Consider the following 57671-nt stretch of genomic DNA (forward strand, 5'->3'; position numbering starts at 1 on the left):
CAGTGCGGGATCGGATCTCACGATGACGGCCACGACAGTCTGGCCCCATTTGGGGTGGGGCAACCCGATCACGGCCGCATCCCTGACGCCCGGGCAGCGATACAGCACCTCTTCCACCTCGCGCGGATAGATATTCTCGCCGCCCGAGACGATCATATCGTCAGTACGTCCCTGGAAGGTGTAGTAACCGTCTGAGTCACAGCTGAACAGATCGCCGGTGTAGAGCCAGCCATGCTTCAATCTCTTGGCACTTTCCTTGGGATTGTTCCAGTAACCCGTCGTCATTTGGGGGCCTTGCACAATCAGCTGCCCGATACCCCCCTGGCTGACCTCGTCTTCGGGAAGCATGTCGTGCTCTGGCGAATGTTTGATGATCCGGGCTTTGGAAATCAGCGTGGGCTTGCCGCACGAGCCCAATCGAGACAGCGCGTCGCGCGGGTGCAAGAGCAGGGTCAGGCTGGCTTCAGTCATGCCGTAGCCGTTGAACAAATTGCCGCAGAACTCGCGCAGGACGCGTTCCATGGTGGCTGACGCAATGGCTGCTCCTCCCGTCGTGATCATCCGCAAGCTCGACACGTCAAAACTCTTGAACTCAGCGTGGAACAGCATCTGCTGAATTTGCGTCGGAACGGCAAACAGCGTGGTGATGCGCTCGGATTCGATATCAGACAGGGCCTTGCCCGCTTCGTAGCGGTCCTCAATGACATTGGCGCCGCCCACGAATACATGAGGCAGAAAGTAAGCCTGCATCCCTCCCACGTGGTAGAGCGGCGCAATATGCAAGGCACGGTCAGCGGACGTCAGGCTGTATTCGAGGGCACAGTTCATGGCAATCATCACGTCATTGGCATGGGTGTGCATGACCCCTTTGGGACGACCCGTGGTCCCTGACGTATAGACCAGCGCTGAGAGCTGTTCAGGTGCAGCACAGTAGTCAGGCTCCGGTGCCGCACCACCGTCCTCTGCGATGGACTCGAAGAGATGGTGATCCTGGGGCAGCGCCCGGGCCTCGTCGGCCACGACGATGAAGTCGTGAAGACCCCGAGTGTCACGGGTGCCTTCCAGCACGGTGCTGGTCAGCTCGTGGCTGTAGATCAGGATTCGGGCACCCGAATCCCTCAAGATATGGGCAAGCTCCGCAGGGGCCAACCGGAAATTTATAGGAACCACCACCGCGCCGAGTTTCTGGCAAGCGAAATAGCCAGTGGCCGCCGCCTCGCCGGTATTCAAAAACAGGGCGACTCGGTCCATGGGGCGAACCCCGAATTCCGACAAAGCGCGGCACACGCGGTTGATACGCGCGTTCCAGGCGAGATAGGTCCAGTGACGATCCTTGAAGACCAGAGCTTCCTGTTGTGGATAGCGTTCTACTGTATGACTGAGCAACGATGCGACGTTCATGATGGGGGTGTGGTTACAGATCAAGTTTCAGGCTGGGCAAATCACGGCTGGCAATCAGGTACTTGACCATTTCCGAAGTGCCACCCACGATGGTGAGTGCTCGTGCGTCGCGATAGATTTGCTCGGCGCGGCCATATTCCTTGGTCAAGCCATCCCCCCCAAGGATCTGTACCGTGTGGTTCGCGCAAAAATTGGCAATCTCGGTAGAGACGAGCTTCGCCATCGACGCCGGCTTCATCAGCTCTTTCGGGGTCAAAGTCCCTGCGTCATAGAGCTTTGCTGCTCGATAGGTCAGCAGTTCCGCCGCATCGATGCGCCAGCTCATTTCCGCGATTCGATCCCAGATCAATTGTTTGCAGCCCAGCTTCTGTCCAAAGCTGACGCGCTGTTGGGCATGGGCGGTCGCAATATCGAAGGCCGATCGGGCGACTCCCAGCCCCGACCCGCCGAGAATCACGCGTTCGAAATTGAACATGCTGAGCATGATGCGGAAACCCTCGTCGCGTTGGCCCAGCAAATGATCCGCAGGAACCCTGCAATGATCGAATTCGACCTCGCCGACCACGCAACCGCGCCGTCCCATGAAGGCGTACGTACGCGGGAAGCGCAGACCCGGCGTCTCTTTGGGGACGATCACGGCGCTCATTCCCTGCTGGGCACGGACTGCGGGGTCGCTGATGCCGTAGACGATATAGGTATCGGCCACCGATGCGTTGGAGATATAGCGTTTGAATCCGTTGATCACCCATTCCTGGTTGCTCTCGTCGAATTCGATGCGGGTGCTCATGCCCGCGCTATCTGAACCCACGTTGGGTTCCGTGACGCAGATGGCTCCGATCTCGGTCCCGTTGACGATGCCGCTCAGGTAGCGATCTTTAATTTCGGGACGTGCGTAACGATGCAGTGGATAGGCACAAGATATCGCCGTGGCGATCGTGGTCTCGAAAGCGTAATTCAGTGCTGCCGCCTCTTCCGAAAGAATGGTGGCATGCGTCAGGCCGGGTGCGGTCAACGGCCCATCGTACAGATCCTTGAACATCAGCTTGAGGTAGCCGGACTGGCCAAGTGCCCGCACAACCGCCCTGACACAATCCCAGTCCTCGTGCTCCTCGATTGCGGCGGCACGGGGCGCCAGTTCCCGCTGGAGAAACTCGCGTACGGTCGCTCGAAACTCACAGTCCTCTTCGCTGAGGAGGTAATCCTTCATGACATTTCCCATTGAGTGGTATGCGGTAGCAGGCCCGCACTCAGAAGTTCAGAAATCGATTCAACTCGCGTGCGACCAGGGCCGGGTCGCTATCGCGGAGAGTAGGAAGATTGAAGCGCGCCTGCCGGACATCGGCATAGTCCAGGTCGGCACAAGCCAGCCCGACCTGGCCGTCTGGCACGGCAGCCAGCGTGTCGCCGTAGGGGCCTAGAATCCTGGACCCTCCCCAGAACTGCCTGCTGCCTTCTTGCCCCAGCCGATTGGCCATCAGGATGGCGGTGCCGTACATCATGGCGTAGAAGCGCAGCGCCAGATCCCAGCCTGCAGGGTTGGAGAACTTCCCGTCGACCACTCCCAATGCCGAGCTGATCGGGGCCAACATCAGGGTGGCCCCATGCAGCATGGCCAGGTGTACCAGGGCCGGGTTCCAGAGGTCCGCACAGATCAGCGCCGCCGCATCCCAGGGGCCCCCAATGGGGCAGGTATCGACCCGATGCCCCGCAGCGAATAATTTGCCTTCTTCAAGCTCGCCGTAGGTCGGCAGATTGATTTTCCGGTGCACGAAACGGACCTGGCCATCCCGGACGATCGCCAGGGCGTTGTAGAACTGGGCCCCCGGACCCTCCTCGACGAAACCGAAGGCGACGTCCAGGCCTTGGGCGGCCTTGGCCAGATCAAGGATCAGCGGGTCGTCGCGGCGACACGCAAGATCGGGGACCGCCCTTCCTATTTGATAGCCCGTCAGCGACAGTTCCGGGAACAGCAGAAGCGCAGCACGTTGATCACGTGCCTGCTTGATCAACTCCAGGTGCTGGCCTCGGTTGTATCCCAAGTCGCCCAGCATGCCATCAGTCTGGGCAACCGCGACTCTTAAATGCGAGGTGCCTGCCATAAAAGTCCCCACTCTGGACGTCCCGAAACAGTTGCCGCGTGTGATCAGACCAAGCCGGTTTTCTTCAGGAAGGCTGCGCAGACGCTACTGACAGACTTGTGGTCCACATCGACTTCGGCGTTCAGGCCGGCCATGATCTTGTCGTCCAGGGCAGCCGACAACCGGTTGAGGATGCCAGCCAGTTCCGGATTCTTATCCAGAACTGCCTTGCGCACCACGGGCGTCAATGCGTAGTCGGAGAAGAAGTGCTTGTCGTCCTTCAGAACCACGAAATGAAAGGCCGGGATGCGCCCGTCCGTGGCAAACACCAGAGCAACGTTCACCTGTTTGTCTCGCAGTGCCTGATAGGTCAGACCGGTGTCCATGTGCTTGACACTGGCCCTGGGGAACTGAAATCCGTACGTCTTCTCGAGCGGCTTGAGGCCGTCACTGCGAGCTGCGAACTCGGCATTGACCGCAAGGGTCAGTGGCTTCTTGTGATTGAGCGCAGCCGCCAGTTCACTAATCGTGCTGATGCCCATATCCTTGGCTTCCTGCTGACGCATGGCCAGCGCGTAGGTGTTGTTGGCCTTGGACGGATTCAACCAAACCAGGCCTTTTGCTGCATCAAGCTCCTTGACCTTGGCGTAGCCAGCAGCGGCCGACATGGGCTTCGTGATTTTGTTGTAAACAATCAACGCTGTACCCGTGTATTCCCAGTACAGATCCACCTGACCGTTGACGAGCGCCTGGCGCAGCACAGTGCTGCCCATTCCCGCCTTTTTGTCTATGGTGTAACCCTTGGCACGAAGAAGCTGGCTGGTCATTTCAGCCATGATTTGCTGTTCGGTGAAATTCTTGCCACCGACCACCAGCGTGGTGGCTGCCGCTGCGGTGCTTGCCAGGGCGACGAGGCCAATGGCTACACCTGTGCGAAGTAATTGAAATGTTTTCATTTTCGTCTCCAGTCTTGTAGTTGAATATTTGCGGCGTGAATGCTTACCGCAGAGGGTTGACGCCTCTTGGAATCAGGGCATACGCCGCCAACCCCATCAGAGCATCGACTGCCACAGCCAGCAGTGCAGTGGGAATGGCACCTGCCAACATGGTTCCGGGGTCGTTCAAGTCGATCCCGGTAAAGATCAATTGGCCGAGCCCGCCCCCACCCACCAGGAAGACCAGAGGCACGGTGCCCACATTGATGGCCATCGCAGTACGGATTCCTGCGAACGTCACGAACAGTGCGTTCGGGATCTCGACTTTCCATAGAACCTGCCACGACGTCATGCCAACGCCATAGGCCGCTTCCAGCAGATGGAACGGGACGCTGGTCAGGCCCGAGTACGCGTTGCGCACGATGTACAACAACGAAGCCAGCCACAGTGCAAAAATAGCCGGAGGCGTGCCGATGCCCAGCAAGATCATGGACAGGGCAAGAACGGCAAGTGTCGGGATGGTCGTACCGATGTTCAGCACCTGCATCGCACCTTCGGCCCAGCGGCGCATGAATCGTCGGCTCAGCAGCACCCCCAGTGGCAAGCCGGTGCCAATCGCCAGGGCCCCGGAGATGAGAGTCAACTCAATGTGCTGGCCCGTCAGGTAGATAATGTCGTCCCGGTGGCTGAGAATATCGTCGGCCAGGCCCGCCTGGTGAAGCCAGAAACCGATCAGCACAAGTACGCCGACCAGCGCCAGACGCTCACCCACGTGTCTCTCGACGCGAACTCCCGAGGTGCTCATGGCGCAAGTCCCTGGTCGTCGTCCAGGTAGGTTTCGTTCAGCTTCCGGGTGATCGCCTGGTGCGTGAGGTATCCGCAGCACCGGCCCTCTTCGTCGACAACGGGCACGCAGCTCAGATCCTGAGTGAACATCTGCGAAACAGCGACGCGAAGATCATCCGTTGCGTGGATGACGACGTGGGGACCCGATGATGCCGCAGCGGCAGACTCGTGCCGAGCCGCAGCCGTGGCCGGGGGATCGGCCTGCATGATTTCGCCGACCCGAACCAGCCGCAGGCGTTTGAGCGTGCGGTCCGTCCCGACGAAATCAGCGATGAAATCATTGGCCGGATGTGCAAGCACGCGATCCGGCGTATCGAACTGCTGCAGCCGACCTTCGCGGAAAAGAGCGATCTTGTCACCCATCTTGACCGCTTCATCGATGTCATGACTCACGAACAGAATGGTTTTTCCCAGTTTTTCCTGCATGCGCAGAAATTCGTCCTGGATGATTCCCCGATTGATCGGGTCAATGGCGCCAAAAGGCTCGTCCATCAACAAGACCGGTGGATCTGCTGCCAGCGCCCGCGCCACACCGATCCGCTGTTGCTGCCCGCCGGACAGCTCCTTCGGGTAGCGCCTGTAGAATACGGCTGGATCGAGCGCCACCATCTCCAGCAAGGCCTCGGTCCGCTTCCGGATTTTTTGCTTGTCCCAGCCGAGCATGCGCGGCACCACTCCCACGTTTTCACCCACGGTCATGTTCGGGAACAACCCGATCTGCTGGATGACGTAACCGATCTGGCGCCGCAGAGTGATGGCATCGAGCCCGGACGTGTCCTTGTCGTTCAGAAAGACCTTGCCGGAGCTGGGCGGGATGATGCGGTTCACCATCTTCAGCGTCGTCGTCTTGCCGCAACCCGACGGGCCAAGCAAAATGCATATTTCGCCTTCTGCGACGTCCATATTGATATGATCGGCCGCAGTAACGGTGCCTGCTGGCGTCGTAAAGGTCTTCGTCAGATTGTCGAGCCGAATCATGTTTTTGGAGCCCTCAGTCGTGAGTTCAGGCGCATCTCAGGCCGGTCGGCGTCAGTCGGTTTTGCAGCCACAGCAGGGCCGAGTCCGCACAGACGGCCAGAAGGCTCAGCGCCACGGCACCCGTGACGAGTTGGCGCGGATCGGTCTGTGAAATGCCCTGACTGATGAACGTGCCCAACCCACCGGCACCGATATAGGCCGCAATGGCCATGATGCCGATGGACAACACGACCGCGCTGCGCACTCCGGCCATGATGACGGGGATGGCCAGCGGGATCTCCACCATCGCCAGGCGCTGCAGCGGGGTCATCCCCATGCCTCGGGCAGCCTCCCTGAGAGCGGGATCGACGTTGTTAATGGCGGTGTAGGTATTGCGAATAATGGGCAACTGCGAATAGAGCAGAACTGCGATCACCGCAGGCACGTAGCCGATTCCATGACCGATTTTTGAAAGAATCGGGATCATGATGCCGAACATGGCAATCGAGGGGATCGTCATGATGATCGCAGCGACGTAAAGCGTCGCGTTGGCCACCCGCCTATTCTGCGTAATGGCGATCCCGATAGGGACACCAGTCAGGATTGCCAAGCCGATCGCGACGCCAACCAATGCGATATGCTCGACCGTGCGTGACGCGATCAAGTCAAGGTTGTGCATCATGTAGATCAGGATGTCCACAGATTTGTCTCCGCGCCTGGCCACCGCCAAGTGGCTGTTATCGTGGTGCAGCCGTGGGGGATTACTTCACGGCGACTGTTTCTTGAATTTATGTTAGGCCGTCGTTCCGCTGGCTTGCGTTCCCATTCGGACTTCTACAATCTTGAATCGGACATAAGATTGAGCAAACCCGGGCAAACGGTGCCGAGTCGCTCAGTAATTGCGCGGGTAATCGTTCAGGCTTCGCAGACGCTCAGACGACGGTGTCTGCTTGAACCGCCTCTTGTAGCAACTCGCGAAATGGGGCGCGGCGGCAAAGCCGCATGCCAGTGCGATTTCTGAAATCGGCAGCCCCGTCTGCTCCAGCAGTGCGCGGGCACGCTTGAGACGTAAATCCAGATAGAAAGCAGACGGAGACATCGCCAAGTTCTTCTTGAACAGGCGATGCATGTGGCGGACCGAGAGGCCCACTTGTCGGGCGAGTTGATCGCAGCTCAGCGTGTCTTCCAGGTGCAGTTCCATGCACTCGATCACCGCAACCAGATGAGGATTGGTGACGTTGAGCCGATTGCGCAGCGAGAGGCGCTGACTGGCGCGGGATTCACGGATTTCCGGGTGGATACATTGCTCGGCAACGTCAACGGCAAGCTGATAGCCATGCCGTTGGCCAATCAGATGCATCATCATGTCCAGCCCTGCAGTGCCGCCAGAGCAGGTCAGACGCTTGCCGTCGATCTCGTAGAGTTCGTTGGTCAGATCAAGATCAGGAAACTCTTCACGCAACCCATTGATGTTTTCCCAGTGCAGCGTGCAGCGGCGGTGATTCAGCAAACCCGCCTTGGCCAGCAACAACGGCCCTACCGAGGTGGCACCCAAATTGATGCCTCTTGATGCAAGCGCTCGGAGCCAGTGAAGAATGGCCGGCGTGCAATAGGACGCCACGTCAATGCTGGCCACGACAATCAGGGTATCCAGTGGCCCAGGATGCCCAATTTCGGCAGTCGGCCTGAACGGGATGCCATTGCTCGCCAGCACAGGCTGGTCATCCGGCGTGAACAGCCACCAGCGATACAAAGGGGCCCCCGCAAGACGATTCGCCATGCGCAGTGGCTCCAGCACACCCGCAAAGGACAGCATCGAGAACTGCGGGATAAGCAGAAAACCGAAATCGATAGGGTCACCGGTTGTTTTCATCGCACAAGGATACCCGCGGTACTCAGGTTCCCGTAGAAACCGTGGAGAAACACAGGCTCGCAGCGACACGAGCCAGAGGCCCCCTCAGATCGTAACATCGTGGGTAACGGCGGCCCCGAATCCATTCACTCAATGATCATGGCCATGCCCGTGATCTCCGCGATCATGGTCATGACCGTAGTGGCCATGATCGCCGTGATCTCTGTCGTGCCGGTCAAAATCACCATGACGTTCATGCGGCCCGTGCCGACCCCGGTAATACGGAACATAGTGGTTCAAATACCAGTCGTTTCTCACGAAGTAAACAGGGCGACCACACGCCCCGTATTGGGCGCAGTACCTGCTCCAGTGCCGTGCATAGCCAGGAGGCACCCTCAGGTAGATGGGGGGCGCGCCTATGTACCGTGGCGCCGGGGCAATGACGACAGGTTGCGGGTACAGCAATTGCGGCACCGGTGCCCCGCCAATGTTGATCTGCCCATAAAAGCCGGGCTCTCCAACACTGATCGACACACCCACCTGGGCCACCGCAGGCGCCACCACAGCCATCAAGGAAACTGCCAAAATCGCACTTTTCATCGCGCTGAAGTCCTTTGTGCAGGGGAGTCCAGTGTCGTACGAATTCCTGATACTGTCTGTTAAAAATGGCGCAAGACTGAACTTCAGAGGTGGTGCCGGCCGGACGGACGGCTAGCCGTCCCCTTGCAGACCTGCCGCCTCTCGGGGCCATCACGCCTATGTCTTTGCCAACCGCCTATCAAGAACCCTTCGACGACGAATCCACCCGCCCGTACCGGTCTTCCAGCCGCACGATGTCATCCTCGCCCAAGTACGCTCCTGACTGCACTTCGATCAGCTCCAGCGGGATCACGCCGGGATTTTCCAGCGAGTGCACCTGGCCGATGGGAATGTATGTAGACTGGTTTTCCGTCACCAGATAGGTCTTGTCGCCATTGGTGACTCGGGCGGTGCCGCTCACCACCACCCAGTGCTCGGCGCGGTGATGGTGTTTCTGCAGCGACAGCTTGGCACCCGGCTTGACGGTGATTTTCTTGACCTGGTAGCGCGGGCCGCTGCCGATGGCATCAAACACGCCCCAGGGCCGGTACACCTCGCGATGCTCGACGCATTCGGGGCGCTCCAGCGCCCTGAGTTGCTCGACGATCCCTTTCACGCTTTGTACGGCACTTTTGTCAGCCACCAGCACCGCGTCCTTGGTCTCCACGACAACCAGATCGCGCACCCCCACGGTGGCGACCAGACGACTTTCGGCCCGCACCAGGGTGCCTTGGGTGGCTTCGACCATGACGTCGCCCTGCAGTGCATTGCCATCCGGGTCGCAGTCCAGCTCCCCGGCGAGCGCCGCCCAGGCCCCCAGATCATTCCAGCCTGCATCCAGCGCCACCACGGCGGCGTCCTGGGTGTGTTCCATCACCGCGTAGTCCACGGAATCGGAGGGCGACTGGGCAAACGCCTGGGCATCCACCCGGATGAAATCCAGGTCATGTCGCGCCCCAGCCAGAGCCGTGCGGCAGGCCGCCAGGATTGCGGGGGCAAACTGCTCCAGCTCCTGCAGATAGCGGCTGGCACGAAACAGGAACATGCCGCTGTTCCAATAATATTGACCCGAGGCAAGATACTCCTCCGCATGCGCTGCATCGGGTTTTTCCACAAACCGGGCCACCCGCCAGCCCTGGGCCAAGGGCTCGCCCCGCTCGACGTATCCGTAGCCCGTCTCGGCACGCATTGGCACCACACCAAACGTGACCAGCTGCCCCTGTTCAGCCAGCGCTGCGGCCTGCTCGACCGCAACGTGAAATGCAGCAACATCCCGGATCACGTGGTCGGCTGCCAGCACCAGCAGCAGCGGATCGGCGCCTTCGCGGGTCGCGTGCAGCGCAGCCAGGGCAATAGCCGGCGCCGTGTTGCGGGCCACGGATTCAAGGAACACGCTGGCGCCCTCGACTCCGATCTCGCGCAATTGCTCGGCGGCCAGGAAGCGATGTGCCTCGTTGCAGATGACGTACGGTGCCGCGCATGGCAACCCGTCCAGCCGCAGCAGGGCCTGCTGCATGAGCGACTGGGTACCTAACAGGTTCAGGAATTGCTTGGGTTTGTGTTCGCGGGACAAGGGCCACAAGCGCGTGCCTGCACCACCGGCCAGAACCACGGGCTGCAGAGATGACGCATTCATCAAGACTAAGTCCTCAGGTGATCGCCCTGCGCGACAAACCAAGCATAGGTATCACGCAAGCCTTGTTCCAGTGGAATGCCCGCCTGCCACCCCAGCCGGCGCAGCAGGGATACGTCCAGCAGCTTGCGGGGCGTGCCATCCGGCTTCGACGGGTCAAATTCCACCCGCCCCGTATAACCAACGACCCGGGCAACGGTTTCAGCCAGCTCGCGGATCGTGACATCCTGCCCCGTGCCCACATTGATGTGCGACTGCATGGGCTGCGTCTGGGAGCGGTATGCCACAGTATCCAGCTCCATGACGTGCACACAGGCGGCCGCCATGTCATCCACATGCAGGAACTCGCGGCGTGGAGTGCCGCTTCCCCATACCACTACCTGCGGCGCCCCCCTGAGCTTCGCCTCGTGAAACCGGCGCATCAACGCAGGGATCACATGGCTGTTTTCAGCATGAAAGTTATCGCCCGGGCCATACAGATTGGTGGGCATCACACTGCGGTAATCCCGGCCATGTTGCCGGTTGTAGGATTCGCACAGCTTGATGCCGGCAATCTTGGCCACAGCGTACGGCTCGTTGGTCGATTCCAGCGTCCCCGTCAGGAGCGCGCCTTCCGCCATGGGCTGCGCCGCCAGGCGCGGATAAATGCACGACGATCCCAGAAACAGGAGCCGCTGCACCCCGTGCTCGTGGGCCGCATGGATCAGATTCGCCTGGATCATCAGGTTCTGATAAATGAAATCCGCGGGATAGGTATTGTTTGCCTGGATGCCCCCCACTTTGGCCGCCGCAATCACCACATGATCGACGGCATGAGCGTCAAAGAATCCCCGAACCGCGCGCTGATCCAGAAGATCCAGTTCTCGATGGGGTGCAGTCAGGATCTGCAAATAGCCTAAAGCCCGCAGCTGCCTGACGATGGCCGCACCGACCATACCGCGGTGCCCCGCTACAAAAATGCACTGGTTCAAATCCCGTGTCATGGTCTTCAGTCTTCTTGCGGCACGTTGACCTGGAACCCGTGCGCCCGCAGCAGGGCATGGCGCCTGGCCTGCTCCAGGTCATTTGCCACCATCTCGGCAATCAGCTTGTCCAGAGATATCTCTGGCACCCACCCTAGTTTCTCGCGCGCCTTGCTCGCGTCGCCCAACAAGGTCTCGACCTCGGCCGGACGGAAATAGCGAGGATCTACCGCCACGATCACGTCACCTGGCTTCACTCTCGGCGACTTGTCGCCCGAGACGGAATCCACCACGCCTCGCTCGTGAATACCCTCGCCCTCAAAATGCAGAGTGATCCCCAGCTCGTGGGCAGATCGAGTCACAAAATCCCTGACCGAGCATTGCACTCCAGTGGCAATCACAAAATCGTCTGGCGCATCCTGTTGCAGCATCAGCCACTGCATGCGAACATAGTCATGCGCATGCCCCCAGTCGCGCAGCGCGCCCATGTTACCCAGATACAGGCACTGTTCCAGTCCCTGGGCAATATTGGCCAGCGCTCGCGTGACCTTGCGTGTCACGAAGGTTTCGCCCCGGCGAGCCGACTCGTGATTGAACAGGATGCCATTGCAGGCATACAAGCCATAGGCCTCGCGGTAATTCACCGTGATCCAGTAGGCATAGAGCTTTGCCACCGCATACGGGCTGCGCGGGTAGAACGGTGTGGTCTCGCGCTGTGGCGTCTCTTGCACCAGGCCGTAGAGTTCAGAGGTGGATGCCTGGTAGAAGCGGGTTTTCTTTTCGAGCCCCAGGAAACGGATGCCTTCCAGTAGCCGCAAGGTCCCCAGCCCATCGACGTCCGCCGTGTACTCTGGCGACTCGAAGCTGACCGCCACATGCGATTGTGCCGCCAGGTTGTAGACCTCGTCGGGCTGCACCTCAGACAAGATACGGATCAGGTTGGACGAATCCGTCAGGTCGCCATAATGCAGCACCAGGCGGCGGATAGTGTCGTGTGGGTCCTGATACAGGTGGTCGATGCGCTGCGTGTTGAAGGACGACGCGCGGCGCTTGATGCCATGGACCTCATACCCCTTGCCAAGCAGAAACTCTGCAAGGTACGAACCATCTTGACCGGTGATGCCGGTGATCAATGCTTTTTTCATAGATGAATCAATATCTTCCCAACAGCCCGGTAGAACCCAGGCGCGAAACACCACCGGCCCCTACGCCCCAGACGACCCCGACACTATACAGAAACCCCCGGTGCCAAGACCACACGCCACAACACATCAGGGCTGCCGATTCACCAGCCCCTTGAAAACCGTCATAAGGATGATCTTGAGATCCAGCCCCAGAGACCAGTGATTGATATACCAAAGGTCGTACTCAACCCGTTTCTCCATTTTTTCAAGCGTATCGGTTTCACCCCGATATCCGTTGACCTGCGCCCAACCCGTGATGCCGGGCTTGACCTTGTGGCGCTGCATGTAGGATTCGACCAGATCCTTGTAGTATTCGTTATGTGCCAAGGCATGGGGCCTGGGGCCCACGATCGACATGCGGCCCTGTAGCACATTGTAGAACTGCGGCAACTCATCCAGGCTGGTACGGCGAAGAAACGCGCCGATCCGCGTCACGCGAGGATCGCCCACGAAAGCCTGGGTCACAGTATCAGGGGCTTCATGGTGCACCACCATGGAGCGGAACTTGTACACTTTGAATCGTCGGCCATTGATGCCTGTGCGGTATTGCTTGAAGAGCACCGGCCCGGGCGAACCCAGCTTGATCATCAACGCCACCACACCACAGACCGGCAGCACGGCTAGCGACAGCAGCCCCCCCAGGACCAGGTCTTCAGACCGCTTGATCCAGCGCATCGGTGCCGTCATGGGGCTGCGATTGATGTCCAGCGTTAACATGCCGGCCACTTCACCAACCTGCTGATTGAGTAGCGACAGATCGCCGAGATCCGGCAAATACCTGACGTCTACCAAGAGGTTGCGTACTGCGTGGACGATCCGCCGTATCATGGCGCCCTCGTCCAGAGAGAAACACAGCCATAACTCGTGGGCACCCGCATCCTGCACCTGAGCAGCCAGCGAACTCTCCCACTCTGCTGAGTGCCCCAGCACCATGGTGCGAACAACCTGGTAGCCGTGTTCGGATAGCAAACCCGAACGCGCGCGCACCTGATCCCCACCACGGCCTGCTTGAACCACGACCACGCGCTTCAAATTCTGACCTGAAGCACGCGCGCGACGTAGTGCCAGGAACAGCAATGACCGAAAGACGGTCTGTGCCAAACACCCAAGGCCAACGCCACCCACGAACCAGATGCGGGAATACATGCCCGACACATGCAACAAGACTGCGGTTCCTGCAAGAATCGCCAGCGCCAGCAGCCACCCGCTATAGAGCCGCCCCAGCTGATGCAGGAAATGCGTACCGCGCCACGACTGGTAGCACCCCATCAGGGCTTGGGTCACGACCACCACCAGCGCAATCGCCAGTGCCGCCACAAGGTACAAGCTGCTTGGCATCTTCCAGTCGAAACGCAGCGCATAGGCTGCGACGCCGCTGAGCAGAATCAGCAGAAATTCGAAAACTGCGGCCATGAACGCCATGGGGTAACGCTCGGCCAGCAAAGGCGGTGGCGCTGCAGGGTAAGACATCCCGTCACTCTCTCCTGTCGTGTGCGGCAATTGCATCCAGCTGCGTAATTTTACTGATTCGGCAAACACCCCTACGCCTGTGACACGATCCTATAAAATGGCGGCTACGCGACTGCCTGCTGTCTTCCTCCACCTATGCTCCCCTCACAATACCCGAAGGCAATCCACACCCTGACGCCACTGGGGGTGTTCGTCACTCTTGCAGCCATGTTCGCCATCCCGTCAGGGTACTCGTACGGCGCCGTCCTTCTGCTGGCCGCCAGCCTGCTGTTCCTGGCGCAACGTCCAGGCGGCTGGAACCTGTCGCAAGACGACAAGCTGATGGCCTGGGTCCTGCTGGCGTATTTCGCCATCCCCTCGCTAATGACGGCGCTGCTGGGCAACGACCCCACAGACTACGACCAATATTCGCGATCCCTGCTGGCAATCCCCATCCTGTTTCTGCTCATCCGAGTCCCTGTCAATCTGAAAACGCTGTGGGCCGGGGTCGCATTGGGCATCGTGCTCGCAGCACCCCTGGCCTGGTGGCAGATCAACATTCAACACCTGCCACGCGCCTCCGGGTTCCTGAACGTGATCCACTTCAGCAATCTGTGCCTGGTGTTCACCGTATTCTGTGCAAGTGGCTTCTACTGGGCTGCACAGCAACCCCGTCATGCCAACCGCTGGCGCGCCGCATTCGCCCTGGGCATCGTCTGCGGCATCTATAGCGTCATCATGGGGGGCAGCCGCGGCAGCTGGGTGGCCTTGCCGCCAGTCGCCGCCGTCTTTCTCATCGCGTTCTCAAGCCGCAGAAACGCCGGGCGAATCATACTGGCCGGCATCGCCTGTGCCGTCGTCATCGCCGGGCTGTTCACGCTGCCGGGCAGCCCACTGAAGACCCGCTACGACCAGGGTGCCCACGACATCGCCCAGTACGAGAAAGATAACCCAGATACCTCCATTGGGGCGCGCTTCGAAATGTGGCAGGGCGCGCGCGACAACCTGCGTATGCATCCACTTCTGGGATGGAATACGAAGGACTACGCGCAGTCGCTGGCAGAACGTGTAGACGAGGGTAGGCTGGCACCCATCGCCCTCGAATTCAGCAACAACCTGCACAACAACTACCTGCAAGCCTGGGTATTCACCGGCCTGCCAGGGCTGCTGGCCCTGCTCGCGCTGTTCGGGCTCCCCCTGTGGCATTTTGCAAAGCGCCTACGCGACGCGGACATCACCACCCGCGTCCTCGCTTTCTGTGGTACCTCGAACATCGTCGCTTATCTATGCTTTTGCCTGACGCAAGTCGTCCTGCGACGCAACAACGGCATCATGTTCTATCTGCTGGTCACGCTGATCCTATGGGGCGCCATGCATCACGCAAGCCTTGCCACAGCAGGAACACAGCACGAGGCCCGGCGCTAGCATGCGCACGCTACGGTCCAATGTCGTTTCGAACCTGCTTCAGACCGTACTGGGCACGGGGCTGCTGTTCCTGCTTTACCGGTTCATCAATCAGTCCATCGGCGTCAGCGAGTTCGGCATCTGGTCGGTCGTCCTGGCTACCGTCGCGGTATCTCATCTCACCGACCTCGGGCTGACGGCCGGGATCACACGTTTCGTCGCACGGGACATCGGGCGTGCCAATCCGATTCGCGCGGGGCAGGTCATTGATACGGTCATGATCACCATGGCCGCGATGGTGGCCATCCTGTCCATCCCGCTCTACTACCTAGGCACTGTTTTATTGCCTCTTTTCTTCAAGGGGCACGACCTGGCGCTGGCCAAGCTGATCCTGCCCTACGCACTGGTCTCCCTCTGGTTCACCATGCTGTCGACCGCCGTGCAAGGTGCCCTGGACGGCTGCCAAAGAATGGACATCCGGGCAGCCCTGGTGCTGTCAGGGCAATTGCTGTTCCTGATGCTTGCCCTCTGGCTGATTCCCAGACATGGCATCCTGGGCCTCGCATGGGCCCAGCTGCTGCAAGGCATGATCTCGGTCGCTGCCGGCCGGATCATTCTCCGGCGCCTGCTCCCCGATCTGCGGGTGATCCCGCTTCGATGGAACCTGCAGACCCTCAAAGAGATGATCGGCTACGGTCTGAACATCCAGGCCTCTACCGCCCTTCTTCTTCTGTTCGACCCAGTGACAAAGGCACTGCTGGCCAAGTTTGGTGGGCCCGCCAGCGCGGGGCTTTTCGAAATGGCCAACCAGGTCGTGCTGAAGGCTCGTGCCCTGATCATTTCTGCCAACCAAGCGGTCGTCCCGTACATTGCCGCGACTCACGACTCTGCGAAAAACGGGCTCAGCACGGACTACGCCAGGAACATGCGGTCCGTCTATGCCACCGCCATCCCCATGTTCTCGATGGTGGCGCTCTGGTCTCCATTGGTCTCCTGGGCCTTGCTGGGTTCGATCAACACAGACTTCATCAAGATGGCGGCTCTGCTTTCTGCGGCATGGTGCATCAACGTCTTCAACGCGCCCGCATATTTCTTCAACATGGGGACAGGTGCGATTCATTGGAACACCTGGTGTCAGCTCATCACGAGCCTGTCGAACGCTGGCCTGGGCTATGGCCTAGGATCGTTTTTTGCTGAGGATGGCGTCATCGCAGCCTACGCGGCCTCTCTATGCGCGGGCAGCCTGTTCCTGATCACGGCCTTCCAGGTCCAGAACCGTGTTTCTTCCCCCCAAATCTCCTGGCCGCTGTTTCGCACCATCCTTTGCCCAATCGCTGCCGGTATTGCGCTGGCACTCACCGCCACCCACCCCGTGCATACGACAACGACATTACTTGCGCCCATTGGGCTGTCAACCGCATGCATCGCAGGACTACTTTGGTGCGACACGCATCTCAAGGCACTCCTGCAGGAGCTCCGTTCGCACGCCCCCCAGAAGAACCAACCATGAAAGAACGACTCAGGCCCTACCTGACCACAGAGAGGTTCCTCGCCTTCCTGGCCTTTGCCATCCCCCTGTTCTACTTTGCCCAGATCGATCTGGTCGGCAAACTCTACTTGAACGAGGTTTTTTACCTGCTCCTGCTGCCCTTCCTGTTTTATTTTCGTAGCTCGCTGATGCACCGGAAGATCCTTCTGCTGGTGCTGCTTGCCCTGGCCGTCTGGCTGCTCGCCCAGGTCGCGACCGACGTGATCCGCCACACGGCATTCCATGACTATGCCCGGGGCTGGGCCAAGATTCTCTTCACCGCCACGAACCTGTGCGCGATGTACCTGATCGTCTACCGCAGCCGCAGGCGCCTGGTGCTCCTATCGTACGGGCTCGCACTGGGAACCCTGCTGCACGCCTTCGTGACCGACGACCCTACACTTCGTGGTACGCCATGGCAACTGGGTTATGGCTGGGGCGTCAGCTGGCTCATCGTGGCTGCTGGAGTCACGTTTGCCGCTTCTTCGCACTACAAGTTACGTCACTGGATCCCCGTTGCGTGCGCCGCCCTGGCATCCGCCCTGAATTTCTACATGGGCTACCGATCCATGGGGGGGATTTTGTTCATCTCCACCTGCTACCTGACCCTTCAGTGCCTGCAGCCACGGCCTGCCCGTCAATCGCCCGGCTTGCGGCGCATCGCGCTACTCTGCGTATTCGGCATCCTGGCGGCCACCGCAGCACTGAAAACTTACGAGGGCCTTGCCCTTCATGGTTGGCTGGGAAGCTACGAACAGACCCGAGTCACAGACCAATCCGACGGTGCGTACGGCTTGCTGCTGGGTGGCCGGTTCGAGATCATCGTCAGCAGCCAGGCCATCGCCAAATCCCCCTGGATCGGCCATGGCTCCTGGGCCACCGACTGCCACTACCGCGACCTGTACGACCAACTCAAGCATGCCGCAGGATACATCGGTGGAGAGTGGGGCAGTTGCGTCATCCCCTCACACTCGTACCTGATGAGCGCCTGGGTCGATGCCGGGATCCTTGGCGCCCTGGTCTGGCTGGTCTTTGCGGGCCTCGCCATACGAGCGCTACTGTCGGTGCACGTGCAACGCGACAAACTGACGCCGCTCGTCATCTTCGGGTCTCTATGGACTCTCTGGAACATTGCGTTCTCGCCCTTTGCCGGCGAAGCCCGATTCACGTTCCCGTTCTTTCTCATCCTGATGCTCATGCACCTGCCCAACCCCAGAGTCGCCTGGCGCACCCTGCTTACCAGCAGGCCCAAGCCGTGAAAATTTCTGTCGTCACGATCTCGTTCAACCAGGCCCGCTATTTGAAGCAGGCATTGGATTCCGTCCTGCAGCAGGATCACCCGGATTTCGAATATATCGTCGTGGATCCGGGCTCTACCGATGGCAGCCGCGATCTGATCCTGTCGTACCAAGACCGGATCGAGCACATTCTCTTCGAACCAGACGACGGGCCGGCCGACGGCTTGAACAAGGGGTTTTCTGTGGCCAACGGAGAAATATTCTGCTTCGTCAACTCAGACGACTACCTGCTCCCGGGGGCACTGTCCAAGGCCGCCCAATACTTCACAACGCACCCGGGTGTCGATGTCCTGTCTGGCAACGCCTGGGTCATCGACGACACTGGGGCCTGCATCAACCGGTTCCACTCGCGGCGTTTTTCGCTATGGATGTGCGCCTACGGGGCAGCTACCCTGGCCCAGCAATCCACCTTCTTCCGGGCTGGCCCCTTTCAGAAGCTGGGTGGATTCAACACAAAAAACCGGGTTGCCTGGGATGGCGAACTGTGGATCGACCTTGCACTTGCAGGGGCGCGCTTTGCGAGAACGCCGGATTACCTCTCAGCGTTCCGCGTCTACAGCGGTAGCATTACCGGTTCCGGGCGCCTGCGCGAGGCCTATGAACGATACACTGGCGACATGTTCCAGAAGGTCATGGGTCGAAGCCCCGCACCGCGAGACCGATACCTTCGCATTGGTGCCAAGGCACTTGAATACCTGACGCAGCCCATCATCTTCAAGGATAGGTTGCGCCTGGGGCCCACCACACCTAGAACCAACGAGCGTCCTGGCTCTTGACATCATCGGGGCATGACATTGAAAATCCTGCACGTGATTTCGTCGGTCGCCACCCGCTCTGGCGGCCCGGCAACCGTATTGTCACAGCTCTCGCGCCAACAGGCCTGCGACGGGCATCAGGTCACCCTCTGCACCACCAATCGGGATGCCCCTTCCGGGTTGCTCCCGGTGCCCTGCAACGTTCCCGTTGTCCGCGACGGGGTCACTACCTGGCATTTTGCTGCCCAGTCATTCCCTTTGCGCTTCTCGCGCGCCATGGCCCTGTGGCTGCACACCAACATCCGTGAATTCGACATCGTCCACATCCACGGCCTGTACCGTTTTCCCACGACCTTCGCCGCATGGTGTGCGCGGCGCTCAAAGACGCCCTACCTGATCTGCCCGCACGGTTCTCTCGACCCATTTCTCCACCAGCAAAGCCACTACAACCTAGCCCTCAAGCGGCTCTATGAGCAGTTCTTCGATCGCCCCAATCTGAACGGCGCATCGGCCATCCTCTATACGGCCGAAGAAGAACGACAGAAGGCATCTGCGCTGAAGCTCACAGCACAGGCCGTCGTCGTCCCCAACGGCCTTGCCTGGGACGACTACGAGACGCTGCCGCCCGCTGGTGGCTTCCGTGCCAAGGTGGGCATCCCCGAGCATGCACCCCTCGTGCTGTTCCTGGGGCGCATCAACTTCAAGAAGGGGCTGGACCTGCTGGTGCCAGCCTTTGCCCAAGTGCTGCGCACCGTACCCGACGCGCAGCTCGCCATCGTGGGCCCCGACAACGAAGGATACGGTCGCGACGTCCGCCACTGGTGCGACAAACAGGGCATACGGTCCCATACCACTTTCGTGGACCATCTGGACCCCGAGTCTGTCCGGCAAGCCTACGTGGATGCGGACGTTTTCGTGCTCCCGTCCTACTCCGAGAATTTCGGCATGACAGTCGCAGAAGCCATGGCGTGCCGCTGTCCAGTGGTGATTTCCGACCAGGTCAATATCTGGCGTGAAGTGAAGCGTGCCGGCGCAGGCCGGGTCACGCGACTGGACATCCCCGCGATTGCCAATGCCCTCACTGCATTACTGTGCAGCGACGAAGACACGCTGCGCACCATGGGAGAAGCCGGCCGCACGCTGGTAAAACAACAATACACCTGGGCCCAGATCAGCCAGCAACTGACACGGGTCTACGAAACCCTTTCTTCACGTACCCAGGTGAACCAAGATGGCCCATGAGAAGGACCTCACCATCGTCATCCTGACCTTCAACGAAGCGATCCACATCGCGCGCTGCCTGAAAAGTGCCCAACAGGTAGCGGCCGATATCTTCGTCGTGGATTCGTATTCGACCGATACCACAATCGCACAGGCAGAATCCCTGGGCGCACGCGTCTGGCAACACACATTCGAGAATCACGCCGCGCAATTTGCCTGGGCACTGGCCGAATTGCCCATCAAGACCGAGTGGGTCATGCGAGTGGATGCGGATGAGGTCATCAGCCCCACGCTCGCGACCAACATCGGCCGTCAACTAAGCCAGGCCACCACAGGCGTGAACGGATTCCTGGTGCGTCGTCACGTCACATTCATGGGGAACCCGATTCGCCATGGAAACTTCCCGCAATGGGTACTCAAAATCTGGCGGCGGGGAGAAGGGGCAATAGAGCAGCGCTGGATGGACGAGCACATGATGCTGAAATCCGGCCGAGCCCTGCGTATTCAGGGGGACTTTGTCGACGACAACCTGAATTCCGTCACCTGGTGGACGGCCAAGCACAACGCTTATGCCTCGCGTGAAGCCGTGGATCTGCTGAACGCCCGCTACGCGTTCCTTCCCAAGGCTGCGGCCGCCGACACGCTGAGCGACTATGCCCGAGCCAAACGCTGGATGAAGAACCACCTGTACGCGCACCTGCCCCTGGGGTTGCGTGCGCTGGCCTATTTTCTCTACCGAATGACCTTCCAATTAGGCATCCTGGACGGGCGCAACGGCTTTGCGTTCCACCTCCTGCAAGGGTTCTGGTATCGCTACCTCGTCGACACCAAGGTACGGGAAGTTACCCAGGCGATGAAACGGGAACACATCGACTGTGTGGCGGCCATCCACAAGGTCTTGGGAATTCGTCTATGAAGAAGCCCATCATCCAGGACAACAACCCATTCCTGGGCCCCTCCTTCACCCTGTCGAACCGCATCCTGCGACAGTGCTGGAACCTCGTCTATGTCCTGATCTTCCGATGCAGCCCCAGGCCCCTGCATGCGTGGCGCGCGGCGTTACTTCGGCTCTTTGGTGCAAAGCTGGGAGTGGGGTGTCATATCTACCCCAGGGCAAAAATCTGGGCCCCATGGAATCTGACACTGGGCCACCACGTGGGCATTGCCGACGGCGTCACCCTGTACAACATGGACACGATCCAGATAGGCGACTTTGCAGTCATCTCCCAGGGCGCCCACTTGTGTGGCGGCACACATGACTACGAAAGCGAAAACTTCCAGCTGATTGCACAACCCATCGTCATCGGAGCCTACGCCTGGATCTGCGCCGAAGCCTTCATCCACCCCGGCGTTGTCATCCCGGAGGGCACCGTCGTAGGCGCCCGCGCAGTGGTGACACGCAGCCTGCCCCACGAATGGTCGGTATACGCCGGGCACCCCTGCCAAGAGATCAAGAAGCGGACCCGACACGTGACCCGTCACGCAGCCAAGGCGCAGGTCTCCTCATGAGGTTCCTACTCGTTTCCATCAACCATGCGCCCGAACCCATCGGCATCGGCAAATACAACGGCGAGCTTGCGCGCTGGCTGGCCGACCAAGGGCACCAGGTCCACGTGGTCACGGCGCAGCCCTATTACCCTCGGTGGCAAATCTATCCCGGCTTTCGCGCGTGGCGCTATTCGACGCAACGCGAGGCCACAGGCATCACGATCTACCGCTGCCCTCTCTACATCCCGAAAAAGCCCTCCACCCTGAGGCGCATTGCGCACCTGTTGAGCTTCGCGCTTTCGTCCCTGCCCAGGCTGCTCCAGCAGTGGGCCTGGAAGCCGGAGGTGGTGATGGTGGTCGTCCCTACCTTGTTTTGCGCACCCCAGGCTGCGCTCCTGGCACGCCTGTCCGGAGCGCTCTCAATCATCCACATCCAGGATTTCGAGGTTGACGCGCTGTTCGGTCTAGAAATGGCAAAAGGCGGGCTCGCCCACCGAACGGCAGCCTTGTTCGAGCGTTTTGTCTTGCAGCGATTTGACCGAATTTCGACGATTTCGCCCGGCATGCTAAGACGGGCAGAAGACAAAGGTACCCCCCACAGCCGCCTGCTGTATTTGCCAAACTGGTCGGAACCTGGCCTTTTCCAGGACGCCGAGCGCTCACCCGCCTTGCTACGACGACTCGGTGTCGATCCATCCCGGCGCATCATCCTGTACGCCGGAAACCTTGGAGAAAAGCAAGGCCTGGACGTCATCATTGACTGTGCCCGTCACTTCCAGGGCGACCCCAGCATCGCCTTTCTGATCGTCGGCAACGGGACCGGCAAGGCCAGGCTTCAGGATCTGATCGAGCGCAGCAGACTGAACGACATTACCCTTGCTCCCTTGCAAGAAAGCCATGACCTGCCTGCACTGCTGGCCTCGGCAGACTGCCACCTAGTGATCCAGAAGCCGGGCGTTGCCGACGCCGTGATGCCTTCAAAGCTTACAAACATCCTTGCCGTTGGTGGCAATGCAGTGATCACCGCCGATCCAGGCACGAGCCTGGGCGACCTTTGCGCGAATTTTCCTGGCATCGCCACACAAGTAACCCCCGGATCGGCTTCGGCTCTGATACAAGGCATCCGTGCTGCCCTGGACCTGCCCCGCCGTAACCTTATCGCTCAAAACTACGCACGGGAACACCTTTCAAAGGACAAGATACTGCATCACTTCTTTAGCGAGATTCTTGACGGCGCAATACTCAAACACTAGAAGCCTCTGCTACGCGAATTCGCGCCGCAGGAATATTCCATCCAGCTGCAATGACTGCCCCGTCCGCCGATCGACAAAACCCTGCTGAAGCGTCCAGAGGACGAACCCTTCGTCTTCAAGCCGGCCAATGACCTCCCGCCACAGCCTCTGCCCCTCATATAGAGGGACCATCGACAATTCAAGATAGACGCCCCGCGCCCGCTTGAGCGCTTCAGCAGCGCCGTCAAGCACCTGCCATTCGAAACCCTGCGTATCTATCTTGATGAACGGCCGGGACTCCGGGCCCGTATAGCGATCAGCCACCGAGTCCAGCCGTACCAGGGGTGTACGCTCCACGGCGACGTACGCTGATTCTGCAGCCGCCGCGAGATGCGTCGCCAGGATCGGCAACACCGACGAAGACAGAGAATTACCGGAGACGTTGATGTCGATCTCGCCATCCCTGTCGCCCACCGCTGCACGCTCATGAACGACCCAGGCAGGGTCGCTTCTCGCGGCATCAGCCAGTTGGTCATGTGCACTCGAAAGCGGTTCAAAACTGATGATCTGCCCTTCGAAACCCGTTGCACGCAATTCCCACGCGAACTGCCCTACGTTTGCACCGATATCAAAAACGAGATTGGATTTGGTATGCGTTAACGCAGCCAAAAGCTGAGCACTTGAATTATTCGCAACGTTTAGGCGATGAAGCTCCCACCCGCGAGATCTCATCAGGTCCTTGACAAGTTTTTTTATCATGTTCTGGTTTTCCAGGAAGCAAGCCGTCTACACGGGGCTGGGCCGGTTCACCTCAAATGGCTTCCCACCCATTCCGCTCACGTTCAATGTGACGTCGTCGGCTGGATGATACTCTGGCACCCACCGTTGCAGTATTGTGCGCACAACCTCGTCATTCACCGGTGGTCGATCCACCCATGTCTTCATCGCACCGTACAGCCCCTCAGGCACCGGGCGAGAACGCGCAATCCGCAGTTTGTCATGCGGGGTAGGCAATGTTTCCTCTGCATCCGCCAAGAGCTCCTCATAGAGCTTCTCTCCTGGCCTCAACCCCGTGAACTCGATGTGAATCTCATCTTCAGTAAACCCCGACAGACGGATCATGTTGCGCGCCAGGTCCACGATCTTCACAGGCTGTCCCATATCCAGCACAAAGATCTCCCCACCTTCACCCATCGCCGCAGCCTGCAGCACAAGTTGCGCAGCCTCCGGGATGGACATGAAGTACCGATTGATGTCGGGGTGCGTGACGGTCACCGGCCCCCCATGCGCAATCTGGGACTGAAACTTCGGGATCACGCTGCCAGTACTGCCCAGCACGTTGCCAAACCGGACCACATGGAACCGCGTCGTCCCCGGACCATTCTGCAGCACCTCACAAATCATCTCTGCCACGCGCTTGGTGGCCCCCATCACATTGGTCGGGTTCACCGCCTTGTCGGTAGAAATCATCACAAAACGCTCAACGCCAGCGTCGCGCGCCGCACGCGCGACCACCAGAGTCCCCGCAATGTTGTTGCGCACCGCCTGCCAGGCATTATCGATTTCCATGAGCGGCACATGCTTGTATGCCGCCGCGTGAAACACGATCTGCGGCCGGTATTCAGCAAACACCTGCTCGATGCGCCCTTTGTCCTTTACGTCACCCGCAAGGCGAACAATCGGAACCTCTGGCCGGTGTTCACCGAACCATTGCTCGATCATGTACAAGGCAAACTCACTGGCCTCCAGCAAGACTACGCTAGCCGGATCGAAGCGCGACAGCTGGCGGCACAGCTCGCTGCCAATCGACCCACCAGCCCCGGTCACCAGAACTCGCTTTCCCCGCAGCATGGACTGGACATTGTCACTGTCGATGCGCACTGACTGGCGACCAAGCAAGTCCTCGATCCTGACCGGGCGCATCACGTTGATGGCGACGCGCCCGCTCATGAGCTCTGCCAACCCCGGGATAGTAAAGAGTGCCGCACCCGCGTCAACTGCCAACTTCGTCACAGCCTGCAGGACTTCAGCCGATGCCGAGGGCATCGCCAAAATCACGTGCCGCGCTGTGTGCCGCGCCAGCACAGCAGGCAGATCCGGCGTCGATCCTTCGACACGGCAACCCACCAGTTCCAGGCCCCGCTTACGCCGATCGTCATCCACCAGTGCAACAACCTGCCAGTCGGCGCTGCGTGCAAGCTCGCGCAGAAGCATGGCACCCGCAGTGCCCGCCCCGACCACCACCACAGGCTTACGGCGGCCGTCCGACACCGGAACCAGCTGCGACTCCCTCCACAAGCGCCAGGCGATGCGCCCGCCCCCCATGAAAAGCAACAGCAACACCGGATACAAGATGGCGATGGAACGAGGGATTAAAAGGCGGCTACCACCGAACGCCGTCAGTGCGAACACCGCAACTGTCGATACCATCACTGCCCGCACGAGGCGCCTGAGATCCGGCAGACTCGCAAAACTCCACATCCCCCGGTAAAGCCCCGCCCAACGACAGGCGCCGAGCTGCACCCCCATGAGGATCAGCGCCCCGGCCACTATTTCCAGCTGAAACGCGCGCGGCCACTCCAGGTTGAAGCGCAACAGAAACGCCCCCACCCACGCCAGCACCACGGCCGCCAGATCAAAGGCGAACACCAGAAGCAAACGGAGATTCATCAAGTGGTAGCCCTTACGCAGTCGCCATGGCCATCACTGCCCGCAGCGCCTCGCATGTCTGGTCGATGTGCTCAGCATTTAACGTAGGGTGCACGAGAAACATCAGGCTTGTCTCACCCAACTCCTGGGCGACCGACAGGCGCTGTGCGGGGCGATAGCCCGTGTCATCGAAAGCCTTTTCCTGATAGACCTCCGAGCATGACCCTGAGTAGGCAGGCACCCCTCGGTCCGTGATCGCCTGCATGATGCGATCACGCGTCCAACCGGGGGCCAACCTGAGCGGTTCCACAAACACATAACATTTGTATGCGGCATGATCCACGAAGTCCGGCACCACGGGTACGCGCAGCCCGGGCAACTGGTGCGCGCAATCCCAGATGCGGCGCGCATGAGCCAAGCGCGTCGAATGCCATTGATCCATGCGACGTAATTGAATGCGGCCGATCGCCGCTTCCACCTCGATCATCCGGCCGTTGGTCCCAAACGATTCGTGCAACCAGCGATAGCCTGCGGGATGCTCCCGTTCGTAGACGGCATCCCACGACTTGCCATGGTCTTTGTACGCCCACACGCGCTTCCACAGGGCCGTGTCATTGGTCGTGACCATACCGCCCTCACCGCCGGTAGTCATGATCTTGTCTTGGCAGAACGACCACGCACCTATGTCACCGATAGAACCCACCGGACGCCCCTTATACCGGGCACCATGTGCCTGGGCGCAGTCCTCAATCACGAACAGGCCGCGTTCACGTGCCAGATCCATGATGGGATCCATATCGCAGGGCCAACCCGCCAAGTGGACGCAAATCACTGCCCGCGTACGCGGCGTCAACACCGCACGGATCGTATCAGCCGTGATGTTCTGAGAATCCGGATCGACATCCACGAACACCGGGGCAGCGCCCACATTGACTACACAGGATGCCGACGCCAGAAACGTGCGCGGCGTGACGATAACCTCATCCCCTGGCCCGATACCCAACGCGCGCAGGGCCACGTCCAGCGCCACCGTGCCGTTGGCCAAGGCAACCGCATGGCGCGTACCGACCCAGGCAGCAAATTCCTTTTCGAACTCGCGACACTCCTGACCCGTCCAGTAGTTCACACGGTTCGACAGGATGACGTCACGGACCGCGTCAGCTTCTTCAGCAGTGAAGGAAGGCCAAGGAGGAAAGGGAGTATTCAGCACAACGGCATCCGGAAAATTCGAATCGCTATTGTATAAGGCCAGTCACGGGACAGCACGCGCTATGGTGTAGTTCGAATGGGCTTGGCGGGTACGCCGACCACGGTCAAACCGTCGGTCACATCAGACACGACAGCCGCACCAGCTCCCACCACTACCCGAGGCCCAATGTTGACCCCCTGACGTACCACCGCACCAATGCCGACCCACGAAGAATCGCCGACATGTACCCCACCCGCCAAATGTGCCCCGGGGCTAACATGCACGGCGTCACCCAGCACACAGTCATGATCTACCGTGCATGCCGTATTCAGGATGCTGCCTTGGCCAACCTTGGCATCGGCGTTGACCACCACCCCCGCCATGACGACAGTGCCTGATCCCAGAGACGCCGACGGTGACACAACCGCTGCAGGATGCACCAGCGAAACAACCGGAACGCCAAGCGCCTGCAACTGCCTGAGTTTTCTAGACCGTACGGAATTATTGCCGATCGCCACCACGACACCACCCAGCTCTTGCACCAGGCCAATCAAAACGTCTTGATTCCCACGAACGGGCCACCGAGCAATCTTTGTTTTGTCTGGTGCATCATCGAAGAAGAGGACCTGCTCCCACCCTGCTGCCAAGGCCACTTCTGCAACAACCTTGCCATGACCACTTGCTCCAAGAATTCCGAGAGTGCGCTTAGATACGGTCAATCTCCACCTCCGGTGAATTTTCGAGCCGTTGCTTCGCCCTGCTGGTTGACGCCCTCTCGAGCCCAAACCCTACGTGCCGTGAGCCCAAGTATCTTCATATCCAGCCAAATCGATCTGTTATCAACATACCAAACATCTAGCGCAAATTTTTCTTCCCAGCTGAGCGCATTACGGCCATTTACTTGGGCCCACCCAGTAATCCCTGGCCTGACCTCGTGACGCCTTGACTGCTCCGAGGTATAAAGTGGCAGATATTCCATCAACAACGGGCGGGGCCCAACCAGACTCATATCACCACTCAACACGTTCCACAATTCAGGCAGTTCATCCAAGCTCGTCACTCGCAAGAGACAACCGAACTTTGTTAGGCGTTGAGCATCCGGAAGCAACTCTCCGCCAGGGGAGCGAGCCTCGGTCATCGTACGAAATTTGAGCATGCGAAACGGCTTTCCATGCAAACCCGGGCGCACTTGACAGAAGAACACTGGGTTACCAATAAGGAAACGAACCATACACGCCAATAGCAGGAGGGGAATGCCGAAGGCCAGGAGCATGGTACCGGATGCAACTATATCGAACAGTCTTTTCACAGTGGCCTCAATCTACCGACAAGACAGCCAAATTAGCCGATGATTCCACGAGCCTTTTGATGTCACCTAAGGCATCCGGTACGTTGCAACGCTGAATCAAGACCAGCCCCACGCTGAAATCTACGCTTCAAGCAATAGATCGGCAAGGCGCTGATTCACCCGATATGCGTCAAATTTCTCGCGAGCAATCTTCAGGCTCTCCTGACCCATTATCTTGATTAGTTCAGGCTGTTCAATAAAACGGCACATTGCTTTTGACAAAGCTACCGAGTCGCACACAGGAACCAGAAACCCATTAACCCCATCAATTACAGTCTGGCGACAGCCCGGCACGTCAGTCGTAATCACAGCGAGCCCCGAGGCCATCGCCTCCTGCGTGCTAACAGGCATTCCTTCCCGATAAGAGGGCAATACATAAACACTCGATTGAGCAATCCAAGGCCGAACTGGAACATGCCCATGCCACTCTAATATACCCGCATCCACCCAGCCTTTGACATCTTGCTCGTCGATAGACCCGGGGTTATCGTCCAATCCTCCTAGAAGGATAAACCTGGTCGCAGGAAACCTATCCTTAACAAGCTTTGCTGCCAAAGCATACTCCTGAATGCCCTTCTCGCGGAGGAGACGCGCAATCAATAAAAAGGTTATTGGATCAGCTACCGGTTGAATGGCTCCCCAATTTTTCAGGTCGACTCCTATAGGTCCGAGCAAGAAGCTCTTTCCTCGCAACAACACACCCAACGAAACAAGCTCAGATTGATCATCCGGATTCAGAAATATGACTCGCTTCTCACATCGAAAGGCCTGTTTATACAAGAATGCCACAAGAGCCCTCAGCAATTGACGCTTCCAAGTCCATACAGCCCCAGTTCTTGTGAAAGCAAAGCCCAGCCCCTCAATCATCGCATAACGACGTGGCACCCTCGCCAGCCACGCAGCAAAGGAGCCATATATTGCAGGTTTTACAAAATATCCCAGCGCAATATCGAGCCGCAACCTTCGCATCACCCAGGCCAGGTGAAGAGTATTGAAAAAATCTATCACTGGATTCATACCAGCGCGAGACATCTTGCAATCCACGGGAATCGCGCCGAGAGTACACACGTCCCCTCTAGTCTGCCGATCAAAATTGGGTGCTATCGCAAAAACCTTTATGCCACGCTGCACAAGGAGTCGAATCAGAGGCCCGCGAAAATTAACTAAAGATGGGGCATGGGACGTGAGCAAGCCAACTGTAATCATCGGTCATCTTAAAAATCGTATCCAGGCTCTCAGCCGACCAAGGGCCGCCGCGATATCCAGACCTGCGACCAAAGCCGGTAACACCAGAATTTGTGTGCGATCCATCCACCACCGCCCGCTCCGCCTCAGAGGCTCAAGCACACCTCGGTAGAAGAGATACAGGAGCAACAGGAGAACTGCAGGGCGGAATGCGTACATCAAAGCAGGATAAAGTGCAAGATGCACCATCAATGCCAAGGTACGTATTTTCCCACCAACCCCAGCAATAGTTGCGCTCCTCTCATACGTATGCTGCTTAGCAAGGGCACCACGTAACGTGGCCGGGAAATACCTGTAATCAACAACTGCATCATCACAGTACACGACGCTTACACCTGATGCCAGAATTTGGTTCTTCCAGAGTATATCCTCCCCTGCTCGTAGATCCGCGCGGAAGAATCCGACATCCATGAACAGGCTCCTCGCAAATAATGACGCCGGCAAAACTGGGTGCAACCTCCCGACACCGTAAGAAGCAGCGCAAAGCATTCGACCCAACCACTGGCTTGAACCAAATCGGCAAAAGCCATATATGGCAATAGACCCTGACGTAGATCTACATCCCCAAAGCGCTCCAAGCCAGTTAGGTTGCGGAAGTATCCCAACGTCCAAGAACCCGATCCAATTCTGAGTGGCGGCCTGGATGCCCACATTACGTGCTGCTCCGGGAAAACCGTTATGGCATACGCAGCACAGAACAGTAATATCGGTTTCTCGCCGCCACGAATCGATCATTTTAAAGCTTTCGTCCGACGAGCCAGTATCCACGAAAACAACCTCAGCCGGCAACGGAGACAATAGCTCCAGAAAATGAAATAACTCCAAGAGATGCCTAGCCTCATTACGCACCGGGACGACTACAGAAATTGGTAGAATCTCCGCGCACATAGGGGATGCCTTACAACTCCACGACAATCTTGACTCCTGCCCCAGGACCCACCGCTTTGAACTCTTATCTCAACCGCAAACCTGGTGCGTGACACGCCAAGCGTGGATTTTCTTACCAACACTATTCTTCACAAGGCGGAAAACACACAGACCTACCTGCAGAAAAACACCATGGCCGACTAAAACCTGTGCCCGTGCAAACTCCGTAACCGTCCCAAGTACGTCTGTGCTGCTGGCACCGCCACTCGAGAATGTCCCAGCCACGAATGCACACTCACACACGCGCCCCCCGCCATGAACTACCTGCAGGATAAACAACTGATCAGCCGCGATAGGCAATGAGCGTGAATAATAACCATGATGCTGATGCAACCCTGCTCTGATGGCCAGGCCAACGGCATGCCCACTGACATATGTAAATTGCCCATCAAGCCATTCGCATTTACGTCGGCGGGTCCCCGTAGATACCCCACCAACCACTATCCGAGCAGTAACGAGATCAGCTCTCGACTCCTGGCAAGCTTCTCTATACAGTTGAACAGTATCTGGACACAATTCATCATCCGCTCCGACAACCAAGTAGTACTCACCCTCGGCTATCTTCACTGCCCGATTCAGGGCATCGTATATGCCGAAATCTGGGCGAGAGTCTACACGGAGATTCAATGTCCTCCCCGCATCCTCCAACAACTCCAGCGTCCCATCCGTAGATGCACCATCCGCGACTATCCACTCAAAATTCTGATCAGTCTGCGCCTTCAAGGAAGCGATGAGGCGCGGCAACACCACTGCCGCGTTATAGGTAGCCGTGATGACCGAGAAGGTGACACTTTCACGCTCGCCCATACCGATCCTCAAGGCGCACGATATCATCTTCCCCCAGGTAAGCCCCCGACTGCACCTCGATCAGCTCCAGCGGGATTACCCCAGGATTCTCCAGCGAATGTACCTGCCCGATCGGGATATAGGTGGACTGGTTTTCCGTGACCAGATAGGTCTTCTCGCCATTGGTCACGCGTGCAGTGCCACTGACGACCACCCAGTGCTCAGCGCGATGATGGTGCTTCTGCAACGATAGCTTGGCCCCAGGCTTGACCGTAATCTTCTTGACCTGGTAGCGGTCGCCGCTACCGATGGAATCGAACACGCCCCACGGGCGATAGACCTCTCGGTGCTCGACCTGTTCCGTACGACCTGCCGCACGCAACTGCTCCACAATCCGCTTGACATCCTGAACGCGCGCCTTGTCCGCCACCAGGACTGCGTCCTTGGTTTCTACAACGACAACATCCCGTATCCCCACGGCGGCGACAAGACGGTGTTCGGCCCGAATCATCGAGCCGGATACCTGCTCCACCAGCACATCGCCTTGCACATTGTTCCCACATTCGTCCTGTGGCAATACGGTGCTCAACGCAGCCCAAGCCCCGAGATCGTTCCAACCCGCATCCAGCGCAACTACCGCTGCATCTTGGGTACGCTCCATGACGGCGTAGTCTATGGAATCTGAGGGACAGGCGAGGAAGGCTGGCTCATCCGGGCGCACGAAATCCAGATCCTGCTGCGCAGCTTGCATCGCCTGCCGGCAGGCCGCAAGGATTCGCGGCTGGCAGGTGTCGAGTTCCTGCACGTACCGGCTTGCCTTGAACAGGAAAAGGCCGCCATTCCAATAATACTGGCCACTGGCCAAATATTGTGCAGCCCGATCCGCGTCGGGCTTTTCTACGAAGCGGCTGACCTGCCACCCAGGGCCCATGGCTGCGCCACGCTCGATGTAGCCGTACCCTGTCTCGGCCCGATCCGGAACGACACCAAAGGCAACGAGTTTTCCCTGTACAGCCAATTCTGCCGCCTGGTGGATTGCAGCGTGGAATGCAGCGACGTCCTGGATGACATGGTCTGCCGCCAGCACCAGCAACAGAGGGTCTTCTCCCTGCGCCAATGACTGCAGCGCGGCCAGTGCAATAGCAGGCGCCGTATTGCGGCCTGCAGGCTCCAGCAAAATGGTTGCTTGTGCGCCCATCTGCCGTAATTGCTCCGCTGCCAGAAAGCGATGCTGCTCGTTGCAGATGACAATGGGGGCCGCACAGGCCAGGCCGTCCAGACGCCGCAGGGTTTGCTGCAGCATGGTCTCTTTGCCCAGCAGCGGCAGAAACTGCTTGGGCTGGTGCTCGCGCGACAGCGGCCACAGGCGCGTGCCTGAGCCTCCCGCCAAGATGACGGGTAACACAGCTGGAGAAGTCTGAGCCATTATTGCCGACCTTCGTTGCTCGCCGCGCCCTGCACTGGCTCTTTAATATCGGTTGCCACGCTGTCTTTCGCGGTGCGCCGGCCATTCAAGAACCCGGTAATCACAGCTCCAACATTGGTAATGGCAATTGCTACCGCCAAACCATCATGCCCAGCAAGGGCCAATACAGCTGCTGCCAACAAGGCGCCGCCACCGGAAGGGGGAGAATCGATACTGGTCTCAGGGGTAACTTCCCCCTCACCCATGAACAGAACTCTTGCGATGGGATTCTGAATTCATCCCTTCGGCATGGATAGCTGCCTCGATATCACGATACCGCTGGTCGACGCTAGACAGCCTTCGCTCAGCACTGCGATAACGCCGGAGGATGTCACGGCGCGTTGTGTCCTCGAAGCTCCGTCCGGGAGACCCATGAGGCGCCCGGTTCAAAACGGTTGATGCCTCGTCGAACCCGCCCATTGCCTCTCTCATCTGTGCTGCGGTGCGAGCCCAGGACCGATAGAACAATTCAGCCGCACCACGCTCGGACGAGTACTGGTACCCGCCCGAAGCCTGAATCGAAAACACGCCAGGCAGCGCGTTAATTATGCCCAGAATGCGGCGCTTCAATGCTTCCATCGCTTCCTCACCGTGACCTGAAATCACTCATACCGTTGCCTCGACGCGCCAAGGCCACCTACTCGGAATGGTACTTACGGCCTCGCACTTTCGCAAGCTGGCTGAAACATTCACACCCGCACCTCGCCCTTATGCGCCACGAACCAATCGTAAGTCTCTGCCAGACCAGTCTCGAACGGAATCGAGGCCTTCCAGCCCAGACCCGACAATCTGGACACATCCAATAGTTTACGGGGGGTGCCGTCTGGGCGGCTCGCATCGAACTCTATGCCCCCCTTGAACCCCACTACCCGCGCGATGGATTCAGCCAATTCGCCGACGGTCATGTCCGCCCCGCAGCCCACGTTGACATGCGAGAGCGTTGGCCGGGTATGCGCCTGCCATACCGTGGCATCCAGTTCCATGACGTACACGCTGGCAGACGCCATATCATCCACATGCAAGAACTCGCGCCGTGGCGCACCGCTACCCCACACCACGACTCGCGGAGCATCCTGCTCCTTGGCCTCATGAAACCGCCGCATCAGCGCCGGAATCACATGGCTGTCGTCCGGATGAAAATTGTCCCCTGGACCATAAAGGTTCGTCGGCATGACGCTGCGGTAATCCCGCCCGTACTGCCGGTTGTACGACTCGCACAGCTTGATCCCCGCGATCTTGGCAACCGCATAGGGCTCGTTGGTGGACTCCAGCGTACCGGTCAAGAGCGCATCTTCACGCATGGGCTGCTCGGCCATGCGCGGGTAGATGCATGACGAGCCCAGAAACAGCAGCTTCTGCACCCCATGGGCGTGCGCAGCCTGCACCACGTTTGCCTGCATTAGCAGGTTTTGGTAGATGAACTCGGCCGGGTAGGTATTGTTCGCGTGAATGCCGCCCACCTTGGCGGCCGCAAGATAGACCTGATCCACTGCGTGCGCTGCAAAGTAAGCCTGCACTGCCGCCTGATTCGTCAGGTCCAGCTCGGCATGGGTAGCGGTCAGCAGGTTTCCATACCCCAGCGCCTGCAACCGCCGCACAATGGCGGACCCCACCATCCCACGGTGGCCCGCGACAAAGATCCGCTGATCCACTGCTCGTGCCATGGTTCAGTCTTCCCTTGCCACCGGCACGTCGTAGCCATGCTGCTTCAGCAGCGCGTGACGCTTGGCCCGATCCAGATCGTACGCCACCATCTCCGTCACCATCTGCCCCAAGGTAATTTCAGGAACCCAGCCCAGCTTCTCTCGCGCCTTGCTTGCGTCACCTAGCAGGGTCTCGACCTCTGCCGGACGAAAATAGCGCGGGTCCACCGCCACCACCACATCACCCGGCTTCAGCGCCGGGGCGCTGTCGCCCACCACTTTATCGACGATGCCTTTTTCGTCTACGCCCGTGCCCTCGAAACGCAAGGCGACGCCCAACTCTGCCGCCGCCAGGCGAATAAAGTCGCGAACGGAATATTGAACCCCGGCGGCAATGACGAAATCATCGGGCTTCTCTTGCTGCAGCATCAACCACTGCATTCGCACGTAGTCATGTGCGTGGCCCCAGTCGCGCAGCGAGTCCATATTGCCCATGTACAGGCATTTCTCCAACCCTTGCGCGATGTTGGACAAGCCCCGTGTAATCTTACGGGTGACGAAGGTTTCCCCCCGGCGAGGGGATTCATGATTGAACAAGATGCCGTTACTGGCGTGCAGGCCGTAGGCCTCGCGGTAATTGACCGTGATCCAATAGGCGTAGAGCTTGGCCACCGCATAGGGGCTGCGCGGGTAGAACGGCGTAGTTTCGCGCTGCGGGGTTTCTTGCACCAGCCCAAACAGTTCCGAGGTAGAAGCCTGGTAAAAACGAGTTTTCTCCTCGAGACCCAGAAAGCGAATGCCCTCGAGCAGACGCAGGGTACCCAGTGCATCGACGTCCGCCGTGTATTCCGGCGACTCGAAGCTCACCGCCACATGCGACTGGGCCGCCAGGTTGTAGACCTCGTCGGGTTGAACTTCGGACAGGATGCGGATCAGGTTGGATGAATCGGACAGATCACCATAGTGCAGCACCAAGCGGCGATTCGTTTCATGCGGGTCCTGGTAAAGATGATCGATACGCTGCGTGTTCAGCGACGAAGAACGCCGCTTGATACCATGGACTTCATAGCCCTTCTGAAGGAGAAATTCGGCCAAGTAGGAGCCGTCCTGGCCTGTGATGCCGGTGATAAGAGCTTTTTTCTTAATCATTGATTCTACGTTATCATTTATTCACAGGCTGGCCATACGTCTTATGCCAACGATCAATGGCTTCCTGGTATATTGACAGATATTGCGGTACTACAACAGCCGGAGACCACAACCGCACGGCGCGTTCCCGTGCCGCTGCACAAAGAGCTGCATGCCGGGCGATATCTTCCAACACCCAGCATATTCCATGCGCTAAATCAGCCACATCGTACGGCCTAGCCAAATAGCCTGTTTCGCCATGCACTACTACATCTGGCAGCCCCGTACAGTTGAACGCCACAACAGGGCAGCCACAGGCTTGTGCCTCAGTTCCTGTCTGTGGAAGATTTTCCTGGCGAGAAGGCACAACAGTGACATCCGCCGCGCCGTAAGCCAACGCAATCGTCGTATCATCGTTCAAACGACCCAGCCAGTGGATGGGTAACCCCAACTCCGGCGGGTGAACAGGCTCACTTTGGCCGAAGACCACGCACTCTAAATTGGGGTGAGCGGCAGCCAGCGCTTCGAGCGCGCCCTGCAATAGGTCCCAGCCCTTTCTAGGATCGGTACCCCCACCGATCGCGCCAAACAGTACCAGTTGCTTATTCTCGGGAAGGCCCAGCAACTTCCTTGCCAACGCCTTGGGCCACGGTTGAAATTGCTCCGTGTCGAGCACATTGGGCACTACCGAGACTGGCCAGCCTCCCATCAACTCGCTCCCACGAACGCAATTTGCCAGCCATTGGCTAGGTGCCACAACTTGCAACGGGTACTGCCAAGCACGTTTCTTCCGCAACCATACCCAGCGGCTAACATCTAGCCCGCTCTCGTTTGAAGCCCTATTGGACGTTGTATAGGGAGCACGCCAACGCGCGGAAATATCATCCGCCGCATAATGTTCCGACCCACAAAACGCCCACATATCGTGCAGTGTCCACACGCAGGGCTGGCAGATCTTGCCGATTTCCGCGACTGACATGAACTCGTTGCCAACCCAGTTCAGGTGTAAAACGTCAGCGGACTGAACAGCAGCCCGTCGAAGAACTTGAGAAGGAAGGCAGGATACTGACCGATATACAGGCTCCTGATCACCCTGTAAGTTCCCAATTCGCGTACCAATCATAGCGCGGGCCAACGCCACAGCACGCGCTCTCACCCGATGGGGCCCATCAACCGTTGACCAGTCGGACACTTTAGTGCCAACAGACATACGGCTGCGGACGCCTGCATCGAGCAGTGCAGAGTGTAAGCGGAAGGCCGCTCGTGCTGCCCCCCCCGTCAGATCTGAATATGAAAGGAGAACAGGTAGCAAGGAACAAACACCGTCAACATGTTAGAAATAGAAGCTGCTACTGCTTGCATGCTTCGACATACATAGACTCCAACCCCTTGCGAGGGGTCCCATTATTATCCACATCAAGTTGCTGAAACGGAAAGTCCGCCACCCTACTAGTAGTCGCAGTTACCACCTGCGCGTCAGAAAAGCCAGCAGCCGACAAGACCCCGCTCAATTGATGGAAATCCCATAACCAATGGTGCCGCTCACCAAGACTTGCCATGCTCACGTTCTGATCCTTAAAGGCCCTTGGCAGGCCCAGCAAGCAAAGTCGAACCCGCAATTCGAATATGCGAGACCTAACGGCAGCCGACAACCTGCCAAATGAAAAAGCCGTCTTTACAGGGTGAGCAGACACCTCAGCTCGCCCTACACGCAGGGCTACATAGTCGATCATTGATTGACTATCCCTGCACCTGGGCACAGCGATGCTCTGGTAATACTTCCCGAGTTCGCCACCTGGTTCGCGGCGCACACATTGGTCAACCATTTCAAGGACAACAAAGTCCGCGCGCTCGTGCTCGCCCGCTAACCGACAGCGCAAATATTCCGCCGCCATATTCTGCAGATCTGGCAGCACCAGGCGAATCACCCCACCGGGCGCCAAAACTCGAAAACATTCAGAAATAACCGATGAAATCAAACCCCGTGGTACGTGTTCCAGGAAATGTGACGAGTAGACTAATTTGGCACTTTCGTCTTGGGCAGGCAACCCATTCAGAAGGTTTGCCGCACGGACAGCCCGCCCCGATGACTGAAAGTCCAAATTCAGCCAATCGGGACTGTCCACATAGATCGGGCCACATCCAAGGTTTATTTTATTTTTCATTTTATAATACGCCCTGCATCCCTTAACAAGTTCATTTCAATCAATGGTTAGTACATCCCATGAAAATAATCTACCTTAAAGGAAAAATTATCTAATTCTTACTTTTGAAGTTCGCACAACTCTGCCAGTCTACGATGGAACACCAGCCCACAGGCCAAAGCCGTTCCCCCAAGCTCTCGTTCCGCCACCAATTCCACCGCAAACAACAATAATGATAAATCACGCCATCTGGTTGGTATATGCATTGCGAGACATATAATCCTACGCAAAAAATAAAAACACACAGACCAGTCCAAGAATTTCGTGATTCTAAATCAATATGGCAGCTACAATTTTTTCATCTATCAAGAACGAATGTTAGGTTAGAACCATCAATCGCAACACAATGCATACCAGCATCCAATAACTGTTTCACACTCGCAGCAATCCTACTGCTAGCTTGAGCATCCAAGGGGGAATGGGCCTCATCAAATTCAACTAATAACAGTCTCGGTGGCACGCCAGAATCCGTGATGTCCCGAATCACCTCATATTCAGCACCTTCTATATCTATTTTCAATAGATCGATTTTATAGTCACCCTGCTGTTTCATTATCGCAGATAGACGGTGACACTGCGCCGTGAAGAACTCAGAAGTTCTCTGCAGGTTCGCAGTTGAACACGAAACATGCTGAGGATCTTTAGGGAAGTAGAACTTCATCTCTTGGTCCAAGCCTGCCAAGCCGATTGGCAGAAACGACATCCTTTCAAGATCTGAGGGAGAAACATGATAAAACTCGCTTGTACTCCCATTCACGGAGAATGGCCTCCCAGCAGCCACTGCCTCCGATAATGCTTCAAAATGCTTAATAGCCCGAGGGGTGGGGTCGATGATCCGTACGCGGCACCCAAATTGCCGAACCAAGATCGTATCAAAGCTAATGTCTTCACCAGCCCCAGCGAGATAACAAGTTGAATCTTTAGTCAAACCACTATCCAATGGAAGTACCCACCCTCCATAGGTCGTACCGAGCTTAACAAGCCGTTTCGCAGGTAGGAGCAACGCCCTATCTATGATCCCACTCAACTGAAGATCAGTCAGCCCCCCTCCACGGTGGATAGCACGCCGTACAAGTTTCTTCATATAGCTTATCAAAGGCATCTCCAGTTCATGTCTGCCAAAAATAGATCTACGAGCCTTTCATACCGCGATAGATGGAAGCGAGGATCTCCCCACCCGGGAGAACTCGCAGCGCTTCCTTCAGCGCGTTAATTCTTCTGATTCCAAATATATTGTCGTCGGTCCATATATCCGCCCTCGCATCACGCACCATCCCAGAAGGATGGACCAGTGGGAACTCTAGCGACTCTAATTTGAGCGAACCGAGCGGACTTTTAACGTCCGTGGTATGTGTGGCTCCGATTCCAAAACCGATATTTTTGACTAGATTATAGGCAGGGAGAACAGAAAGCCCATGTTGTGCCCAGCACGTAAAGGTCCAGCGATAGGCCCAACTATCTATCTGCCCCGCATGTGCTCGATCAAAAATATTCGTCCAATACCGAGAAAACAGACGATTGCCGCTACCGAGCCGGAGAAGCCAGTCGGTTTCTCTCAACGAAGGCCATAAATCCATATCATGATCATACATGCGCCATGCGCGCCGCCATGAGGCCCAGCCCCAACAGTGATTGTATCGGCTAAAAAAATAGCTAGTGTTTGGTCGATGTGCATTGCCATGTGCGTGCATGGCCGAAATAGCCATTACGCGTTCGTCATCTGCATATCGGGTGAGTAATTCCGATACAAACGGAAAGAAACTAGCATCGACTACACAATCATCCTCCAGCACAATGCCGCGTTCTTCCTGATCGAAGAACCAATCCAGCGCTCCACTGACTGCTAAGCGACACCCTAAATTCCGGTCACGAAACAACGTGTAAACCCGACATTCCCAATCGACCGCAGTGGCAAGCGTGCGCGTGTACTCCACCGCCAACGACTCTTCAGGGCGCCCCTGGCGAGCGCCGTCGCAGGCGACATACAGGCGAGTAGGCTTAGCCGCTCTAATCACATCAAAAACGGCCTGAGTTGTGTCTGGGCGATTGAAGATCAATAGAAGAACCGGGATATTCATGCTATGCCCATCATCAGCTATCAGAACCGAAGAGATCTCGGGTATAGACTCGTGCAGACACATCTGCCAGATCCGCCGTTAAACGGTTGGCCACGATCAGATCTGCCTGCCGTTTGAACTCTGATAGATCATGCAACACGGGTGAATGAAAGAACTCCACGTGCCGCAAGACCGGCTCATATACAATGACTCGCACTCCCTTTGCTTTCAGCCGTTTCATGACGCCCTGCACCGCAGAAGCACGGAAATTATCCGACCCCGCCTTCATCACTAGCCGATAGATGCCCACCGTCTTTGGGTTCTGACGAAGAATATCCTCTGCTATAAAATCCTTGCGGGTCGCATTAGCATCGACAATCGCATGAATAAGACTCTGAGGCACATCCTGGTAATTTGCCAGCAGCTGGCGCGTATCCTTCGGTAGACAATAGCCACCATACCCAAAGCTAGGGTTATTGTAGTGACTACCTATACGTGAGTCCAAACACACCCCGTCAATGATCTGCCGAGTGTCTAGACCCCGCACCCTGGCGTAGGTGTCTAATTCGTTGAAATATGCCACCCGCATCGCCAGGTAGGTGTTGGAGAAAAGTTTTACTGCCTCGGCCTCGGTACTGTCCATCAAAAGCGTCGGCACGTCCTTCTTGATCGCTCCTTCCTGCATCAAAGCAGCAAACCGGCGCCCCATATCTGTCTTATCACCGACGATGATACGGCTAGGATAGAGATTATCGTGCAGCGCATGACCCTCACGGAGGAATTCAGGAGAAAACATCAATAGACCAGTATCGAAGTGTTCACGCATTCGCGCGGTATAGCCAACCGGCACCGTTGACTTTATCACCACCATCGCGTTGGAATTAATTTCTCGTACATCAGAAATCACCGATTCAATTGATCGGGTATTGAAGTAATTGGCATCTGGGTCATAGTCAGTAGGCGTAGCAATAATCACAAGATCAGCACCTGCATAAGCCTCACGTTTATCAGCGGTGAAGTATATGTTCTCAGTAACGCCTAGATATTGCTGAATATCAGAGTCATCGATTGGACTCATATGCCGCTTAAGCAATTCAATTTTTCCAATATCCACATCATAGGCAGACACATGATTGTGCTGCGCAAGCAGCAATGCGTTCGAGAGACCTACGTAACCGACACCGGCGATAGTAATGTTCATCCTATCTTGAAACAACCACGAAGCCAAATATTAAGTTAATTTGAATTTTGATTGATGGACGACGTCAGCATGAAAGCACCACCTTCTGATACCAAAACTCCAGCAATACGAGTTTATATGCAAAAAACAATTGCTGCCAATTTCCACCCATTGCACCTGACAATAGTTTTTGAACACCGTTACGGTCAAAGAAACGCTGGCTCGTAAGTTCACCGTCAACCAGAGTCTGTCCATACTCTGACACAACCCCCAACAGCCACTCCTTTACTGGCGGCTGAAACCCTGCTTTTCGGCGTGCTAAAACATTATCTGGCAAGACACCTCGCAAGGAACGCCGCAATAAAGCCTTTTGTCCCAGCACATGGTCCGGCCGCGAATCCCGCAATGCCATCACTCGCTCTATCAATATTGAATCAAGAAACGGCAATCGTGCCTCGACACCTACTGACATTGAGACACGATCACCCAATGCAACGGCGTTTGAGACCATCCAAGTATCGAAGAGCAAACGGATGATAGCAGCCGGAACGGCATCAACAGCCCTCACACCAATGTCCGTCAACCGAAACGGGTTGGCAACGACATCAACCTGTCGCATCGCTGGACCATAGATCGCATCCTTGAGACTAAACGCAGCTGAAAACCCCCCTTCAGTTGAATAAAAACGCAATTGGCCGGCGGGGGCATTCGGATCGCCAATCGCGCGAAATACACCGGCCCAGCGGCGCACGGTGCTAGGAATACGGGGATGCTGGGAAATCTGAGCCAATCGGCGCTGAGCCACCGGATGACGAGCCCAAAAGATCAGTCTTGCCATGAACGGCCTGCTAATTAAAAATTGGTTTGCTGATACACAATTGGTAACCCAGTCGTAACCCCAAAAAACCTCGTCGCCACCGATGCCTGTTAAAAGCACCTTGATCCCTTGTTCCGCAACAGCCTTCGGTACCGCGTAGTGGCCAAACGCTGCAGGGTCTGCAATCGGCTCATCCATTAGCCGCACAAGATCTGGAAAAAAACTCACGAACTGATCTGTTGGTAGCTCCACCTCATGCATAATTAAACCCAGCGAAACTGCTAAAATGCGCGCCTTCTCGCGCTCATCAAAGGATGGCCTCCCTGGATATCCTATGCTAAAGGCGTGTACTGGCTCTCGGCTTCGCTTTTGTGCAAAGGCAGCGATTGCGCCAGAATCTATGCCACCAGATAGCGCTACCGCCACTGGGACATCAGCGCGAAGAGTCAATGCAACTGACTCCTCCAGAGTCTCCCGAATAATTGCAATAGGAGGCCTATCCCGTAGTAACGAAGCCTCGCGCGATACGTGTTCTACATCCCAATATCTTTTTGGCGTCGCTTCCCAATCTGCAACGGATATCTCTAATGTATGGGCCGCTGGCAGCTTTGTCACCCCAGAAAGAAGAGTAATTGGTTCCGGCACATACTGAAAGTGAAGATACATATCCACAGCGTCGGCGTTAAGGGCGGGGCGTCTGCTTAATAGAGGAACAAGGCCTTTAAGCTCGGAAGCAAATACTAGCTGCTCATCGTCTTGAAAAATAAATAATGGCTTCTCTCCACAACGATCACGAGCCAGAAAGAGGACTTGTTTTAATCGATCCCAGAGGGCAAATGCAAACATCCCACGAAACTTACTAACACAATTTCTGCCCCACACCCTATAGGCCGCGAGCAAGACCTCTGTGTCACTCCTCGTGTAGAATTTCTCCCCCGAACTCTCCAATTCTGCTCGTAGCTCTATGTAATTGTAGATTTCACCATTGTAGGTGACAACATACCGGCCTGTTGAATCGGCCATAGGCTGATGGCCCGACTCGGTGAGATCTATGATTGCAAGCCTAGTATGGCCAAGCTGTATATTAGCATCAACGAACAAGCCGTGGTCATCTGGCCCTCGATGGCCTAGCCTAAGCAGATCAGCGGTGGTAATACTCCGAACTGCTTCACCGTTTTTGGTAAAGATGCCGACGATACCACACATATTTAGGAACTCCTACATTCTACATAGAGGTGGCGTGCAACAATCAGCACGTATACCATAATGATATAAAGAGACCTGAAGACAGATGCCTAGCCTACCGGCGAATAACAAGCAAGTGGCGGATATGTGTAGTGTGCTAGTGAACAGCGCCCGTAGCACCACAACCCAACATCATCACACAGTGCTGCCGTAAGGAGACATATCGGTACAGCGTCGTCCAGGGCTCACAATAAAGGCTGACTCGCCTCCCACCATAACTGTCCTTAGGTTCTGCGTTGCGACACATGCCCTATCAAGCCCATCATCGAGGTCAGGACCTTCTAGACAAAGAGGAGTTGAAAAGCGGCAAGGCCCCGCGGCTTACATGTAAGTCAGCCATGAAGTATAGAAGTCGCCGGGGAACCAAGCTCCAGACCTATGTCCCGCCCAAAAGAGCGGTGCAATATATCGTTTTTCATGTGGTAATTTGTATCCCCCTGATTCGCGTGAAAGAAAGGCACCCCACCACGCGAAGGTGCTAGCCGAAAGAATCCCGTGAGAACACTTCGACATTATTGCCATATCTACTCCCTCATCAGCATCCGAAATAATCAGATCCTGTGACTCAGTAAAAAATTCAAAGATATATGGCAGATCATCACCAAGCACAACAAAAACCGGGTCCTTGACCTCAGTCCGTATCCAATCCATTGCTCGCCTATACCATTCTAGTGGCAGAACCGCTGGCGCCTCCCGTGATGGCCATCGCAAATAGTCTCCGCGCCGAACATGCACAAAGACGAATTCACGACCCCTCGCTATTCCTTGCTCTACGCGCTTTTCCGCCAACCACCGCTGGGCAGCCTCTAAGCACCGCATCGAAGGACTTACTGGTGCGGCCGATGGAAGAATGGATGCATGCTGGAAGTAGCTACCAGCAACGACCACTACCCAGGGCACTAGGCCCCACTGTAGATTGATCACATATCGTCCACACTCCTGGCCTGTTTCAGCCAGCAAGCGGATCACATGCAACCGAGCCAAACAGACTAGCGCCTTTGACAGCAATCGCCACCAACGTGCAGTTCTGGGAAAATACCTGACAGGCCCAGTTAACACATGCTGCTTGAGTCCTTCACAGCCCATACACCATATGATTTTTCCAGGATACCGATTGGCAAGATAGGCGTACTGAAATAGCTGATTCCCCAAGCGGCCTTCACCAACTAGAATGATCATAGGGCTACGCACTCCGCTACCAAACTTTACACGACACAAATACCACGCACTATAGGGCGCAGACTCAACACAATACCTGCCGCGAGAAACTGCCGACTACACAACTCTCCAAGACGGTGTTTGCCCCGGCGCACACGCCAATACCGTCTGCCAATTAAACTGTTCGAGTGTCTCACTATATTCTTTTAGCCTAAGTAAAAGGCGAGACGGCAATATTCGAAACATACTATACCCATGCTCTCGAACGAGCAGCTGCCAAAAATCCTTAAAATAAGTTCTTGAATCTATATTGCAACCACCAAATTCGAACGAGAGTGCGCGTATCCGGCAATCGGAAAGGGAATGCTGTGCACCCTTCAAAATTTCAAACTCATGACCCTCGGCATCCAATTTGAGAAATGACACAGATGCAAGTTCATATTTCTCTAATAGTAAATCTACAGTCGTTACCGAGACAGTTTGCTGCTGATCCATTGAAATATTGTAGTGTGAGATGTCTCGATGATACATCGATGCAAGAGGACTCCCCGCATGGTCTGCATACAGAACCATATCACCTGGTGACGCCCCCACGGCCACCTGTTCGATGAAGACATCGTGACTAGGGGCGAGAAGGTTCACCAAACTGGGCCTTAAAGAAGCCTGCGGTTCACAGACAAGGAGCTTCCCAAATTTCGGTTTAAGTTTGAGCAATGCCGCAGACCAGTCGCCTTTATTGGCACCCACATCTATTACCCCCCCCCCCGAGTATCTAATTGTAAAAACGATGCTGCCAAGGCGGCTTCGTCCGCGAGACTGTAGCTACCAAATACCAATCCATCAGCATATTGTGAGATATATCGTACAGCGCCAGCCAGACGGCGCGAGCCACCTAAGCGCCGCGCCACTGAGTCTACGAAGAGATGCATGTTCCACCCATAGTCTAAACACCCGCTTCAGCGGGCAAATTCATGAGTCTTCGGCAAGCACCAGATTATTTCCAGATTTTTGGAAAGAATAGATACCACACCCGAATTTCAGATCGTCTGTTATGCAGGTCGGATCAGCAATCTGATGCAAGATGCCAGAGTCGTCCACGTAGTCGAACCTAGTGAGGCTTAAACCATCCTGAGGGGACAACCATTCCAAGATCTGATGAGGCCTGAAAACTCGATGTGCGTTGAAATGCACCTGTTCGCTACTCGCGATGGGAAAACTGATATATAGCCGCCCCCCTTCAGAGACCATGCGTATCAGGTTCCGAAACCCTTTTCGATGGCCATCAGGGTCAACCCTGTCTCCATAGCGGCCAAGACCAAAGTGCTCCAACGCATGCAGACAGGACACGGAGTCTGCCATGCCAACAGAGACAGCAGCAGGGTCCATAAGATCTGACTTAAGGAACTTTATATTCTCGTGACCAGTGTTCTGCATTGCACGGACGTCCATGACCTCGATTTCGCGAAAAGTCGCAACATGGGCGACAAAGCCATCCACTCGAGATCCAACGTCGATGTGACGCTTTGGCTGCGCTTGGTAAATGAAGGAGGCCACGAGCAAGTCCTGATGAAAATAGTGCCCGCTTGCTGTACCAGCCTGTTCCGTGTAGTCGGTGAGGATCGGATAGCTATGAGTTATAGCCCCGCCTGCCGCAATGAACCTGTTGCGCTCGCGGCGATATCGTGGATAGTACTTCAGGGCACGGAATAGGGTGGGATTAAAGCCACCAAGTAATGCCGCTTTATAAGCTGGCTTCAGTATCTTTTTCAAGTATTTGTTCACAGCACACCATCAACCAGTAGATATTTGCATACGCGCAGCAAGCTCTTCGATGGTGAGTGCGGATACATCCCGCCCATTGACCACATCCCCATAACTCCCTGCCCTGACCACTCGCCCGTGCCGCAATTCCACCACAAGATCACACCCTCGCAGCGTCGTCAGTCGGTGGGCAATGATCAGCACCGTCAAATCGGGCCCCAGTCCTTCGATGCCGTCCATTACGGCCTGCTCAGTCTCGTTATCGAGTGCGCTGGTGGCTTCGTCAAAGATGATGACTTCCGCCTGCTTGTAGAGCGCGCGAGCGATGCCGATGCGCTGACGCTGGCCACCGGAGAGGCGTACCCCACGCTCACCCACGAAGGTGTCATATCCGTCCCGCAGGGACTCAATGTAGCCGGCGATCTGCGCTCGATCTGCAGCCAGTTTCACCCGGTAGTGATCGATCTGGCCTGGGGGCACCCCAAAGGCAATATTCTCTGCGACCGTAGTATCAGCCAGGTAGATAGTCTGCGGTACGTGTGCGATACGACGCTGCCAGGCGCGCTGCGTCGCCGGCTCCAGGTGACGGTCATCAATCCAGATGCCTCCTGTGGTAGGATGCAGCAGGCCCATGACGATATCCAGCAAAGTGCTTTTTCCGCTACCTGTGGCTCCCATGATGCCCACACGGCTACCGCGCGCAATGCGAAGATCGATGTCTCTCAGCACCTGTGGGCCGTCTACAACATACCGAAAGCCTAGGCCACGCAGCTCGATGGCACGTTCGAACGGAAGAGCCTCGGTAGATTCATATACGTCCGGATCAATCGGCTGGCCTATCAAGCCCAGCGCATCTTGCAATGAATGACGACCACTACGCAACTGCACGATAGCCTGATAACTTTGCTGCAGCACAGGCAGCAGGCGCTGGGCACCCAGTGCAAGAACCCCCAGCAAAGTAATGGTATTGCTGACTCCCCCTGGCTGCCGCGCCATGGCATAGGCCAGGATAGCAATGAAAACCATGCCCAGCGCTTCTGCCGCATAGCGGGGCGCCCCAGCGATGACCAGGCTACCGGCCTGGGCGTGACGCAGCGGGACGTCGGCCTGTCGGTATTGCTGGCAATAGGTCGCTTGCGTGCCGTCGATCAGCACGTCGCGGATACCGCCCAAGCCTTCCTGCAGGACCTTGATGACTTGATCGGATTCAGCCGCGATTTTTTGGCTGTAGAACAGCAGACGCCTGCGGCTGGCCAGAATGACCACCCCATAAATACCACCGAAGCCGAAAAATGCGATGATCGACATCATAGGGTCGACCGCCAGCAAGGCGGCAAGGATAGCCACCAGAATCACACTGCTGCTGGCGAGCGTCAGTACTGGGGTGAGGAAATAATAGATGACGGCGGCAACCTTGCTCGTCACCCCGCTGATCACCTCGCTGCTGTTGCGCGAAACATGCACAGCATAAGGTTGGTACAGGGTGCGGCGATAGATCTGGTAGCTGAAGTCCGCCCCAACTGCGAAAGACAGCTTGGTGCTGACGTAAAGCAGCAACAGACGCATGGCACCAGCCAGCAGCGCAGCAATGATGAAGGCAACGGTAACTGGCAATAGCAGCTGGGCGGGGGTAGCGATGTGCAGCCATGCCAGCACAGGCTGGATGGCGGGGTGTGCAAAGACCTTCTCTGGCTGGGTAAGCACGCCTAGAAAGGGCAGCACAGCGCCCAAGCTCAGGACTTCGGCAAAAGATGCCAGCACCATCAGGACCAACAATACGGCCAATTGGCGCTTGCGACGGGCGACCAGGTGCGACCAGAAACCACAGCCCAATTGCCAGAGCGTGGCGGGTGGTAGGGTGGTCTGTGTCGCCGTATTGCTCACGAGGCCTCTACTTCTGCTTTCAGCCGCTCGATCTCCACCTTCAGGTTCTCGTACTCCTGCATCTTGCGGCTCAGGAAATCGCGAGTCAGCTGGGCCTTGGCGGTAACGCCAGCAGGCGTCAACAGATAAGCGTATGACAGCTTGTTTTCGCTGTTTCTGAAGTTCTGCATCTTGAGCAGTCCTTTATCCAGCAAGGCCCGAACGCAGTAATTGGTCTTGCCCAGGCTCAAGCCCAAGGCGTGCGACAGCTCGCGCTGACTCAGGCTGGGGTCGGATTCCAGCAGGCGCAGCACCTTGAGGTGGCTTTCTTCGTGGGGAGTGAGCTGTAAATCTGTCATGTTTGACACGCTACCGCCGTGCTGTGACACGTTCAGCAAGCGCAAGACGCCTGTTCACGGCGTGAACGCGATCATAGCATGTGCCGACCGCAGTAACGGTAAAAACCTGCAGGGGGTGCGTCGTCGACGCCAGAAACGACAGCCCCACGGCGGGCACTCACGCGCCGCCGCGTTCAAAAAGCGCTGCGACGTAAGACCACTCAGCCTGATTCGCCACACGATGCTGACGAATGGATTCAAGGTCGGGCTCCTCGTCCTCTTCATATTCCCGTGATCGCTCGATGCCCTCCAGTTTCGACCACGCGCCATATTTGACGTCATCCATGTCCACCGAAACCAGTTCCTGGATTTCTTCGACGTCGATCAGGATTGCGTTCAGATGATCCTCATCGTCCGCGTGGTCGATCTCTTCAGCGCAGGCTGCGACGATATGGGTGAGCAGCACCCGAGCTTCGTGATCCGTCAAGGCGGGCACGCCATTGGCCGACTTGTAAAGTTGCGCCATGTACAGGGCATCTTGCGAGTTGCGGATGTTCTCTATCATGGCCAACACCGCGCGCTTCAGGGTCTCCCCTTCCAGCAAGGCCAGCGCCATGTCGGTCAAATCCCCATAGCTTTGTTGCTTGCACCAGGCGCCCCAATCTGCTCGCCGCGCACGCTCTGCCAGCTTTTCCGTCAAGAGCCGCAGGTCGGCCGGTGAAAGATCGTTCCGGCATTCATTCAGTGTTCTCCAGAGACTGGCAAGGTGATCGGCCTCGCCCAGAACCTGTACGTACCCCAGCCTGCCAAGCATCTCCTGCAAGCGCGGTGTCGCTACGTCCACACAGCGCTCCATGACGCGCAACAGCTCAGCCAATTGCGTCTTCGTCAGTGCAACGGCAGCCTGCTGCTTCAAGGTGAGCCGATGGAGCTGTTCTCCTTGCTCGTAGAACCGGACGCTGGAAATCAGGACGTCTTGCAAGCCGGGATGATGGGACATCAGCCCCTGCACCAGGTCGGCGACGCCTGGGTTGGCGAACTGCGACCAGATGGCTTGCCCATGCCTGAAGCTGGACACCAGGTTGGGCTCCAGTTCCGCCACCGCCGCCTGCAGGGCGTTAGGCTGTGGCAGGTGCCCGTGCATGTTCCGATAGAGCGTGCCAAACCCGTGCATCAAGGTGGGTTCGTCAATCGGCAAGGGGCCCAGCGCCAGGGTATACAGCAAGCATTGGGCTTCTTCGCTCAGGCGCAGGAACGTGCTCTCCCAATATCGGGTGGGGTCGTTCAGTTGCTGCAGCAGCCAGCCATGCACGTCGCTGGCGTCGTTGGCGCCAGGGTCGTTGAGGATGTTTTTCAACAACCTGGGGTTGAAGTGGCGATGCTCGATGATGCGCCGATACGACTTTCTCTGCACCAGAGCGCTTCGTTGACTGGGCGCTAGGCCGCTGTAGAACATCAGGTTGTACAGGATGTCGGCCTTGCTCCGTATGGGTGATTTCAGGTATTCGATGGTCACGCCAAATTTCTGCTTTTTGACATCCAACCATGCGTTGAGCTTGGGCAACCGTTCAGCCGCTTGGCTGAGCACGTAGTCACGGGTTGCCAGCAGCAGCTTCAGATTCCCATCTGAACGCAAAGCCTTATTGAGCAAGGTGACCAGTTCCTGCTCAAGGCCCAGTGCGTCTCGGGGATCCAGAAACGTGGCGCCAAGGAAATCATCCATGACGAAGCACTGCTTGCGCCCCGTCTGCAACAGGCTCCAGACGTCCTTGATGCTGGACATGTCGTGCAGGAAGTGAAACTCATAGCCATCCGCAGCCGCGAGCTGCAGCGACAGGTAGGTGCACGCGGTGGTCTTGCCCACTCCGGCGGCACCAGAGACCAGCAGCACGGCCTGCTGCTGCAGGTGCTGATACAGGCGATCGATCAGTGGGTGAACGACGAAATGCTCCATTTCCTGCTGCAACTCGGCCTGCCGGGCTGCACTCAGCTGCAACAGCCCGTTGTGCAGGACGGCCTGTAATTGCGCCTCGTCTTGCAGCCACAGCTTGACGTGCCGCCGCAAGACCTGCGGATACCGGCCGAGCGCTGCATCTATGTCTTCGTGTCCCCAGATATCCCCTGTGCCTTTGCAATAGGGGGCCAGCAGCTCCAGTAATTCGTCTTTGTTCCCTGGAGTCAGCGCGCAGCTGGTGCACAGGATGTACCGACCAGGATTCAGTGCCTCTACCTTGGCACGCTCTTGCGCCACCGCTCGCCTCAGGTCGCGCCACTGCGCGTAATGCTTTGCCTGCCCGATGATCCTGACGCCACCTTCCTGGCAGCGAAAATCGATGCCAGAATCCGGACCAGGGGCAAAAAGCTCGAAGCGCACCGATAGATCCGCCCCGAGAACGTCCGCACACAGATTTTCAAAATCCAGAGGACTCAGGGCGGCAAGATTGTGCGGCATGGGGTGGGGTCGAAGAGACGAAGTCGGTTTGGTCGGCGACGGTATCGCAGGCATCTGAAACCGCCACACGGGTCTCGAAGCCGTCAATCAGCAGGGACCATAGCACGCACCCATCCGGACATCAACGGGGATTGATGCACGTGACCCCCAAGTGGCAACTTCGCCCATCAACGCAAAACCGGATGCAACGCCGGCTGAGACTGTGCGAAAGTCAGCGAGAGGTGGTGTATCGCCTCATCTAGGACAAGAAATAGCAACTAAAATTTAGTTGCATTCAAAAAGAAACCTGGCTATTATTCATATGACGAGACAGCAAAAATTGCTCCAGCGCTTCCTCAAATCACCTCCTCCGGCTGACTTCCGCTTTGACGAGCTGGAAACGCTCCTGAGCAGCCTAGGGTTCAGATCGTATGAAAATGCGCGGAGCTCTTCGCATAAGCTCTTTATTCGTATCATGACAGCGGGCCGTGAATACAGAATTGTCTGCAGCCGGCCGCATCCTGGTGGGATATTGAAGGCTTATCAGATCAGGGCCATTCGGAGCCAGCTGCGCATATGGGAAATTCTATGAGCAATACACTGGAATACCGTGGTTACCTGGGGTCAGTCGAGTTCAGCGCTGATGATCGATGCCTGTGTGGCAAGGTGGAATTTATCGATGCCCTGATCCTGTTCGACGGCACGTCGGTCGCGGAGCTAGAGCAGGCGTTCCATAGCGCGGTGGACGCCTACCTCCAGAGCTGTGTTGGTCGCCAAGTGGAGCCTGACCAGCCGTTCAAAGGAAGCTTCAATGTCCGTATCGGCGCCGGGCTACACAAACAGGCGGCTTACGAAGCCAAGCGGCAGGGGATTACCCTCAATGAGTTCGTGGCCCGATCAATCCAGGGTGCGCTGCCCAGCGAACCGCATGTGGCAACCACCCGCACACAGCAAGCGGCAGCGCGCCGGTTGGCAAAGCTCGGCGGTAGTTCACCCAATGCTGAACCAATACGCCGTCGTCGTTCCATTACTACAGCGCGAGCCTGAAGGGAGCATCCCCTGGCGCCTACGCACAGCCCGAATCAAGGGGCCCAAGTCAGAGGCATGTTTGATGCGAATCACCATGAAAAATCCTCATCATCGAAAGGAAAAAGATAAGGCCTTCAGCTAAAGGCACAAAATCCTTACGATCGAAAGGAAAATAACCGCTGGGCCGAACAATATCGGCCGCAAGGAGAGCCACTGCACACGCTAGAACAGTATGGCTTGAGCTACACCGGTGCTACCCGCGCAAACTCTACTTGCACGGACTGCGGTTTCCCCAGGATCTCCAGCAGCAGTGTCACGCGGTCTTTAGATACGGCCTGCACCAAGGCTTGCACGCCCGAAAAAGCGGGGTCCAGCAACTGCACGGCCATGCCCGGGGCATAGGGGCTGATTTTGTCCAGCGGTGCGGCTTCGCGCAGGCCTTCGGCCTGGCGGATGCCTTGCACGGCAGCGTTGGCCAAGGTGGCGGGCTGTTGACCGAACATGACGAGACGGCTGACACCCAGGGTGGAGCGCACCACGGAAAGCGACTGCGTGGCCCGCGTGGGGCGCAGGAACAGGTAGCGCGGGAACATGGGTTCATGGATGACGTCAACGACGCCAGACTCAACAGGTGGGGTCGCGCGAGCCGAGGCACGTGCCAAGTCTTGCTGCACAGCGGGTGACGAGACGGGTTGGCGTGCCGCACCCCGGCGCGTGGGCTTCTTGAAGACCCGGAACAGCGGCAGGTAGACCTCGAAATCCTGGCGCTGCAGCTGTTCCTGGGCGATATGCTCGGCACGCGGCTTGGTGTGGGCCACGTACCAGAGGGTCGTGACCGCCTGGGTGGAGGCCGTGGGGGTTGCAGGACCTGCAGAAGTCATGGTGCGCGATGAGGGACGTCAGAGCCCTATTGTAGAAAAAAGCAGCCGCATACAGCGGCTGGATCTCGCCAAAGAGGTGAGACTTCAGTCGGGCGAAGGGCCTCACCCGCAGACGAAGCCCCCCCTACAAACCAACCAGGTCGCACAGAAAGTCAGTGTGCAGCCTGCTTGGCCGCCTCCACTGCGGCGCTGGTGTGCGCCGGTTCACCCTTGGGCGCCCCATTGAAGAACAGGTTGAGCGCGACGGCGGAGATCGAGGTGAGCAGGATGCCCGACTCGATCAGGGGGTGGATGGCCACCGGCATCCACTGGCGGAAGCTCGGGGCCACGACGGGGATCATGCCCACGCCGATGGAGATGGCGACGATCATCGCATTGTGGGCGTTGTTGCGGAAATCCACGCCGCCCAGGATGCGGATGCCGGTGGCGGTGACCATGCCAAACATGACGAGGCCCGCGCCGCCCAGTACGACGGTGGGCAGGGATTCGACCAGGGCAGCCAGTTTGGGCAGCATGCCCAGGATGAGCATGATGACGCCGCCCACGACGCAGACGTAGCGGCTGCGCACGCCGGTGACGGCGACCAGCCCGACGTTCTGCGAGAAGCTGGAATACGGGAAGGTATTGAAGATGCCACCGATCAACGTGCCCAGGCCGTCGGTGCGCAGGCCGCGTGCCAGGTCCTTCTGGTGGATTTCTTTGCCGGTCATGTCGGACAACGCCAGGAACATGCCGGTGGATTCGATGAGGATCACGATCATGACCAAGACCATGGTCACGATCATCCAGAAGTCGAATCGGGGCATGCCGAAGTGGAACGGCAGCACGATGTCGAACCAGTCGGCGCGGGCAACTTTGTCGTAGGTCATCATGCCCAGGGCACTGGTGATGACGGCACCCACGACAATGCCCAGCAGCACGGCGATATTGGCGATGAAGCCTTTGCAGAATCTGGCGATGAGCAGGATGGACACCAGCACGGCACTGGCGATGCCCAGGCCGGTCAGGTCGGCGTAGCGCGGGTTGGGCACGGTGGGCAGCAGCGCCAGGCCCTGAGGCACGGCCGGCAAGGCCGAACCGGGAGCTGCAGCCAGAGACCGGGCGCTGTTGAGCCAGCTGGCGTAATCCGGGTTGACGACGTTGGGCGCGGTGGGGCCAAAAGGGTTGCCAAAGATCCAGTTGATACCGACTTTCATCAGCGTGATGCCGATGATGGCGATGATGGTGCCGGTGACGACGGGCGGGAAGAAGCGCAGCAGTTTGCTCACCCACGGCGCAATGATCATGGTGATGATCCCGGCCGCGATGATGGTGCCAAAGAGCAGTTGTGCGCCTTCGTGGCCTTGCGCGGTGCCGGCGATGTGGATCATGGGGCCCACGGGGGCAAAGCTCACGCCCATCATGACGGGCAGTTTGATGCCGAACCACTGGGTGGCGCCCCAGGACTGGATGATAGTGGCAATGCCGCAGGCAAAGAGGTCGGCGGCGATCAGCATGGATACTTCGGCGTCCGTCAGGTGCAGGGCGCGGCCAATGATGAGCGGCACGGCAACGGCACCCGCATACATGACCAGCACGTGCTGGATGCCCAATGCGGCCAAGCGCCCAAAGGGCAGAATTTCGTCGACCGGAGCAACGGTTTTGCTCATGGTTTTGTCTCCAAAGAAATACCTGGCGCGTCCGGCACTCTTGTCGTCCGGGCGGCGCCGCTTGGGGCTGTCCGCGCCGTGGTTCGCCGGTACGTGCATCTGGGAGCCACTCTAGCGTAGGTAGCGCAATTCGCGCTATAGCAAAAGCGTCATAAGGGTTTTGTGATATGGACCATAATCCAGGGATTACCCGGAGACGCCGGAACCGCGGGGGGGCGTTTGAGCAGGGATTTGGTCTGCGACCCGCGAAAAGCTGCCTGCCAAGCAGCAAGCCAGCCCCCCCGGCTCAGGAACTCAGCGCCTCGATCCAGTGGTGTGTAGAGGCATCATGCGGGGTGGCCGCAGGGGGAGCCGTCTCGGCAGACGCTGCAACACCCGCGCCCAGTTCGGCGATGATGCCCTTGGCCAGCACCTTGCCGTATTCCACGCCCCATTGGTCGAAGGGGTCTATGCCCCAAATCAGGCCTTGGGTGAAGACCTTGTGTTCGTACAGGGCGAGCAGCGCGCCCAGCGAATAGGGCGAGAGGCGCGGCAGCACGATGAGGTGGTTGGGGCGGCCGCCGGGGTGCACGCGATGTGGGGCCAGAGCCTCCACGGCGGCGGCGCCCAGGCCTTCGGCACGGCATTCGGCGCGAGCCTCGTCCAGGGTCTTGCCGCGCATCAGGGCTTCGCGCTGGGCCAGGCAATTGGCCAGCAGCTGCCGGTGGTGCGTGGGCCAGTGGTGATCGGCCTGCCGGCAGAGGATGAAATCCACCGGCGCGCCGTCGCTGCCCTGGTGCATCCACTGAAAAAACGTGTGCTGGGCGTCGGTACCGGGCATGCCCCAGACGGCTGGGCCCGTAGGCACGCCCACGGGGCGGCCGGCGACGTCCACCGATTTGCCCAGCGATTCCATGTCCAGCTGCTGCACGTAGGGCACCAGGTTCGCCAGGCGCGAGTCGTAGGGAGCGATGTTCAGCGACCCCTGCCCCAGCACGCTGCGGTTCACGATACCGGCCAGGGCCATGCGCACCGGGGCATTGGCTGCCAGCGGCGCCTGGGCGAAGTGTTCGTCCATGGCGGCAGCGCCCATGCGCAGGCCGGCGAGCACGTCCGAGCCCACCGACAAGGCGGTCGTCAGGCTCACGGCCGACCAGATGGAAAAGCGCCCGCCCACCCAGTCCCAGAGGCGAAAGATATGGGTGTCGGCAATCCCCCAGGCGCGGGCGCGCTCAGGCTGCGCGGTGACGGCCACCATGTGGGCGGCCGGGTCCAGGCCCGCAGCCTTCAGCCATTCGCGCGCGCGGGCGCCGTTTTGCAGGGTCTCGGCGGTGGTGAACGATTTGGACACCAGCACCACCAGGGTTTCACGCGGGTCCAGGCCGGCCAGCCCGCCCTCGATGGCGTGCCCATCGATGTTGGCGACGAAGCGAACGTCGCGCCAGGTGCCCGCATAGCCAAAGGCGGTGACGGCCAGGCGCACACCCCAATCCGAGCCGCCGATGCCCACGTGCACGATGTGGCGCCAGCGGCGCTCGGAATCTGCGCGGCGCACGAAGGCATCCACGCGTTCGCGCGCGGAGAGCACGTCTTCAGGGCCGCGCGGCGCGCGCAGCACGGTGTGCCAGGCGGCACGGTGTTCGGTCACGTTGACTTCGTCGCCCGCCAGCAGACGCGCCCGCTGGGTCGCAAAGTCACGAGCTTCGAGCAGGGCTTCCCCCGCCGCCAGCAGATCTGCCGAATGGCGTTGCCCGCTGGTGTCCAGCACCAGACCGGGGGCCTCGATCAGATCCAGCCCGTCGGCGCGCGGCGCACAGGTCTGTGCCGCGAGGACGAAGCGCTTCCATTCGGGAAGATCCAGCAAGGCGGGAAATGTCATAGGAGGTCACGCGAGAAGGAAGGCCTGTGGCAGTATATCCAGTTGGACAGAAACAAAGGGTTTGCCTATCTTTTTGTTGTCCTTTATAGTGTATCGAATAAAGGTCATCATTCAGTTGAATCCAGAGCTCGAGAAGACCCAACCCACACTATCGAGGTCCACCATGGTGCTTTTCACGAAAGACGTCGTGTCGCTCTCGCAAGCACGCGCCACGCTGTCAGAACTATCAGACCAGGCGGCGGATGGAGCCGAGAAGATCATCACCAAAAACGGCGAAGGCTACGCCGCGCTGATCGGAGCCGACCGACTGGATCATTACCACCGACTGGAGCAGGATCACATCCACCGTACGCTGATTGCCGAAGCCTGCAAGGGGCTCGAAGACATTCTGGCGGGACGCACGCAAGACGCAGAAGAAGCCATTGACGAAATGATCCGTCGTCTCGACCAAGAAATCAGCGAACAAGGCAAGCCCCAAAAACCGGCCCGTAAGCACCGAAAATGACGGTACTGCGCCGAATCGAAGCAACCGACAACTATCGGAGCAACCTCAGGCAGCTCGAAGATTTCTGCCGCAGAAACGGCACGCTCGTACAGCATCGCGACATGCTTGCCGGCATCAAGATGACTGTCGCACCCAACCTACGACGCTTTCCGGCCTTGGGCCGCTTCTTTCTGCAGCGCGAGCCCTACTCCATTGAAGCGCTCAACGGTCTCGACCGGTTGATGGCGCAGCTCGCGTTGCACCCCAAAGGGACTGAAATCCGCGAGTACGTGCTGGCCGAACACGTCATCCTGTACGCCACCACAGCCAACACGGTCTATCTGCTGGCGATCAAGCATCACAAGCAGCTGTCATTCGATTTTCTGTCGTTCTGGACCCCTTAGGGAAGGGCACGCTCCCCGCTGCCTATCCCTGGAGGGAACGTTCAGCAGCGCTCGAAAATCCCCGCCGCCCCCATGCCGGTGCCCACGCACATGGTGACCATGCCGTACTTCAGGTTGTGGCGACGCATGGCGTGAATGGTGGTGGCCGATCGGATCGCACCCGTAGCACCCAATGGGTGGCCCAGGGCGATGGCACCGCCCATGGGGTTGACCACGTCTTCGTTCAATCCCAGGTCGCGAATGACGGCCAGCGACTGCGCGGCAAAGGCCTCATTGAGCTCGATCCAGCCCATCTGGTCCAGGGTCAGGCCCGCCTTCTTGAGCACGGCGGGGATGGCTTCTTTGGGGCCTATGCCCATGATGTCGGGCGGGACGCCGCGCACGGCAAAACACACGAAGCGCGCAAGCGGTGTGAGGCCATAGGTCTTGAGTGCACGTTCGGACACCACCAGCAAGGCACCGGCGCCGTCCGAGGTTTGCGAGCTGTTGCCCGCCGTGACGCTGCCGCGCGCCGCGAACACCGGCCGCAGGCGTGCCAGCGCCTCGGCACTGGTATCGGCACGCGGGCCTTCGTCCAGCGTGACGGTGCGGTGGGTCTCGCGGATCTCGCCGCTACTCAGATCAGGAATGCGGTGCACGATGTCCACAGGCAGCATCTCGTCGGTGAATTCGCCGGATTTTTGCGCGGCCAGCGCCCGCTGGTGTGAACGCAGGGCAAAGGCGTCCTGGTCTTCGCGCGAGATCTTCCAGCGTGTGGCCACTTGTTCGGCCGTAGCCCCCATGCCATAGGCAATACCGATGTTTTCGTCCTTCAGGTAGATGTCGGGGCTGAAGGTGCTGGTCACCCCCATGATGGGCACCATGCTCATGGATTCAGTGCCGCAGGCGAGCAGCACGTCAGCCTCGCCCACGCGGATGCGGTCGGCGGCGATGGAGATAGCCGTGAGCCCGGAGGCGCAGAAGCGGTTGATGGTGCACCCGGGCACGGATTGCGGCAGTCCGGCCAGCAGCACGCCGATGCGGCCCACATTCATGCCTTGCGGGCCCTCGGGCATGGCGCAACCCACAATGGCATCGTCAATCGCTGCGGGGTCCAGCGTGGGGGCCTGCGCGAGCACGCCCCGAATGGT

At 57.9% G+C, this 57671-nt stretch carries 53 protein-coding genes and 1 pseudogene (1 of these 54 running past the window's edge); 11 read left to right on the top strand and 43 right to left on the bottom strand.

What is annotated here, in order from left to right:
* The 13 genes from VF285_RS11760 to VF285_RS11820 all read right to left on the bottom strand — a co-directional run.
* A partial coding sequence (locus tag VF285_RS11760) for a class I adenylate-forming enzyme family protein (protein ID WP_346952819.1) occupies window positions 1–1401 on the bottom strand: 1401 nt, incomplete at its 3' end.
* 13 nt (window positions 1402–1414) lie between these two features.
* Window positions 1415–2608 carry an acyl-CoA dehydrogenase gene (locus tag VF285_RS11765; RefSeq protein WP_346952820.1) on the bottom strand — a complete coding sequence of 398 codons (1194 nt, stop codon included), beginning with the start codon at window positions 2606–2608 and terminating at the stop codon, window positions 1415–1417.
* Between the two features lie 40 nt (window positions 2609–2648).
* Window positions 2649–3500: a nitrilase-related carbon-nitrogen hydrolase gene (locus tag VF285_RS11770; protein WP_346952821.1), complete on the bottom strand. Its 852-nt coding sequence runs from the start codon at window positions 3498–3500 to the stop codon at window positions 2649–2651.
* A gap of 44 nt (window positions 3501–3544) precedes the next feature.
* Window positions 3545–4435 (bottom strand): glycine betaine ABC transporter substrate-binding protein, encoded by an 891-nt coding sequence (locus VF285_RS11775; protein WP_346952822.1) that lies wholly within the window; start codon window positions 4433–4435, stop codon window positions 3545–3547.
* Window positions 4436–4478: 43 nt separating this feature from the next.
* Entirely contained in the window at window positions 4479–5219 is a 741-nt protein-coding gene (locus tag VF285_RS11780; RefSeq protein ID WP_346952823.1) for an ABC transporter permease, read from the bottom strand.
* On the bottom strand, window positions 5216–6238 hold the full coding sequence (locus VF285_RS11785; protein WP_346952824.1) for an ABC transporter ATP-binding protein: 1023 nt from the start codon (window positions 6236–6238) through the stop codon (window positions 5216–5218). The genes VF285_RS11780 and VF285_RS11785 overlap by 4 nt, the downstream gene beginning before the upstream one ends.
* Before the next feature lie 25 nt (window positions 6239–6263).
* A complete protein-coding gene (locus tag VF285_RS11790) occupies window positions 6264–6917 on the bottom strand; it encodes an ABC transporter permease (RefSeq protein ID WP_346952825.1) in 654 nt (217 codons plus the stop codon).
* 192 nt (window positions 6918–7109) lie between these two features.
* Complete coding sequence (locus VF285_RS11795; RefSeq protein WP_346952826.1) at window positions 7110–8090, bottom strand: GlxA family transcriptional regulator; 981 nt, start codon at window positions 8088–8090, stop codon at window positions 7110–7112.
* Window positions 8091–8215: 125 nt separating this feature from the next.
* Window positions 8216–8359: a hypothetical protein gene (locus VF285_RS11800; protein ID WP_346952827.1), complete on the bottom strand. Its 144-nt coding sequence runs from the start codon at window positions 8357–8359 to the stop codon at window positions 8216–8218.
* A gap of 488 nt (window positions 8360–8847) precedes the next feature.
* Window positions 8848–10284, bottom strand: coding sequence for a mannose-1-phosphate guanylyltransferase/mannose-6-phosphate isomerase (locus VF285_RS11805; protein ID WP_346952828.1), 1437 nt, complete (start codon window positions 10282–10284; stop codon window positions 8848–8850).
* Window positions 10285–10289: 5 nt separating this feature from the next.
* On the bottom strand, window positions 10290–11264 hold the full coding sequence (fcl, locus tag VF285_RS11810; RefSeq protein ID WP_346952829.1) for a GDP-L-fucose synthase: 975 nt from the start codon (window positions 11262–11264) through the stop codon (window positions 10290–10292).
* Window positions 11265–11269: 5 nt separating this feature from the next.
* Window positions 11270–12388: a GDP-mannose 4,6-dehydratase gene (gmd, locus tag VF285_RS11815; protein WP_346952830.1), complete on the bottom strand. Its 1119-nt coding sequence runs from the start codon at window positions 12386–12388 to the stop codon at window positions 11270–11272.
* Between the two features lie 126 nt (window positions 12389–12514).
* Window positions 12515–13897 (bottom strand): undecaprenyl-phosphate glucose phosphotransferase, encoded by a 1383-nt coding sequence (locus VF285_RS11820; RefSeq protein ID WP_346952831.1) that lies wholly within the window; start codon window positions 13895–13897, stop codon window positions 12515–12517.
* Between the two features lie 135 nt (window positions 13898–14032).
* Here VF285_RS11820 and VF285_RS11825 point away from each other — a divergent pair, with 135 nt between their 5' ends.
* From VF285_RS11825 to VF285_RS11860, 8 genes are read left to right on the top strand one after another with little or no spacing between them, the layout of a single operon-like run.
* Window positions 14033–15301, top strand: a complete 1269-nt coding sequence (locus VF285_RS11825; RefSeq protein ID WP_346952832.1) for an O-antigen ligase family protein — start codon at window positions 14033–14035, stop codon at window positions 15299–15301.
* 1 nt (window position 15302) lies between these two features.
* A complete protein-coding gene (locus tag VF285_RS11830; RefSeq protein ID WP_346952833.1) occupies window positions 15303–16790 on the top strand; it encodes a lipopolysaccharide biosynthesis protein in 1488 nt (495 codons plus the stop codon).
* Window positions 16787–18067, top strand: a complete 1281-nt coding sequence (locus VF285_RS11835; RefSeq protein ID WP_346952834.1) for a hypothetical protein — start codon at window positions 16787–16789, stop codon at window positions 18065–18067. The genes VF285_RS11830 and VF285_RS11835 overlap by 4 nt, the downstream gene beginning before the upstream one ends.
* Window positions 18064–18882: a glycosyltransferase family 2 protein gene (locus tag VF285_RS11840; RefSeq protein ID WP_346952835.1), complete on the top strand. Its 819-nt coding sequence runs from the start codon at window positions 18064–18066 to the stop codon at window positions 18880–18882. The genes VF285_RS11835 and VF285_RS11840 overlap by 4 nt, the downstream gene beginning before the upstream one ends.
* A 12-nt stretch (window positions 18883–18894) precedes the next feature.
* Window positions 18895–20103, top strand: coding sequence for a glycosyltransferase (locus VF285_RS11845; RefSeq protein ID WP_346952836.1), 1209 nt, complete (start codon window positions 18895–18897; stop codon window positions 20101–20103).
* Window positions 20093–20998: a glycosyltransferase family 2 protein gene (locus tag VF285_RS11850; RefSeq protein ID WP_346952837.1), complete on the top strand. Its 906-nt coding sequence runs from the start codon at window positions 20093–20095 to the stop codon at window positions 20996–20998. Before VF285_RS11845 ends, VF285_RS11850 begins: the two co-directional genes overlap by 11 nt.
* Entirely contained in the window at window positions 20995–21591 is a 597-nt protein-coding gene (locus VF285_RS11855; RefSeq protein WP_346952838.1) for a putative colanic acid biosynthesis acetyltransferase, read from the top strand. The genes VF285_RS11850 and VF285_RS11855 overlap by 4 nt, the downstream gene beginning before the upstream one ends.
* Window positions 21588–22823, top strand: a complete 1236-nt coding sequence (locus tag VF285_RS11860) for a glycosyltransferase WbuB (protein WP_346952839.1) — start codon at window positions 21588–21590, stop codon at window positions 22821–22823. Before VF285_RS11855 ends, VF285_RS11860 begins: the two co-directional genes overlap by 4 nt.
* A 9-nt stretch (window positions 22824–22832) precedes the next feature.
* On the opposite strand, the gene VF285_RS11865 is transcribed toward VF285_RS11860, so the two are convergent.
* The 26 genes and pseudogenes from VF285_RS11865 to VF285_RS11975 form a co-directional block, all read right to left on the bottom strand.
* Window positions 22833–23561, bottom strand: a complete 729-nt coding sequence (locus tag VF285_RS11865) for an FkbM family methyltransferase (RefSeq protein ID WP_346952840.1) — start codon at window positions 23559–23561, stop codon at window positions 22833–22835.
* A 27-nt stretch (window positions 23562–23588) separates the two neighbouring features.
* The gene (locus VF285_RS11870) at window positions 23589–25472 is read right to left on the bottom strand and encodes a nucleoside-diphosphate sugar epimerase/dehydratase (protein WP_346952841.1); all 1884 of its coding nucleotides are present in this window, start codon (window positions 25470–25472) and stop codon (window positions 23589–23591) included.
* Window positions 25473–25485: 13 nt separating this feature from the next.
* Entirely contained in the window at window positions 25486–26661 is a 1176-nt protein-coding gene (locus VF285_RS11875) for a DegT/DnrJ/EryC1/StrS aminotransferase family protein (RefSeq protein WP_346952842.1), read from the bottom strand.
* 59 nt (window positions 26662–26720) lie between these two features.
* Window positions 26721–27359 carry an acetyltransferase gene (locus VF285_RS11880; protein ID WP_346952843.1) on the bottom strand — a complete coding sequence of 213 codons (639 nt, stop codon included), beginning with the start codon at window positions 27357–27359 and terminating at the stop codon, window positions 26721–26723.
* Entirely contained in the window at window positions 27356–27949 is a 594-nt protein-coding gene (locus VF285_RS11885) for a sugar transferase (protein WP_346952844.1), read from the bottom strand. Before VF285_RS11885 ends, VF285_RS11880 begins: the two co-directional genes overlap by 4 nt.
* A 120-nt stretch (window positions 27950–28069) precedes the next feature.
* Complete coding sequence (locus VF285_RS11890; RefSeq protein ID WP_346952845.1) at window positions 28070–29020, bottom strand: glycosyltransferase family 4 protein; 951 nt, start codon at window positions 29018–29020, stop codon at window positions 28070–28072.
* 177 nt (window positions 29021–29197) lie between these two features.
* Window positions 29198–29644: a hypothetical protein gene (locus VF285_RS11895; protein WP_346952846.1), complete on the bottom strand. Its 447-nt coding sequence runs from the start codon at window positions 29642–29644 to the stop codon at window positions 29198–29200.
* A gap of 165 nt (window positions 29645–29809) precedes the next feature.
* Window positions 29810–30121 (bottom strand): annotated as a pseudogene (locus VF285_RS14475) (glycosyltransferase family 2 protein); the annotation flags it as partial.
* Window positions 30122–30190: 69 nt separating this feature from the next.
* The gene (locus VF285_RS11900; RefSeq protein WP_346952847.1) at window positions 30191–30967 is read right to left on the bottom strand and encodes a glycosyltransferase; all 777 of its coding nucleotides are present in this window, start codon (window positions 30965–30967) and stop codon (window positions 30191–30193) included.
* The gene (locus tag VF285_RS11905; protein ID WP_346952848.1) at window positions 30954–32372 is read right to left on the bottom strand and encodes a mannose-1-phosphate guanylyltransferase/mannose-6-phosphate isomerase; all 1419 of its coding nucleotides are present in this window, start codon (window positions 32370–32372) and stop codon (window positions 30954–30956) included. Before VF285_RS11905 ends, VF285_RS11900 begins: the two co-directional genes overlap by 14 nt.
* On the bottom strand, window positions 32372–32617 hold the full coding sequence (locus VF285_RS11910) for a hypothetical protein (RefSeq protein ID WP_346952849.1): 246 nt from the start codon (window positions 32615–32617) through the stop codon (window positions 32372–32374). The genes VF285_RS11905 and VF285_RS11910 overlap by 1 nt, the downstream gene beginning before the upstream one ends.
* Window positions 32610–32990, bottom strand: coding sequence for a hypothetical protein (locus VF285_RS11915; protein WP_346952850.1), 381 nt, complete (start codon window positions 32988–32990; stop codon window positions 32610–32612). Before VF285_RS11915 ends, VF285_RS11910 begins: the two co-directional genes overlap by 8 nt.
* A 110-nt stretch (window positions 32991–33100) precedes the next feature.
* Window positions 33101–34075, bottom strand: a complete 975-nt coding sequence (gene fcl, locus VF285_RS11920; protein ID WP_346952851.1) for a GDP-L-fucose synthase — start codon at window positions 34073–34075, stop codon at window positions 33101–33103.
* 3 nt (window positions 34076–34078) lie between these two features.
* Complete coding sequence (gmd, locus tag VF285_RS11925; protein WP_346952852.1) at window positions 34079–35203, bottom strand: GDP-mannose 4,6-dehydratase; 1125 nt, start codon at window positions 35201–35203, stop codon at window positions 34079–34081.
* A gap of 13 nt (window positions 35204–35216) precedes the next feature.
* On the bottom strand, window positions 35217–36161 hold the full coding sequence (locus tag VF285_RS11930) for a glycosyltransferase (RefSeq protein WP_346952853.1): 945 nt from the start codon (window positions 36159–36161) through the stop codon (window positions 35217–35219).
* A gap of 370 nt (window positions 36162–36531) precedes the next feature.
* Window positions 36532–37347, bottom strand: coding sequence for a class I SAM-dependent methyltransferase (locus VF285_RS14480; protein ID WP_414648136.1), 816 nt, complete (start codon window positions 37345–37347; stop codon window positions 36532–36534).
* A gap of 337 nt (window positions 37348–37684) precedes the next feature.
* On the bottom strand, window positions 37685–38314 hold the full coding sequence (locus VF285_RS11935; protein ID WP_346952854.1) for an FkbM family methyltransferase: 630 nt from the start codon (window positions 38312–38314) through the stop codon (window positions 37685–37687).
* Window positions 38315–38516: 202 nt separating this feature from the next.
* The gene (locus VF285_RS11940; RefSeq protein ID WP_346952855.1) at window positions 38517–39464 is read right to left on the bottom strand and encodes a glycosyltransferase family 2 protein; all 948 of its coding nucleotides are present in this window, start codon (window positions 39462–39464) and stop codon (window positions 38517–38519) included.
* Between the two features lie 13 nt (window positions 39465–39477).
* Window positions 39478–40644, bottom strand: a complete 1167-nt coding sequence (locus VF285_RS11945; protein WP_346952856.1) for a nucleotide sugar dehydrogenase — start codon at window positions 40642–40644, stop codon at window positions 39478–39480.
* Window positions 40645–40708: 64 nt separating this feature from the next.
* On the bottom strand, window positions 40709–42646 hold the full coding sequence (gene asnB / locus VF285_RS11950; RefSeq protein WP_346952857.1) for an asparagine synthase (glutamine-hydrolyzing): 1938 nt from the start codon (window positions 42644–42646) through the stop codon (window positions 40709–40711).
* Window positions 42647–43006: 360 nt separating this feature from the next.
* On the bottom strand, window positions 43007–43864 hold the full coding sequence (locus VF285_RS14485) for an alpha-1,2-fucosyltransferase (protein WP_414648137.1): 858 nt from the start codon (window positions 43862–43864) through the stop codon (window positions 43007–43009).
* Window positions 43865–43960: 96 nt separating this feature from the next.
* A complete protein-coding gene (locus VF285_RS11955; protein ID WP_346952858.1) occupies window positions 43961–44590 on the bottom strand; it encodes an FkbM family methyltransferase in 630 nt (209 codons plus the stop codon).
* Between the two features lie 222 nt (window positions 44591–44812).
* The gene (locus VF285_RS11960; RefSeq protein WP_346952859.1) at window positions 44813–45625 is read right to left on the bottom strand and encodes a DUF268 domain-containing protein; all 813 of its coding nucleotides are present in this window, start codon (window positions 45623–45625) and stop codon (window positions 44813–44815) included.
* Window positions 45626–45634: 9 nt separating this feature from the next.
* Window positions 45635–47488: an ABC transporter ATP-binding protein gene (locus VF285_RS11965; RefSeq protein ID WP_346952860.1), complete on the bottom strand. Its 1854-nt coding sequence runs from the start codon at window positions 47486–47488 to the stop codon at window positions 45635–45637.
* On the bottom strand, window positions 47485–47826 hold the full coding sequence (locus VF285_RS11970; protein ID WP_346952861.1) for a MarR family EPS-associated transcriptional regulator: 342 nt from the start codon (window positions 47824–47826) through the stop codon (window positions 47485–47487). The genes VF285_RS11965 and VF285_RS11970 overlap by 4 nt, the downstream gene beginning before the upstream one ends.
* 157 nt (window positions 47827–47983) lie before the next feature.
* A complete protein-coding gene (locus VF285_RS11975; protein WP_346952862.1) occupies window positions 47984–50257 on the bottom strand; it encodes a hypothetical protein in 2274 nt (757 codons plus the stop codon).
* A 567-nt stretch (window positions 50258–50824) separates the two neighbouring features.
* Here VF285_RS11975 and VF285_RS11980 point away from each other — a divergent pair.
* On the top strand, window positions 50825–51283 hold the full coding sequence (locus tag VF285_RS11980; protein ID WP_346952863.1) for a type II toxin-antitoxin system HicB family antitoxin: 459 nt from the start codon (window positions 50825–50827) through the stop codon (window positions 51281–51283).
* A gap of 224 nt (window positions 51284–51507) precedes the next feature.
* Here VF285_RS11980 and nusG read toward each other — a convergent pair whose 3' ends face one another.
* The 3 genes from nusG to pgi form a co-directional block, all read right to left on the bottom strand.
* Complete coding sequence (nusG, locus tag VF285_RS11985; RefSeq protein WP_346952864.1) at window positions 51508–52146, bottom strand: transcription termination/antitermination protein NusG; 639 nt, start codon at window positions 52144–52146, stop codon at window positions 51508–51510.
* A gap of 152 nt (window positions 52147–52298) precedes the next feature.
* On the bottom strand, window positions 52299–53795 hold the full coding sequence (locus tag VF285_RS11990; RefSeq protein ID WP_346952865.1) for a nucleobase:cation symporter-2 family protein: 1497 nt from the start codon (window positions 53793–53795) through the stop codon (window positions 52299–52301).
* A 286-nt stretch (window positions 53796–54081) separates the two neighbouring features.
* Window positions 54082–55653 (bottom strand): glucose-6-phosphate isomerase, encoded by a 1572-nt coding sequence (gene pgi, locus VF285_RS11995; protein ID WP_346952866.1) that lies wholly within the window; start codon window positions 55651–55653, stop codon window positions 54082–54084.
* Between the two features lie 163 nt (window positions 55654–55816).
* On the opposite strand from pgi, the gene VF285_RS12000 reads away from it, so the two are divergent.
* Window positions 55817–56158 (top strand): type II toxin-antitoxin system prevent-host-death family antitoxin, encoded by a 342-nt coding sequence (locus tag VF285_RS12000; RefSeq protein ID WP_346952867.1) that lies wholly within the window; start codon window positions 55817–55819, stop codon window positions 56156–56158.
* Window positions 56155–56541 carry a type II toxin-antitoxin system RelE/ParE family toxin gene (locus VF285_RS12005; protein ID WP_346952868.1) on the top strand — a complete coding sequence of 129 codons (387 nt, stop codon included), beginning with the start codon at window positions 56155–56157 and terminating at the stop codon, window positions 56539–56541. Before VF285_RS12000 ends, VF285_RS12005 begins: the two co-directional genes overlap by 4 nt.
* A 41-nt stretch (window positions 56542–56582) precedes the next feature.
* On the opposite strand, the gene VF285_RS12010 is transcribed toward VF285_RS12005, so the two are convergent.
* Window positions 56583–57671, bottom strand: the 3' portion of a protein-coding gene (locus VF285_RS12010) for an acetyl-CoA C-acyltransferase (RefSeq protein ID WP_346952869.1). It continues 108 nt past the right edge of the window; only the last 1089 of its 1197 coding nucleotides appear in the window; the start codon falls outside the window, past its right edge — the gene reads right to left on this strand; its stop codon occupies window positions 56583–56585.

The organism is Castellaniella sp., assembly GCF_036379515.1.
GTDB lineage: Bacteria > Pseudomonadota > Gammaproteobacteria > Burkholderiales > Burkholderiaceae_B > Castellaniella.

Excerpts from the sequence above, each read along its gene's own strand:
- VF285_RS11765 (WP_346952820.1), bottom strand. The coding sequence starts at position 2,608 with ATGAAGGATTACCTCCTCAGCGAAGAGGACTGTGAGTTTCGAGCGACC.
- VF285_RS11770 (WP_346952821.1), bottom strand. The coding sequence starts at position 3,500 with ATGGCAGGCACCTCGCATTTAAGAGTCGCGGTTGCCCAGACTGATGGC.
- VF285_RS11775 (WP_346952822.1), bottom strand. The coding sequence starts at position 4,435 with ATGAAAACATTTCAATTACTTCGCACAGGTGTAGCCATTGGCCTCGTC.
- VF285_RS11780 (WP_346952823.1), bottom strand. The coding sequence starts at position 5,219 with ATGAGCACCTCGGGAGTTCGCGTCGAGAGACACGTGGGTGAGCGTCTG.
- VF285_RS11785 (WP_346952824.1), bottom strand. The coding sequence starts at position 6,238 with ATGATTCGGCTCGACAATCTGACGAAGACCTTTACGACGCCAGCAGGC.
- VF285_RS11795 (WP_346952826.1), bottom strand. The coding sequence starts at position 8,090 with ATGAAAACAACCGGTGACCCTATCGATTTCGGTTTTCTGCTTATCCCG.
- VF285_RS11800 (WP_346952827.1), bottom strand. The coding sequence starts at position 8,359 with ATGTTCCGTATTACCGGGGTCGGCACGGGCCGCATGAACGTCATGGTG.
- VF285_RS11805 (WP_346952828.1), bottom strand. The coding sequence starts at position 10,284 with ATGAATGCGTCATCTCTGCAGCCCGTGGTTCTGGCCGGTGGTGCAGGC.
- fcl (WP_346952829.1), bottom strand. The coding sequence starts at position 11,264 with ATGACACGGGATTTGAACCAGTGCATTTTTGTAGCGGGGCACCGCGGT.
- gmd (WP_346952830.1), bottom strand. The coding sequence starts at position 12,388 with ATGAAAAAAGCATTGATCACCGGCATCACCGGTCAAGATGGTTCGTAC.
- VF285_RS11820 (WP_346952831.1), bottom strand. The coding sequence starts at position 13,897 with ATGTCTTACCCTGCAGCGCCACCGCCTTTGCTGGCCGAGCGTTACCCC.
- VF285_RS11825 (WP_346952832.1), top strand. The coding sequence starts at position 14,033 with ATGCTCCCCTCACAATACCCGAAGGCAATCCACACCCTGACGCCACTG.
- VF285_RS11830 (WP_346952833.1), top strand. The coding sequence starts at position 15,303 with ATGCGCACGCTACGGTCCAATGTCGTTTCGAACCTGCTTCAGACCGTA.
- VF285_RS11835 (WP_346952834.1), top strand. The coding sequence starts at position 16,787 with ATGAAAGAACGACTCAGGCCCTACCTGACCACAGAGAGGTTCCTCGCC.
- VF285_RS11845 (WP_346952836.1), top strand. The coding sequence starts at position 18,895 with ATGACATTGAAAATCCTGCACGTGATTTCGTCGGTCGCCACCCGCTCT.
- VF285_RS11850 (WP_346952837.1), top strand. The coding sequence starts at position 20,093 with ATGGCCCATGAGAAGGACCTCACCATCGTCATCCTGACCTTCAACGAA.
- VF285_RS11855 (WP_346952838.1), top strand. The coding sequence starts at position 20,995 with ATGAAGAAGCCCATCATCCAGGACAACAACCCATTCCTGGGCCCCTCC.
- VF285_RS11860 (WP_346952839.1), top strand. The coding sequence starts at position 21,588 with ATGAGGTTCCTACTCGTTTCCATCAACCATGCGCCCGAACCCATCGGC.
- VF285_RS11865 (WP_346952840.1), bottom strand. The coding sequence starts at position 23,561 with ATGATAAAAAAACTTGTCAAGGACCTGATGAGATCTCGCGGGTGGGAG.
- VF285_RS11870 (WP_346952841.1), bottom strand. The coding sequence starts at position 25,472 with ATGAATCTCCGTTTGCTTCTGGTGTTCGCCTTTGATCTGGCGGCCGTG.
- VF285_RS11890 (WP_346952845.1), bottom strand. The coding sequence starts at position 29,020 with ATGTCTCGCGCTGGTATGAATCCAGTGATAGATTTTTTCAATACTCTT.
- VF285_RS11895 (WP_346952846.1), bottom strand. The coding sequence starts at position 29,644 with ATGGATGTCGGATTCTTCCGCGCGGATCTACGAGCAGGGGAGGATATA.
- VF285_RS11900 (WP_346952847.1), bottom strand. The coding sequence starts at position 30,967 with ATGGGCGAGCGTGAAAGTGTCACCTTCTCGGTCATCACGGCTACCTAT.
- VF285_RS11905 (WP_346952848.1), bottom strand. The coding sequence starts at position 32,372 with ATGGCTCAGACTTCTCCAGCTGTGTTACCCGTCATCTTGGCGGGAGGC.
- VF285_RS11910 (WP_346952849.1), bottom strand. The coding sequence starts at position 32,617 with ATGGGTGAGGGGGAAGTTACCCCTGAGACCAGTATCGATTCTCCCCCT.
- VF285_RS11915 (WP_346952850.1), bottom strand. The coding sequence starts at position 32,990 with ATGGAAGCATTGAAGCGCCGCATTCTGGGCATAATTAACGCGCTGCCT.
- fcl (WP_346952851.1), bottom strand. The coding sequence starts at position 34,075 with ATGGCACGAGCAGTGGATCAGCGGATCTTTGTCGCGGGCCACCGTGGG.
- gmd (WP_346952852.1), bottom strand. The coding sequence starts at position 35,203 with ATGATTAAGAAAAAAGCTCTTATCACCGGCATCACAGGCCAGGACGGC.
- VF285_RS11930 (WP_346952853.1), bottom strand. The coding sequence starts at position 36,161 with ATGTCAGTCGCGGAAATCGGCAAGATCTGCCAGCCCTGCGTGTGGACA.
- VF285_RS14480 (WP_414648136.1), bottom strand. The coding sequence starts at position 37,347 with ATGAAAAATAAAATAAACCTTGGATGTGGCCCGATCTATGTGGACAGT.
- VF285_RS11940 (WP_346952855.1), bottom strand. The coding sequence starts at position 39,464 with ATGAATATCCCGGTTCTTCTATTGATCTTCAATCGCCCAGACACAACT.
- VF285_RS11945 (WP_346952856.1), bottom strand. The coding sequence starts at position 40,644 with ATGAACATTACTATCGCCGGTGTCGGTTACGTAGGTCTCTCGAACGCA.
- asnB (WP_346952857.1), bottom strand. The coding sequence starts at position 42,646 with ATGTGTGGTATCGTCGGCATCTTTACCAAAAACGGTGAAGCAGTTCGG.
- VF285_RS14485 (WP_414648137.1), bottom strand. The coding sequence starts at position 43,864 with ATGATCATTCTAGTTGGTGAAGGCCGCTTGGGGAATCAGCTATTTCAG.
- VF285_RS11970 (WP_346952861.1), bottom strand. The coding sequence starts at position 47,826 with ATGACAGATTTACAGCTCACTCCCCACGAAGAAAGCCACCTCAAGGTG.
- VF285_RS11975 (WP_346952862.1), bottom strand. The coding sequence starts at position 50,257 with ATGCCGCACAATCTTGCCGCCCTGAGTCCTCTGGATTTTGAAAATCTG.
- VF285_RS11980 (WP_346952863.1), top strand. The coding sequence starts at position 50,825 with ATGAGCAATACACTGGAATACCGTGGTTACCTGGGGTCAGTCGAGTTC.
- nusG (WP_346952864.1), bottom strand. The coding sequence starts at position 52,146 with ATGACTTCTGCAGGTCCTGCAACCCCCACGGCCTCCACCCAGGCGGTC.
- VF285_RS11990 (WP_346952865.1), bottom strand. The coding sequence starts at position 53,795 with ATGAGCAAAACCGTTGCTCCGGTCGACGAAATTCTGCCCTTTGGGCGC.
- pgi (WP_346952866.1), bottom strand. The coding sequence starts at position 55,653 with ATGACATTTCCCGCCTTGCTGGATCTTCCCGAATGGAAGCGCTTCGTC.
- VF285_RS12000 (WP_346952867.1), top strand. The coding sequence starts at position 55,817 with ATGGTGCTTTTCACGAAAGACGTCGTGTCGCTCTCGCAAGCACGCGCC.
- VF285_RS12005 (WP_346952868.1), top strand. The coding sequence starts at position 56,155 with ATGACGGTACTGCGCCGAATCGAAGCAACCGACAACTATCGGAGCAAC.